Annotated in this window: 49 protein-coding genes and 6 pseudogenes; 14 read left to right on the top strand and 41 right to left on the bottom strand. The window is 34.6% G+C overall.

Annotated features, from left to right (window positions below; genetic code table 11):
* Positions 1-36: 36 nt before the first annotated feature.
* The 9 genes from BALCAV_RS06890 to BALCAV_RS06855 all read right to left on the bottom strand — a co-directional run bounded on the left by BALCAV_RS06890 (position 37) and on the right by BALCAV_RS06855 (position 8,716).
* On the bottom strand, positions 37-1,269 hold the full coding sequence (locus BALCAV_RS06890; protein WP_235213087.1) for a sensor histidine kinase: 1,233 nt from the start codon (positions 1,267-1,269) through the stop codon (positions 37-39).
* Between the two features lie 175 nt (positions 1,270-1,444).
* Entirely contained in the window at positions 1,445-2,140 is a 696-nt protein-coding gene (locus BALCAV_RS06885) for a response regulator transcription factor (RefSeq protein WP_003322282.1), read from the bottom strand.
* 349 nt (positions 2,141-2,489) lie between these two features.
* Entirely contained in the window at positions 2,490-2,696 is a 207-nt protein-coding gene (locus BALCAV_RS06880; RefSeq protein ID WP_003322284.1) for a hypothetical protein, read from the bottom strand.
* Between the two features lie 111 nt (positions 2,697-2,807).
* The gene (locus BALCAV_RS06875) at positions 2,808-3,560 is read right to left on the bottom strand and encodes a cytochrome c biogenesis CcdA family protein (RefSeq protein ID WP_003322285.1); all 753 of its coding nucleotides are present in this window, start codon (positions 3,558-3,560) and stop codon (positions 2,808-2,810) included.
* 30 nt (positions 3,561-3,590) lie between these two features.
* Entirely contained in the window at positions 3,591-4,403 is an 813-nt protein-coding gene (locus BALCAV_RS06870; RefSeq protein WP_003322287.1) for a cytochrome c oxidase assembly protein, read from the bottom strand.
* A 307-nt stretch (positions 4,404-4,710) separates the two neighbouring features.
* Positions 4,711-4,914: a hypothetical protein gene (locus tag BALCAV_RS06865; RefSeq protein WP_003322288.1), complete on the bottom strand. Its 204-nt coding sequence runs from the start codon at positions 4,912-4,914 to the stop codon at positions 4,711-4,713.
* A 798-nt stretch (positions 4,915-5,712) separates the two neighbouring features.
* Complete coding sequence (locus BALCAV_RS06860) at positions 5,713-6,351, bottom strand: NAD(P)/FAD-dependent oxidoreductase (RefSeq protein ID WP_003322291.1); 639 nt, start codon at positions 6,349-6,351, stop codon at positions 5,713-5,715.
* Positions 6,352-6,479: 128 nt separating this feature from the next.
* A complete protein-coding gene (locus BALCAV_RS22735; RefSeq protein ID WP_235213086.1) occupies positions 6,480-7,046 on the bottom strand; it encodes a spermidine synthase family protein in 567 nt (188 codons plus the stop codon).
* A gap of 26 nt (positions 7,047-7,072) precedes the next feature.
* Complete coding sequence (locus BALCAV_RS06855) at positions 7,073-8,716, bottom strand: spermidine synthase family protein (protein WP_235213085.1); 1,644 nt, start codon at positions 8,714-8,716, stop codon at positions 7,073-7,075.
* Between the two features lie 364 nt (positions 8,717-9,080).
* Here BALCAV_RS06855 and BALCAV_RS06850 point away from each other — a divergent pair, with 364 nt between their 5' ends.
* The 5 genes and pseudogenes from BALCAV_RS06850 to BALCAV_RS23495 all read left to right on the top strand — a co-directional run.
* Positions 9,081-10,208, top strand: coding sequence for a tyrosine-type recombinase/integrase (locus BALCAV_RS06850; protein ID WP_003322293.1), 1,128 nt, complete (start codon positions 9,081-9,083; stop codon positions 10,206-10,208).
* A complete protein-coding gene (locus tag BALCAV_RS06845; protein WP_003322294.1) occupies positions 10,205-12,169 on the top strand; it encodes a tyrosine-type recombinase/integrase in 1,965 nt (654 codons plus the stop codon). Before BALCAV_RS06850 ends, BALCAV_RS06845 begins: the two co-directional genes overlap by 4 nt.
* Positions 12,159-12,545 carry a DUF6262 family protein gene (locus BALCAV_RS06840; RefSeq protein ID WP_003322295.1) on the top strand — a complete coding sequence of 129 codons (387 nt, stop codon included), beginning with the start codon at positions 12,159-12,161 and terminating at the stop codon, positions 12,543-12,545. The genes BALCAV_RS06845 and BALCAV_RS06840 overlap by 11 nt, the downstream gene beginning before the upstream one ends.
* Before the next feature lie 323 nt (positions 12,546-12,868).
* Positions 12,869-13,309, top strand: a complete 441-nt coding sequence (locus BALCAV_RS06835; RefSeq protein ID WP_003322296.1) for an NUDIX domain-containing protein — start codon at positions 12,869-12,871, stop codon at positions 13,307-13,309.
* 395 nt (positions 13,310-13,704) lie between these two features.
* Positions 13,705-13,865, top strand: a pseudogene (locus tag BALCAV_RS23495) (C39 family peptidase); the annotation flags it as partial.
* An 88-nt stretch (positions 13,866-13,953) separates the two neighbouring features.
* Here the strand turns inward: BALCAV_RS23495 and BALCAV_RS06830 are convergent.
* The 3 genes from BALCAV_RS06830 to cadC all read right to left on the bottom strand — a co-directional run bounded on the left by BALCAV_RS06830 (position 13,954) and on the right by cadC (position 17,271).
* Positions 13,954-14,622 (bottom strand): CadD family cadmium resistance transporter, encoded by a 669-nt coding sequence (locus tag BALCAV_RS06830; RefSeq protein WP_003322298.1) that lies wholly within the window; start codon positions 14,620-14,622, stop codon positions 13,954-13,956.
* Positions 14,623-14,738: 116 nt separating this feature from the next.
* The gene (locus tag BALCAV_RS06825; protein WP_003322300.1) at positions 14,739-16,910 is read right to left on the bottom strand and encodes a heavy metal translocating P-type ATPase; all 2,172 of its coding nucleotides are present in this window, start codon (positions 16,908-16,910) and stop codon (positions 14,739-14,741) included.
* Complete coding sequence (gene cadC, locus BALCAV_RS06820; protein WP_003322301.1) at positions 16,903-17,271, bottom strand: Cd(II)-sensing metalloregulatory transcriptional repressor CadC; 369 nt, start codon at positions 17,269-17,271, stop codon at positions 16,903-16,905. The genes BALCAV_RS06825 and cadC overlap by 8 nt, the downstream gene beginning before the upstream one ends.
* Positions 17,272-17,541: 270 nt before the next feature.
* On the opposite strand from cadC, the gene BALCAV_RS06815 reads away from it, so the two are divergent.
* Positions 17,542-18,096, top strand: coding sequence for a recombinase family protein (locus BALCAV_RS06815; RefSeq protein ID WP_003322302.1), 555 nt, complete (start codon positions 17,542-17,544; stop codon positions 18,094-18,096).
* 30 nt (positions 18,097-18,126) lie between these two features.
* Positions 18,127-20,403: pseudogene (locus BALCAV_RS06810) on the top strand (Tn3 family transposase); the annotation flags it as partial.
* 237 nt (positions 20,404-20,640) lie between these two features.
* Here the strand turns inward: BALCAV_RS06810 and merA are convergent.
* The 8 genes and pseudogenes from merA to BALCAV_RS06780 form a co-directional block, all read right to left on the bottom strand.
* Positions 20,641-22,281 carry a mercury(II) reductase gene (merA, locus tag BALCAV_RS06805; protein WP_003322304.1) on the bottom strand — a complete coding sequence of 547 codons (1,641 nt, stop codon included), beginning with the start codon at positions 22,279-22,281 and terminating at the stop codon, positions 20,641-20,643.
* Between the two features lie 32 nt (positions 22,282-22,313).
* A pseudogene (locus BALCAV_RS22010) lies at positions 22,314-22,466 on the bottom strand (heavy-metal-associated domain-containing protein); the annotation flags it as partial.
* A 174-nt stretch (positions 22,467-22,640) separates the two neighbouring features.
* The gene (locus BALCAV_RS22005) at positions 22,641-22,943 is read right to left on the bottom strand and encodes a mercuric transporter MerT family protein (RefSeq protein ID WP_250634608.1); all 303 of its coding nucleotides are present in this window, start codon (positions 22,941-22,943) and stop codon (positions 22,641-22,643) included.
* 3 nt (positions 22,944-22,946) lie between these two features.
* Complete coding sequence (gene merF / locus BALCAV_RS06800) at positions 22,947-23,168, bottom strand: mercury resistance system transport protein MerF (protein WP_003322309.1); 222 nt, start codon at positions 23,166-23,168, stop codon at positions 22,947-22,949.
* Between the two features lie 16 nt (positions 23,169-23,184).
* Positions 23,185-23,580, bottom strand: coding sequence for an Hg(II)-responsive transcriptional regulator (gene merR / locus BALCAV_RS06795; RefSeq protein WP_003322310.1), 396 nt, complete (start codon positions 23,578-23,580; stop codon positions 23,185-23,187).
* A gap of 396 nt (positions 23,581-23,976) precedes the next feature.
* Entirely contained in the window at positions 23,977-24,360 is a 384-nt protein-coding gene (locus BALCAV_RS06790) for a DUF6262 family protein (RefSeq protein WP_003322311.1), read from the bottom strand.
* A complete protein-coding gene (locus BALCAV_RS06785) occupies positions 24,353-26,275 on the bottom strand; it encodes a tyrosine-type recombinase/integrase (RefSeq protein ID WP_235213084.1) in 1,923 nt (640 codons plus the stop codon). Before BALCAV_RS06785 ends, BALCAV_RS06790 begins: the two co-directional genes overlap by 8 nt.
* A gap of 113 nt (positions 26,276-26,388) precedes the next feature.
* Positions 26,389-27,479 (bottom strand): annotated as a pseudogene (locus tag BALCAV_RS06780) (tyrosine-type recombinase/integrase).
* A 128-nt stretch (positions 27,480-27,607) separates the two neighbouring features.
* On the opposite strand from BALCAV_RS06780, the pseudogene BALCAV_RS06775 reads away from it, so the two are divergent.
* Positions 27,608-28,306: pseudogene (locus tag BALCAV_RS06775) on the top strand (Tn3 family transposase); the annotation flags it as partial.
* A gap of 139 nt (positions 28,307-28,445) precedes the next feature.
* Here BALCAV_RS06775 and BALCAV_RS06770 read toward each other — a convergent pair.
* Complete coding sequence (locus tag BALCAV_RS06770; RefSeq protein ID WP_003322315.1) at positions 28,446-29,597, bottom strand: YVTN family beta-propeller repeat protein; 1,152 nt, start codon at positions 29,595-29,597, stop codon at positions 28,446-28,448.
* 808 nt (positions 29,598-30,405) lie between these two features.
* Here BALCAV_RS06770 and BALCAV_RS06760 point away from each other — a divergent pair.
* On the top strand, positions 30,406-30,633 hold the full coding sequence (locus tag BALCAV_RS06760) for a hypothetical protein (RefSeq protein WP_003322319.1): 228 nt from the start codon (positions 30,406-30,408) through the stop codon (positions 30,631-30,633).
* A 458-nt stretch (positions 30,634-31,091) separates the two neighbouring features.
* Here BALCAV_RS06760 and BALCAV_RS06755 read toward each other — a convergent pair whose 3' ends face one another.
* From BALCAV_RS06755 to BALCAV_RS06705, 11 genes are all read right to left on the bottom strand, one after another.
* Positions 31,092-31,730 carry a TVP38/TMEM64 family protein gene (locus tag BALCAV_RS06755; RefSeq protein ID WP_003322320.1) on the bottom strand — a complete coding sequence of 213 codons (639 nt, stop codon included), beginning with the start codon at positions 31,728-31,730 and terminating at the stop codon, positions 31,092-31,094.
* Positions 31,731-31,800: 70 nt separating this feature from the next.
* A complete protein-coding gene (locus tag BALCAV_RS06750) occupies positions 31,801-33,141 on the bottom strand; it encodes a D-alanyl-D-alanine carboxypeptidase family protein (protein ID WP_003322321.1) in 1,341 nt (446 codons plus the stop codon).
* A gap of 297 nt (positions 33,142-33,438) precedes the next feature.
* Positions 33,439-34,146, bottom strand: a complete 708-nt coding sequence (locus BALCAV_RS06745) for a hypothetical protein (protein WP_003322322.1) — start codon at positions 34,144-34,146, stop codon at positions 33,439-33,441.
* A gap of 90 nt (positions 34,147-34,236) precedes the next feature.
* A complete protein-coding gene (locus BALCAV_RS06740; protein ID WP_003322323.1) occupies positions 34,237-35,484 on the bottom strand; it encodes an MFS transporter in 1,248 nt (415 codons plus the stop codon).
* Between the two features lie 66 nt (positions 35,485-35,550).
* Entirely contained in the window at positions 35,551-35,832 is a 282-nt protein-coding gene (locus BALCAV_RS06735; protein WP_407920838.1) for a four-helix bundle copper-binding protein, read from the bottom strand.
* Positions 35,833-36,111: 279 nt separating this feature from the next.
* Positions 36,112-36,945, bottom strand: a complete 834-nt coding sequence (locus tag BALCAV_RS06730) for a M15 family metallopeptidase (RefSeq protein ID WP_003322325.1) — start codon at positions 36,943-36,945, stop codon at positions 36,112-36,114.
* Between the two features lie 89 nt (positions 36,946-37,034).
* Complete coding sequence (locus BALCAV_RS06725) at positions 37,035-37,592, bottom strand: TVP38/TMEM64 family protein (protein ID WP_003322326.1); 558 nt, start codon at positions 37,590-37,592, stop codon at positions 37,035-37,037.
* Between the two features lie 319 nt (positions 37,593-37,911).
* Positions 37,912-38,151: a hypothetical protein gene (locus BALCAV_RS06720; protein ID WP_003322328.1), complete on the bottom strand. Its 240-nt coding sequence runs from the start codon at positions 38,149-38,151 to the stop codon at positions 37,912-37,914.
* Positions 38,152-38,154: 3 nt separating this feature from the next.
* Positions 38,155-38,409 carry a hypothetical protein gene (locus BALCAV_RS06715; RefSeq protein ID WP_003322329.1) on the bottom strand — a complete coding sequence of 85 codons (255 nt, stop codon included), beginning with the start codon at positions 38,407-38,409 and terminating at the stop codon, positions 38,155-38,157.
* 213 nt (positions 38,410-38,622) lie between these two features.
* The gene (locus BALCAV_RS06710) at positions 38,623-39,840 is read right to left on the bottom strand and encodes a sensor histidine kinase (protein WP_235213083.1); all 1,218 of its coding nucleotides are present in this window, start codon (positions 39,838-39,840) and stop codon (positions 38,623-38,625) included.
* 164 nt (positions 39,841-40,004) lie between these two features.
* Positions 40,005-40,703: a response regulator transcription factor gene (locus BALCAV_RS06705; RefSeq protein WP_003322332.1), complete on the bottom strand. Its 699-nt coding sequence runs from the start codon at positions 40,701-40,703 to the stop codon at positions 40,005-40,007.
* A 291-nt stretch (positions 40,704-40,994) separates the two neighbouring features.
* On the opposite strand from BALCAV_RS06705, the gene spoIIP reads away from it, so the two are divergent.
* Positions 40,995-42,158, top strand: coding sequence for a stage II sporulation protein P (spoIIP, locus tag BALCAV_RS06700; RefSeq protein WP_003322333.1), 1,164 nt, complete (start codon positions 40,995-40,997; stop codon positions 42,156-42,158).
* A gap of 555 nt (positions 42,159-42,713) precedes the next feature.
* Here the strand turns inward: spoIIP and BALCAV_RS06690 are convergent.
* Positions 42,714-43,280, bottom strand: a complete 567-nt coding sequence (locus BALCAV_RS06690) for a recombinase family protein (protein WP_003322334.1) — start codon at positions 43,278-43,280, stop codon at positions 42,714-42,716.
* A 684-nt stretch (positions 43,281-43,964) separates the two neighbouring features.
* Between BALCAV_RS06690 and BALCAV_RS06685 the strand changes: the two genes are divergently transcribed.
* Both BALCAV_RS06685 and BALCAV_RS06680 read left to right on the top strand, forming a co-directional pair.
* Positions 43,965-44,579, top strand: coding sequence for a hypothetical protein (locus BALCAV_RS06685; protein ID WP_003322335.1), 615 nt, complete (start codon positions 43,965-43,967; stop codon positions 44,577-44,579).
* Positions 44,580-44,617: 38 nt separating this feature from the next.
* Positions 44,618-45,217, top strand: a complete 600-nt coding sequence (locus BALCAV_RS06680; protein WP_003322336.1) for a hypothetical protein — start codon at positions 44,618-44,620, stop codon at positions 45,215-45,217.
* 289 nt (positions 45,218-45,506) lie between these two features.
* Here BALCAV_RS06680 and BALCAV_RS06675 read toward each other — a convergent pair.
* From BALCAV_RS06675 to BALCAV_RS21110, 3 genes and pseudogenes are all read right to left on the bottom strand, one after another.
* Positions 45,507-48,503: pseudogene (locus BALCAV_RS06675) on the bottom strand (Tn3 family transposase).
* An 82-nt stretch (positions 48,504-48,585) separates the two neighbouring features.
* Entirely contained in the window at positions 48,586-48,843 is a 258-nt protein-coding gene (locus BALCAV_RS06670) for a helix-turn-helix domain-containing protein (protein WP_003322342.1), read from the bottom strand.
* A 103-nt stretch (positions 48,844-48,946) separates the two neighbouring features.
* Entirely contained in the window at positions 48,947-49,717 is a 771-nt protein-coding gene (locus BALCAV_RS21110) for a YwmB family TATA-box binding protein (RefSeq protein ID WP_003322344.1), read from the bottom strand.
* A gap of 102 nt (positions 49,718-49,819) precedes the next feature.
* On the opposite strand from BALCAV_RS21110, the gene BALCAV_RS06660 reads away from it, so the two are divergent.
* On the top strand, positions 49,820-50,656 hold the full coding sequence (locus BALCAV_RS06660) for a cupredoxin domain-containing protein (protein WP_003322345.1): 837 nt from the start codon (positions 49,820-49,822) through the stop codon (positions 50,654-50,656).
* A 95-nt stretch (positions 50,657-50,751) separates the two neighbouring features.
* Here the strand turns inward: BALCAV_RS06660 and BALCAV_RS06655 are convergent, their stop codons facing one another.
* The 5 genes from BALCAV_RS06655 to spoIVB all read right to left on the bottom strand — a co-directional run bounded on the left by BALCAV_RS06655 (position 50,752) and on the right by spoIVB (position 56,368).
* Positions 50,752-51,168, bottom strand: coding sequence for a rhodanese-like domain-containing protein (locus tag BALCAV_RS06655; protein WP_003322347.1), 417 nt, complete (start codon positions 51,166-51,168; stop codon positions 50,752-50,754).
* Positions 51,169-51,366: 198 nt separating this feature from the next.
* Entirely contained in the window at positions 51,367-53,283 is a 1,917-nt protein-coding gene (gene asnB, locus BALCAV_RS06650) for an asparagine synthase (glutamine-hydrolyzing) (protein WP_003322348.1), read from the bottom strand.
* A gap of 242 nt (positions 53,284-53,525) precedes the next feature.
* Positions 53,526-54,137, bottom strand: coding sequence for a DUF1405 domain-containing protein (locus BALCAV_RS06645; protein WP_003322350.1), 612 nt, complete (start codon positions 54,135-54,137; stop codon positions 53,526-53,528).
* 194 nt (positions 54,138-54,331) lie between these two features.
* The gene (locus BALCAV_RS06640; protein WP_040323754.1) at positions 54,332-54,973 is read right to left on the bottom strand and encodes a ferric reductase-like transmembrane domain-containing protein; all 642 of its coding nucleotides are present in this window, start codon (positions 54,971-54,973) and stop codon (positions 54,332-54,334) included.
* A 111-nt stretch (positions 54,974-55,084) separates the two neighbouring features.
* Positions 55,085-56,368, bottom strand: coding sequence for a SpoIVB peptidase (gene spoIVB, locus BALCAV_RS06635; protein ID WP_003322353.1), 1,284 nt, complete (start codon positions 56,366-56,368; stop codon positions 55,085-55,087).
* A 315-nt stretch (positions 56,369-56,683) separates the two neighbouring features.
* On the opposite strand from spoIVB, the gene BALCAV_RS06630 reads away from it, so the two are divergent.
* A partial coding sequence (locus BALCAV_RS06630) for a C39 family peptidase (protein WP_052044348.1) occupies positions 56,684-57,671 on the top strand: 988 nt, incomplete at its 3' end.

Raw genomic sequence — 57,671 nt, 5'->3', positions numbered from 1 at the left:
GCAAAAGCAGACTAACAATGACCCAGTCTATCCATTTCATATCTTTTCTCCCCTCTCCTTGTTCCAAATATCGTTAGGAAAAGAAAGAGTAAATTGGGTTCCTTCGTTTTCCTTACTCGTTATATCTATTGTACCACCGTGTAACTTTACTAACATTTTAACGATGGCTAATCCCAATCCGGTCCCTCCGAATTCTCTTGAGCGAGATTTTTCTACTCGGTAAAACCGATCAAAAATAAATGGAAGTTCGTCGGCTGGAATTCCTGATCCGGTATCTTTGATAATGATGTTAATTTGATTATCACCTTGCCTGAACTCACAGGTTACCTCACCGTTAGTCGTATGCCTCATCGCATTATCCAATAAGTTGGTAAAAACTTGTTCTATTCGTTTTCCATCTCCATAAAACAAGGAAAGGTTTTCATCCACTTTAACCGTAAATAGAAGATCTTTTTCTTTTGCTTTTAATGAATATTTCATATCGAGGTTATCGGCAAGTTCTGTTAAATCGATCCACTCCTTATTTATGTCAAACTTCCCTTCTTCCATCTTCGACAAATCAAACAAGTCTGATATAAGATAATTTAATCGAGTTGCTTCATGTTCAAGGATTGATAAATACTGTTCTTTTTCTTCCTCCGTCTGATACAGCTTTTCTTTCAAGACTTCCGAATAACCCATTAAATATGAAACCGGTGTCTTTAACTCATGAGAAATACTAGCAAAGAATTCACTTCTTGTATCATGGTGCCTCTTTAGTTCCTGAGTTAGGTTGTTAATGCCAACAGCAAGAGAACCGATTTCATCTTTTGATCGTACAATCACTTTTGTATTTAAATCCCCTTTGGCAATCTTTTTTGTTGCAGCCTGCATTTCAAGTAAAGGTGACGAGAGCTTTCGTGAAGCAATAAATGTAAACCCAAGAGCTAGAAAGAAACCTCCAACACCAGCAAGAAGAAACAACTGTCTTACCGTAGACATCGAATCATACATATCATTAAGTGGAAATAACATGAACAGACTACCTTTGAATTGATCAGCATTTATTGGATGACCATACAAAAGATAAGGAATGTCAGTGAACGGTTCTACGTATTCATAGAAAACAGGCCTTCCTTCAAAAAGGTTTTGCAAGTCGAACTCTTTAATGTTTATTTCCAGATCATCCGTACCTGTAAACGTGATCATATCTCCATCTTCGTCTAGTAAGAAGATTTTTTTTTGTGTAATATTTCCTGCCATTTCAACCATTGGCGTTGACATTAACATTTGATTATTCGCTATCATCTGGGCATAATTTGACGTTAATTGATGAGCTTCCTCTTTTGCCTTATTGTAATAATAATTACAAAAAACCTGATCAATGACATAAACAAAAGGTGCGAAAACTAATAAAAAACGGTAATCATCGTCAGCCCTAATTTTACATCAATTCGATTCCATCTCATGTGTCTATTTCCTTTAACTTATAGCCGACACCCCAAACCGTTTCGATGATAGTAAAGCTCAGCCCTTCTTTCTTTAATTTCAACCGAATACTTTTTATGTGAGAATCAACCGTTCTTTCATCTCCGAGAAAATCCACTCCCCAAATTTTCAAAAGTAACTGGTCTCGGTTAAACACTTGCTTAGGATTCAAGAGTAATAATTTTAATAACTCAAATTCTTTAGGGGTTAAATGAACAGGATTGTCTTGAACAAAAACTTTATGATCATCCACATCCATTTTCAGCTCGTGGAAATGGAGTTGTTTTATTTGCGTTGTTTGATTTACAACAGCTCTTCTTAAAAGTGCATTCACTCGTGCGATAAGTTCTTCTGGTTTGAAAGGTTTAGTTAAATAATCATCCGCTCCAATATCGAGTCCCTTCACCTTGTCCGTTGTCTCCGTTCTAGCTGTTAACATTAATATAGGCAAAGCCAAATTTTCTTTTCTAATTTCTTCACACACTTCCCAACCATCCATCTCTGGCATCATTACATCTAAAATAATAAGTTGAAAAGAATGACATTTCATTTCTTTAAGCGCTTCTTTCCCATTCACAGCTTCCACTATGTTATATCCTTGCTTGGATAAATGAATTCGAATTAGATTTCTCATATTCCATTCGTCATCAACAATTAGAATTTTAGTGTCCATGTTCTCCCTCTTTTCTATATAAAGAATCTTACTTATAAAATATTTTTTTACACAAATCTACTTGAAAAGAAGAAAATGGAGGCAACTCAATTAAAAGCCTCCTCCACCGATTGATCTTACTATAATTTAGACCTATTGTGAGTTTGTTAAGCGGGATAAACTTACAATAAGGTTAGTTACTTTTTTCCCGTTTATCGAAGGGGTCATTCTGTTTATTAATCAAAAATTCATAACCCTCTGGTTTTCTTTTGATAGTAGCATAAGAGTGAATCATCATCGCAATTATTAGTAAGAATAAAAGTATGATCGGAATAAAAATTGATAATTCCTCCAAACGTACTCCCCTCCATTATTGTGACCTTTTTAAAGAATCAATTTCCTTCATCAACTTTTGATTTTGTTCCATTAAGTGATTCATATTTTTTTGTAAATCTTTTCCGTTTGGTTCACTCTTATTACTGTTATTTCCATCAGACATCCTTTTCATAAAGAAAAATAACATCACTAACATTAAAGGACATAATAATAGTGGAAGATAATAAGCTAAATTTTCCATAGTCAAATACCTCCTAATTTTTAAATCTATTTATATTATAAAAGGTAATTGTGTTGAAATTTTGAAGAAAAAAATATAAAATATAAATCTCCTTTGGAATTAGATCATGGTTTAATGCAACACATACTTTCTTAAATCCCCCAATAAGTTATCGTATCTAAAATCCCAAGGATGATCAGAAAGCCCTGCAACTCGCTGGATCCATTTTCCGATGTTTCTTCCTTTTTTCAAAAGTGTCCCGTTTAATCCAAAAGTCCAGATGAGATACATTGTAATGAACAAAGGAATCGATGTACCAAACGAAAACACAGTTGGTAAGATGAATCCGTATGAAGTAGAAAGGGTTAGCGGCATTAACAAAAAGAAAAAGATTGAGAACATGGTTGGACAGAACCCTAATGAAAAACTACTTCCTAAAAGAAATGCCCCCCATTTTCCTCTGTTTTTATCACCAGCTTCTTTTTGTTTTAGACCGATAGACCATTTCCATGTGATGAGTCCAACTAAATAAAGACCGATTATGATAAAAATGGGCCCAAGTATTTTACGTATCCATGGAAGGTAACCAATTAGTTCTTGTTGAAATTCAGAACCTAATATCCACACTAGTAATCCTAACCCCGAAAAAACAACGACTTTCCCAAGTTGAAAGAATATGACTTCTGACCATGGAATAGCTTTTTGGATAGACCGATTCCCATAAAGTGTAATGGCACCTACATTTCCGGTGAATTGACACGGTGCAGCAGCTGCTAGAATTCCAATAACAAGCGCTGCTAAAAGCGGAATATGTTCAAAACCATACATGAGTTGAATTAAGGGCTCATATAATAATCGACTAATAGAATTAAATACATCATACATATTACAAACCTCGCTTTATAGTAAACAATTTTATGAAGCAGCCTCATTTGGCATTTCTACATTTTCTTTTTTTCTTTCTTTTTTTACCCACCGGAAAAAAAGTATTCCAATGATTGTAATAAATACCCCCTCTTGAATCAGCTTCATTACAATCCCTCCAAGTTGTTGATCATCTTTTATTGATAAGAACGAGATCAATTGAGGAGCATTTATATAGGTTGTATAAAGTACGTTATTAGAAAAGATAATTAAAGCACAAACCGGTGTAATTAATACACTATTTAAGAAAATGTAGCCTACACTTTTCAATTCAGATAACTCGTAGTTACTTTTGGAATGAAGAATAGATAACCACATTGTAAAAGCTAATATTGTGAGAATTAAATGATACACAGATTGATATAGATGGTTCAAACGTAAATAGTCAAATAGACTTGGATAATGGTATAGGGAAAATAATCCATTAAATAAAAGCGATGCGATGATCGGTTTGCTCAATACTCCTAATAATCCCCTGCTTAGTAAACTGGAGCTCGTAGGATGCTTAATTAACTGATTAGGTAGTCCTATAAGAATCAATGGTGGTGCCACAAAATAGACTATTGCTTGTTCAAGCATATGAGCACTAAACAAATAATTGTGTCCGATTAAGTGAAGTGGACTTCCTACTGCAACATAAAAAAACCATACTCCTATAACAAACGATACGGCTTTTCCTTTACTGGTCCTATTAGCAACTTTTTTAGTGGCATAGAAATAAAAAAATGTAATAAGAAAAATAAGGATAAGCCACCCTATATTCCATAGCTCTTGGTAACTGTAACTTTCAAAAATATAATTCATCATCTTATCTCCTTTTATAATCAAGCGTTCTTACTATAGCGGAAAAATGTGATAGATTTATGATGAAAAGTAAAAATAAAAACTACGTAATATCCATGAAACTAGGTTCATAGTGAGAAAAAAAACAACAAACAGATTCCTTACAAGTGTCAATGGAATTTCATAGAGATAGCAAGAAGAAACTCGAGGATTGAAAGACCTCGAGTCTAATTTGTTATTATTTTCATTTAACCAGTATTCATACAAGGAAATCTCCTTAAAAACTTTTATGATACTAAATGTTTTATTGACTAACCATCCTGGTTCATTAATTCGTACATCCACTTGTCATAGGGCATTCAGGAGCAGTGGCACAGTCAGAAACCCCGCCTTCCATTTTTTGTGCACACATAGCTACATGTTGTCCCTTCGACATTTGCGCACAATCCGCAACTCCGTTTCCACTAGCAAAAGCAGGAGTACTAATTGTCATGGTTGCAACTAATACAAATAAAGCCAACTTCATTTTCATTCCATTTCCTCCTCATAATTGTATATCCATCACAAGAAAAGAATATAAAAAAATTGTGATGAAAATATGATGGAATGGAAAAGGTTATTCTTGAAAATAACGAAGCAGTATCGAGACCAGGAAGACTGCGTTAGTTTTTTATCTTATCATACTGAGAAATTAAATAGCTGCCCGTTTGGAACTCGTAAAACCCTAAAAATTAGACTAATGCCTAAAGCATAGGTAATCAACTAGACATACGATGAACTTGTGATATAAGTTTTTTTAATTTAAGGAATTAAATTGAATCATACTATGTCTTATCATATGGAAAACCACATGTCACAACACAGAGCACTTGAAACGGTTCAACATTGTGAAGCTATTTGTGAATTTACCGAGTATTCTATTTTGCAAATGGACAGCTCAAGTCACAGAAAAGAGCAATTGCGATTACTTAGAGACTGCGCTGATATTTGTACGTTAACTGCTAAATATATGGCCCGTTGTAGCGTCTTCGCTAAATCTCTTGCTTCGTTATGTGCCCATATTTGTGAAGTTTGCGGGAACCACTGTTTACATCACCCAGACGAAGTTTTACAACGATGTGGTCAAATGTGCTTACATTGTGCTCAAGAGTGTCGCGCCTTTGCTATGGGTGCATAATTATAGTAAAGCTAAAGATAAGAAGTGAATACCAATGGCTAGGTAAAAACAAGTGCGCTACGTAATAAGTAGCGCAACCTTAGCTGAACCTATTTCTTCCTAAATCCTGTCAACAGTTTATTACTTTCAGTAGATTGAATTTTTGATTATCATTTATCTTTTTTTTAGAACTTGCTGCTGTAAATTTTCAAAGCCGAATCGATTAATAAACTTGAAAAACGGTTCTCTTTTTTTTCCAAATTCGTGATAAAGATCTAGTATATCATCCACCATCGCATATAATTGTTCAGGTACTAGTTGTTTCTTGAACAATGTACCTACCTTAGCATCTGCTCCCTTGCTTTTGCCACCGATGTATAAATCGAACTCATTTGTACCTACTTTAATAATCCCAATGTCATTGATTAATGGTTCACCACAACCAACTCGACATCCCGTATATGCTGGTTTGAGGGTAAAAGGCACTTCCCTTCCCGCAATTCGTTTATTTAACTCGATAGCTACCGGCATCCCTTCTTCCTCCGATCCTTTACAAAAATTACAGGTACGAAGGCTTTTAACAAAACTTCCAACCGGATAACAGATTAAACCAGCTTCTTTAAATTTTCCTTTTACTAACTCCAGTTTATTTTCAGACACATCAATATAGAGCTGTTGAAACGTTGTTAATTCCAATTCTTGATCATCATTCATATATTCAGCTAGAACTCGTAATTGTTTTGCATTTAACTTTGCCCCAAAGGATATCCCAGCATTCACAGCAAGTTTAACAAGTTTCTCTGTTTGACTCATCTATTCTTCCCACCTTGTTTGTTTTAACAATGTATTCTAACTAAAGTTACATTACCCTAGTAAGGTATGTCAATAACACAATAAGAGCCAGAATTTAATTCTGGCTAAGGAAAAATCACATTTCTGATTTACATTTTTAACAGAGGTTGAAAAATAAATAACAAGAGATAAACAACAATCCCTACTATTATTGTAAGATTCATTCCAAACGTTAAAGATAACATGGCTGCTACTATTGAACCGGCAACCGTCATTAAACCGTTGATCCCCCAACTAATTGAAATTTGATGCTTTTTAAGCCTACTCATCCCATATGGAAATGGCATTCCTATAAAAAAACCTACTGGGATAAGCATAGTAATGACAAGCAAGGTTCTTTGAAATGTGGAGAGTGCCAGCTCAGACTGATAGTAAAAATGAATTAATAGATACACGACAGATGTTAGAAATGCCACAAGTAATATTGGGACAAATCTTCTATCCTCTTCTCTTTTCCATTTAGTCGAATAGGCACTTCCAATTCCACCGGAAATAAGAAGTGTTGTTAATACGATAACAAATGCCCAAGTAGGATGCCCTAGAGGCAATGTCAGGCGTTGTATCAGTGTTACTTGAATAAGCATAAAACCGATTCCAATCCCACTGAAATAAACCATGCTTCCAACTGGAACTTGCTTTCGATAAATTAAACTCATTACAGAAGTGCCAAGACTTATAAGAATCAAACCAATCCATAAAAAAGAAGGAATCCCATCATTCTTATGAAAAAGAAAGGTTGAGCATCTCGGTTTGCTTTAAAAGGGATGGCCGTATCATGAAGCCTGTTTGCTAAATCTTTGTAGTGATCAAATCTATATGGAACATGTAAAGGGAGCTGTGCGATATTCGCGGCAGAGTCGAAAAGTTTCGTCGCTTCCTTTTCTGTAAATGGATGCTTTTTCAAAATAAGCAGTGGCCGTTCGATGCTTCCCGGCTCGGCTACTACATGACCAAAAATGTGTTGACTACCGACAACGGCTATGTGATTTTTAATTTCATTAGATGGAATTCCCCTTTCTTGATAATAGCTTTCTGCACTATGGATGACTTTAGCTAGCTCCTTTTCGTCGTGAAGTAGAAATGAAAGTTGGCCATTTTCTTTGAGTTTATTAAAATAGTCACGTAACGCTTCATTCGTATAAATGAAATTTTCCGTTAAGGCTAACCCTAGTCCACTATCAGATTGCTTTGTTACCAGTGAAAGGAATATCAAATCATAAGTATTTGTTGTCTCACGAATATAATTTCGACCATCAGCTACAATCGTTTCGACACCATCTCGTTCAAATACATCCCCAGCAAATGATCGAAGTGAATGAACGGCGTTAAAGCTACCTTTATTTATGTCTAGAGCTTCAATCTTGGAATAGCCTGCCATTTCAGCAGATAAGACTTCTTGTCCACCACCACTTCCAATAATCAATGCCCTCTCTTTTTCTTTTGGATTCTGAAAAGCTAAATCACTTGTATTCATTTGCAAATAGTCTACTGTATTTAGGTCTCCGTCAAAACGAGAAATCGAAGAAACAGCACCTCCGTCTATCGTCATATACAAAAAATCTCCGTCTTTTGCATCGTAAACATCAGTGCGTGAAAATGAATCCCATTCAGAATAGATAATGTTTCCCTCTTGTTCAGAAAACGTTGTATATGGACTTGTTTGATAAGACAAAAAACGGTCCGTTGTTAAAAAAGGAGAAAATATATTTATCATCAATAAGGCTAGTATCATGATTAACATAACTTTTGTAGCTTTTTTTAAATGAGTAAATACGAGAATACTCCCAACTGAAAATAAAGCAAGCGATAACATAGATATCATTGGAATAGGCGATAAATGATTCATCAAGAGGATGGCAAAACTCGCCCCCAAACTTGCTCCGACTAAATCAATGAAATAAACAACATGAACTTTAGTATGTAATTTTTGAAAAATACTAGCTAAAATATAACCAGTAAACAAAAATGGTACTGTTGAGAGAATGGAGTAAAAGGTGATGCCTTGAAATGGCGTAAGATAAATTAATGACGTTACACCTATTAGTAAAACACCTTGCCCACATAGTGCAAGTGGATATAGACTACGGAAAAGAATAGGAAACTGATAAGAAAAATATCCTCCAATTCCAATTCCTAATGTAGCTAACGAGATGACAAGAAATACATAATTGTAATCAAAAATAACTGCAAACAAACGTGTTAAAAAAATTTCAAACATGATCATCGAAAATGCAAAGAAAAAAGTCAGGGAAAGATCCTTTATTAATTCTGGTTGTAATTTTACGAAGACTGATTTTTTCTTAATATTTAAAATTAGTTCTTGCATAAATCAATCACTTCCTATGCGAGAGTTTCACAAATAATTCTTGCCTCAAATCTAATTCTTTAACCCTTTAAACTCCATAGGATGTAATAAGCATTAAATTGGTTAGGAGTAAAAAAAAGGGCGAACAAAGAAAAGCCTGGGGTACCACCAACAGTTTGACATTTATCTTAACCAGTCATAATGGATGACTTTACAGTATTCAATGTAAAGTCATCCATTTTTTTGTATCTTTAAAGACTATTTAACTAAACTGATTTTTATAGTATTTATAGTAAATAAAGAAAGGAGGAAGATTATCTAAGATTAAGAGATTGAAAGCTTTCCAAATTGAATAAAAGAATAAATTTCAATAGGAGTGATACTTATGAAAGTAATTACCCTTCTAACAAAAGAAGGAAAGGCTCGGTACATGTTACTAGATCATAACAATGAGCCGGTCCAACCAGTTTTACATTATTTAAAGTTTAAGGACAACAGTGGAGCCTCGCGTAATACCTTACGGTCATTCTCATATCATTTAAAGCTTTTCTTTGAATTCTTAGAACAAATAAACAAGGATTATCGTGATATTGGAATAGATGAAATGGCGGATTTTATACGATGGTTACAAAACCCGCACCAGGATGTAAAGGTGTCCCCTATCTTCCCTAAACAGCCAATTAGAAAAGCAAAGACAGTAAATATCATCATCAATACTGTTCTTGGATTTTATGACTACCTAATGAGACATGAGGACTATAGTATTCAATTGACAGAACGTTTAAAGAAACAAGTACCTGGGTCCCGTAAGGGGTTTAAAAGTTTTCTGCACCATATAAACAAAAATAAATCCTTTACCTCTCATATTCTGAAATTAAAAGTGCCTAAGCAGCAGCCAAAAACACTCTCAAAAGATCAAATTGCATTAATTATGAATGCCTGTGTAAATATGCGGGATCTATTTTTAATACAGCTTCTATGGGAAAGCTCTATGCGTATTGGCGAAGCCCTTACTTTATGGCTTGAAGATTTCGAGGTTGATGCGAGAAAAATTCATATACGTGATCGGGGTGAATTGTCTAATCTAGCTGAGATTAAAACGGTATGTAGTCCCCGAAGTATTGATGTATCTGAGGATCTAATAAATATGTACTTTGATTATATTGCTCAATTTCATACCGATGAAGTTGATACAAATCACGTTTTTATTAAGTTGACCGGAGAAAATAAAGGCCAGCCGTTAGAATATACCGATGTCGTAGCACTGGTTCAACGTCTTCGTAAAAAAACAGGCATTTATTTCACTCCGCATATGTTACGTCATACATCATTAACGGAACTGAGAAAGGCTGGTTGGAGAGATGAACATTTAATGAATCGGGCCGGTCACGCTCATATTCAAACAACAATGCAGATGTATATCCATCCTTCGGATGAGGACATTCGAAAAGACTGGGAAAACGCTCAAGATCGAATGAAAATCAACAAAGAAAATAAGGAGAATAACGAATGAATTTATCTGTTGGACACCTATTACCAGAAATTAAAGTTAGTGAAATAACCCAAAAAGTCACTGGTTACTTTGAAAATGACATTTGGGACGCAGACGATGCAGCCTTTAATGATTTTAGAAAATCAGAATGGGGGAAAACCCATCGCACAATGAATTTTTCGGTATTTCCAACTAGGCTTAAAAATGAAGTTAAGTTTTTTATCCTTACTCGTATTCAAAAAGATGACCTGCAATTGTATTCAGCTGTACATAATTATGCCAGATCCTTTAAACAACTTTCTAAATTTCTTAAAAAATTTTATCCTAATATTAATAGCTTTGCAGATTTAGACATAAATAAAGCATTGATGCAATTGAGATCACATTTAAGTGAATTAGGTTTGAGCATACGAATCTATGGAAGAAGGAAGCTTTCTAATTACGAAAATCTACTTAATCGTTTATTTTTGTTTTATAAAGGCTTCTATGATACAAGAGATGAATTTGAAAAAGATATCTGGGATGTTAGAAATATTCCTGGTGCAAGATTTCCTGATCATGAATCAAGACATATCCTGAATTTCGAGGATATCCCTATTCCCTTTCGCCCTTTAGCCAAAAGATATTTAAAATTTAGAATCAGTCATTTATCTCTTGGCCAATGTACTCTTGACGTTAGAATATTAAAGCTATTTTTGATATTTATACATGATAAATATCCCTCTTGGAAGGATTTAAATGCCTTAACACGAAAAGATATTGAAGATTATCTTATATTTCATAACAAGAAGTTTCATAACAAAATACCATCAAAGAGAAGTTACTTAATTGTTCTAAATGTATTCTTAGAAACAATTGAAAAACTGCAATTCGATGAAGCGCCTGCGTTGCCTGTGAATCTATTGTTGTTTAAAGAAGATTTTCCTAGACCGATAACAAAAACTGAAAATGATATCAAGTACATTCCTGAAGGGGTCCTTCAACAAATCGAAGAAAAAATAGAGTTCTTAAAACCTTCAAAATACATACCGGTTATTGTATTACTTCGGGCTACTGGTTGGAGAATATCAGACATTCTTAATCTGCGTTATGATAATTGTTTAGAACAAACATCTCAGGGATGGTACTTATGCGGAGATATCAAAAAAACACAAGTAATGAATCATCGTGTACCAATTACAGATGAAGTAGCAGCGATAGTTGAAGCTGTAATTAAAGTGACTAAAGATCAAAGCGATACTATTAATAACCCTAAACATTATTTATTTGTACAGATCGAAGGTGTTCGCAGAGGTAGGCCTTTTAATTATTATGACATTCGCAGAAGTATGAAGCGCTTTACTGAAGAACAAAACATAGTTGACGATTCAGGAAATCCCTTTTTCATTAAAAATCATGCCTTTCGGCATACCAAGGGTGTAGAGCTTCTTAATAACGGAATGAACATACTGCATGTTCAAAAATGGATGGCGCACGCTTCTCCTGAAATGACATTACAATATGCAAAAATCCTTGATACTACCATGCGTAAATCTTGGGAAGAAGCTACAAAACAAGGTATTTTTCGAATTGACATTGAAAATAAACGACCAGTTAAAGTTGAACTTACGGATATTGAAAATGAAGATATAATTGAATGGGAATATATACGCCATAATTTAGACGCTGTAAAGATGGAGCTTGGCTATTGTATGAAACCTATTAAGCAGCCATGTCCTACTCAAGCGAACCCATGTCTATCCTGCCGTAATTTCTGTACTACACCAGAGTTCATACCCAAATTTGAAATGGAAATTAAAGAAGTTAGAAGTGTAATTGAGCGAGGTGTGGCTTTAGGGCGTCAAGTTTGGATAGATAAGAATCAAACCACTCTAGATCGTCTAGAGCCCATTCTAGAAACTTTGAAGGATGGTACAACGCATCATTTAGCTGGGAAAAAAGGACGCGAATATATTGGAGAGGAACGCACTCATGAGAAGTAAACATATTAGAAATACCGAAGGTGTTAAAAAACATGCACTAATGAAAAGCCAAGAGGCATCTCAAAAAGTGGACCATGCTATACAACGTCTTATAAAAACGAAAGTGAAAATTAACTTTAACCAGGTTGCAATGGAATCAGGTGTATCTAAGGCATTTCTCTATAACAATCAAGAAATACGAAACCGAATTGAGGGATTAAGAAAGCAACAAGAAGGGTTAAATTCTCCACAAACCGTAAAAAGGAATATGACGGATGCCAGTAAGGATTCTCTTATCGCTGCTAAAAATAACCGAATAAAAAAGCTCGAAGAGGAAAACAAGCGCTTGAAAGATGAATTATTGAAATTACGTGGTATGATCTACGATAAATTTTGAAGCTTTTTATTGTTATAAACAAAGATTTACCCAATTTCATTGATGATATATATGAATGGTTTTAGTTTTGCCTATTGCACTAATGGTGCAGGTTAATGAAAGAGTATCTTTCATTTTCTAATTAATAATAGTAAAATAAAAATGAACTGGAAAATTGTAGCTAGGGTTCCGCTATCTAGGTAGGTTTGTGACCGAGGGCTATTTCTTTTACAATATGTAAAAGGCACCTATTGACATAAAAGGTCCGAGGGGAAAGGTTCAGCGTATTTGTTATGCGTTGAAATCTTTCTCTTCGGACTTTTTTATTATTCAAGGAGGCTTATATGAAAAGAATTGATGATTTAAAAGCTGGTATTGCAGTCATTATTTTGTCTAAAGAGAACCAAGTTTTGTTGCAAAAAAGGTCAGATGTAGGACTTTGGGGTATTCCTTCAGGGCATATAGAAATAGGAGAAACAGTTTCGGAAGCTGCTATTAGAGAGGTAAAAGAAGAAACAAATTTAGATATAAGCATAAAAAAGTTGATTGGTGTGTACTCTGACCCTAATTCACAAGTATTTGAATACCCCAATGGTAAAGTAGTACATTTTATTACAACTTGTTTTCTTGCTGAGATTACTGGTGGGGAACTTAAATGTAATTCAGATGAGTCACTAGAAATTAAGTTTTTTGAACAGCATAACTTACCTCAAGACTTATTGAAAATGCACCCTCGATGGTTAATGGATGCTTTATCTAATAGAGAGTCAGCGTTCATTCGTTAAGAAATTCCTATTAAACTAAAGGTGCATTACTTGAACAAGTCATCAAAAAATGATCATACCTTTGTAAACCAATATTTACATTGAATACATGTAAATGATGTGAGAACCATTGATATTCCAATAGTTCTCACATCGAAGTTAGGATAAATGCGGAAAACCCACGCTAAGCAAATTTCGACATAAAATAAGCCTATGATTCCTACGCTAAGAAATCATAGGCTTATTAGTAACTATTATAGTAGTTTTATTATCTGTATAATTCCAGACATATTTCCATTTGGTTATTCATGCAATCAATCCAAACATGCTGGTACTTACCATTTTTAGGGTTCCTTTGTGGTAACTCCTCAGTTTTTTCTATTTCACCTGTGTTGCAAATTAATCTAATAGGGCTTCATAAGCTGCACTCTGTATTAGTAACAGGATATGATATGACCAATGCTATATTTACTTTAGTGATCCACTAGCAAACACAAAGAATAGAAAGGCCAAAATAGCAGACTTTGAAGCTGCATGGGTGCAACTGGGTAGACAAGCAATTACTTATATCCAATAGTTAGTTGGTTAAGGTAGGTTCCGTTATTTGTAAATAAGAAAAACAAAAGTCCCAACTGTTAACTAGAGGGACTTTTGAAGATTATTTTTTAATAATTTATTAAACTCAAAAGGGCACTGAAAGTTTCGTTCTCCACCATGATATAGATTCCTAAACCAATAAAGACAATGGGTATAATCCATCTACCGTAATTCTCTAAGGTTTCAGAGACATGTTTAAAAGCTGCCAAACGATATCCAATAAAACACCAAATCGCAACCATAATAAAGAAAGTAATAACCGTTACTGCTAGTTGGTTCATGGTTAAAGTAGAGAAGAAAGGAACATATATTCCAATGTTATCTCCGCCATTAGCAAATGTTATAAATGCTACACTTAAAAAGACACTATTATACTTTCCAGAATTTAAACTTGAAAGAATTGCATTTTCATCCTCATCTTCTCCCTTTATAAACAACATAATCCCTAAATAGATTGGGATTAGTCCAAGTAATCCTACCCATTTCTCTGGAATTAACATAACTCCAAAAGTTCCTAAGAGACTAACTACTACTAACAAGGTAAAACCTAGATATTGTCCAATAATTATATCCTTAGGGGATATATGCTTATTCTCTGTCTGGTTACCTTTTAAACCTTCACTCGTTTTCACCTGTGCTTTTGCCTGTGAAAATAGCAGCATCAAAACAAAAATATCATCAATATTGGTAACTATAAATGCCCCTATTGCAGAAATAACGTTCAAAATTAAAGTCAATTACATCAACTCACTAACTGATTTTTTATTATATTTAGAAGTTATACTAATAATGAGTCCTTTTTAAAAAAGGAATTTCCATCTGTCTGGAAGAGCCCTTTTTAGCACTTTTTCCTTTATTCTTTCACTCTCATTAGTCGCAAACCATTTAGAGCTACTAGAAGGGTTGCGCCCATATCGGAAAGAATGGCAATCCAGAGCGTTAACCAACCTGGGATAACCAATAGTAAGGCAATAAATTTAATAGCAATTGCAAAAGTAATGTTAGCTTTGATGATATTAAGAGTTTTCCGGCTAAGTTTTACAGTGAATGGAAGTTTTCTTAAATCGTCTCCCATTAGAGCGACGTCTGCAGTTTCTAAGGCTGTGTCTGTACCAGCTCCACCCATTGCAATCCCAACTGTTGAGGCCGCCAATGCAGGTGCATCATTGACCCCATCTCCTACCATTGCTACGTTGCCATACTCGGATCTCAACTGTTTAATAAAGTCTAATTTGTCCTGTGGCATTAATTCTGCCTCTATATCAGATACTCCAACCTGCCCTCCGATAGCATTCGCAGTACCTTTGTTATCACCAGTAAGCATAATTGTTTTTTTGATTCCAAGTTGATGTAACTTTTGAAGAATTTCCTTACTTGACTCACGAACTTCATCAGCAACTGCAATAACTGCAAGTATTTCTTTTTCGGTTCCAATAATCATGGCTGTCTTACCTTGATTTTGAAGAGTAGTAACATTTTGCTCTAAGTCTTTATCGAAATCATTAGTCAATAATTCCTTAAAGAGTTTCGGGCTACCGATGTAATAAGTCGTCCCGTTTACGATACCCTTTATACCCTTTCCTGTGATAGAAGAGAAATCCTCTACCTGTACGTCAGAATAAGTAATGTTTTCTTCTTCTGCTTTTTTCATGATGGCTGAAGCAAGAGGATGCTGAGAACGATACTCCAATGCAGTAATAATGGATAGTAATTCTTTTTCATTTATCTGTTTGTTCAACACATTATAATCAGTTACAGCTGGGACCCCTTTTGTTAATGTTCCTGTTTTATCGAATGCAATAGCCTTTAAGGCGCCCATTTCTTCTAAATACACTCCGCCTTTTACAAGGACCCCTTTTTTCGCAGCATTTCCAATCGCTGAAACAATAGAAATAGGAGTCGATATAACCAACGCACAAGGACAACCAACAACAAGAACAGCTAATCCTTGATAAATCCATGTTTCCCAACTGCCATCAAAGAATAATGGAGGGACTATAGCAACTAATGCTGCAATGATCATAATAATCGGTGTGTAATATTTTGCGAATTTATCAACAAATGCTTGCGAAGGAGCACGTTCCCCTTGTGCTTCCTCTACAAGATGAATAATTTTAGAAATTGTTGTATCTTCTACAAGTTTCGTTATTTCTACTTCAAGTAATCCTTCTTCATTTAAGGTACCTGCAAATACTTCATTATCAACCGTTTTCTCGACAGGGACTGATTCACCTGTAATAGCTGCTTGGTTAACGGCAGAGTACCCACTTACAACTACACCATCCATCGCAATCTTTTGACCAGGTTTTACAATCATGATATCCCCAACAGCAATATCATCAACATGAATCATTATTTCTTGTCCATTACGTCTAACAAGTGCCTCTTTAGGAGCGATATCCATTAATGAACGAATCGATTGTCTTGCTCTATCCATAGAGAATCGCTCAAGTGCTTCACTGATTGCAAAGAGAATAACAACAATGGCAACTTCTGCCCATTCTCCAATAATAGCACCACCTATAACAGCCACTGTCATAAGGGTTTTCATATCAAATTCAAAACGTAGTAAGTTTTGCAAACCAACTTTAAAAAGTGATAATCCTCCGATAAACATGGATGCTAAAAACAATAAGGTAGTAACAATGTTCTCTTCTCCATTCACATACGAGGAAAGATAACCAAAGGCAATCAATAAGGAAGCATAAAGTAGAGTACTATGCTTTTTATAAAACGGCACTTTATCTTCTTTCGTATCTTCTTTTACCTCTTGTGATGCTTGGCGAGCAGATTTTTCAGGTGTCACTTTGAGATTCTCAAATGCACCTGCTTTTTCTAGTTCTTCTATCGTTGCATTACCATAAACAGCAATTTTAGATGCACCAAAATTTACTTTTGCATCCTCAACTCCAGATAGCTGTTTTACATTTTTTTCGAATTTACCCGCGCAGTTTGCGCAAGTAAAACCTTGTACACGATAGGCCTTCATTTCTTGTTCAGATGTTATTGCCTTTTGATCAGACATTGACATTCACTTCTTTCTTATGTTCTAGTACAATCATCATTATTTGTCTAATATGTTCATCGTCTAACGAATAAAACGCTAGTTTTCCTTCTTTTCTATATCTTACAATCCCCTGCTTATGAAGGGTCCTTAAATGATGAGAAGCATTTGCCACCGTAATACCAATAATATTTGCTATATCACACACACATAACTCTTCATCTTGACACAAAGCATAGGTAATCTTTGCCCTATTTTCATCCGCAATTGCTTTTAACATTTGGGCAACACTAACAATATCGATTGTTTTTAAATCACCTTGTATTCGATTGACCTTTTCCTCGTCATAACAAAAAATTTCACAAGTATCTTTCTTATTCACATTATCACCCCATTGATATTCAAGTGTTCACTTGAATATAGTATATACCTTTCCTTGGTTAATATTCAAGTGAATATTTGAATGAAAAACATAAAATGATTTTTCTAATAGTAATTCCCATTAACGAACGTTTAAGGGAAAAACTTTACCTATCTATAGTACACATGATTTTTGGCGTTTTCTAATCCCTAAACCCTTCCCGTATTCATCTTCCCTAAAATTGACTTATAATCCGAATTAGGGAACAATTATTCTTGGGGAGGGAATTTAATGGGAAAAGTTTTTGGATATGCTCGTGTTTCTACTCAAGATCAAATTTTAGATCTTCAAATTGATGTTTTAGAAAAAGCAGGCGCAGCTGTTATTTACAAAGAGAAAATAACTGGAACGAGAAAAGAACGTCCAGAATTAGAACAACTCCTAAAGGCTATAAGTAAAGGTGATTCTGTGGTCGTTTATAAGTTGGATCGTATCTCAAGGTCTACAAAACATCTAATTGAATTGGTTGAAACCTTTGAAGAAAAAGAGGTCAATTTTATTTCCATACAGGATAATATTGATACATCAACAGCTATGGGACGTTTTTTCTTCCGAACAATGGCGAGTATTGCTGAACTAGAACGAGATATTATCAGTGAGCGTACAAAATCAGGATTACAATCTGCAAGAATGAGAGGCCGAAATGGGGGGAGACCTTCCAAAGACCCCAAGTTGGTGGAACGTGCTTTAAAACTACATTCATCTAAACAATATAGCATCAAAGAAATTACGGATATGACGGGTGTTAGTAAATCAGTGTTGTATCGAGCTTTAGAAAAAAATTAAACCTTCGGGTTGGATTAGGGGGATTTTCCTGTGTATCTAAGAGCAAGAGAACTACTTACACCTGATCAAAGAAAGGATTTTTTGTTAATCCCGTCTACTTTAAGTAATTGGGAATTAGCGTATTACTATACCCTTACACAAGATGATATTGAGGTAATAAGACGTAGAAGAAGAGATCATAATCGATTGGGATTCGCTATTCAAATTTGTCTTTTTCGTTACCCTGGTTGGTCTCTTTCAGATATCAAGAATGTTCCTGATAAGGTGATAAACTATGTTGCTAATCAGTTACAAGTAGATGCAAGTGAATTTAAGCTATATTCTGAACGAGAGCAAACGAAACATGAACATATGGAGGAAATACGAAAGTATTATGGTTTTTCTAATTTTTCAGCACAGTCATATCGGATTATTTCACAGGCATTACTCCCCCATGCAATTGAAAATTCAAATGCACTGTTCCTAATAGGGATGACTTTAGAAGAAATGCGAAAGCGAAAAATCATTCTGCCTGCTATGACAACGATTGAAAGATTAGTATGGGAAACAAGGCGAAGGGCAGAGGAGAAAGTATATAATTCACTCTATAAACCGTTATCTCCATGGCAAAAACAACAATTGGAGAAATTAATTGATACCCCTTCCGATAAATCCAAAACTAAGCTTGGATGGCTAAGGGAAATACCAGGTCAGTCATCACCAGATGCTTTTTTAAAAGTAATTGAGAGATTAGAATATGTTCGTTTATTAAATCTTTCAACAGAGTCCGAAAATATTCACTCGAATAGGCTGCTTCAGCTTGCTAGGCTAGGCGCCCGATATGAACCTCATTCCTTTCGGAGGTTTAATGAGAATAAAAGGTACGCTATTCTTGTAGCTCACCTTTTAACTCTTAGTCAAGATCTAATCGATCAAGCTATCGAAATTCATGACCGCCAAATTATGATCTTACAGTCAAAGGGTAGAAAAGCACAAGAAGAACTGCAAAAGCAAAATGGAAAATCTATCAATGAAAAAGTACTGCACTTTGCGGATATTGGTGAAGCTTTAGTAAAAGCACGAAATGAAGAGCTAGATCCATTTGAAGTATTAGAGAAAATAATGCCTTGGGAAAGGATTGTTGATTCTATAGAAGAAGCAACACGTTTAGCTCGTCCTATGGACTACGATTACTTAGATTTGTTGGTCACCCGGTTTAGTTACCTTAGAAAGTATACACCGGTACTTCTCAGTAAATTGGAGTTCCGTACGACTCAGGCTTCTGAGCCTTTATTGCGCGCTCTAAATGTCTTGCGTGAAATTAACAATAATAAGAAACGCCATATTCCCGAAGGCGCGCCATTGGATTTTGTGCCAAAGAGATGGCAGAAACATGTCTATGATGAAGATGGAAATATTAATCGAAAGTATTATGAATTAGCAGCATTAACCGAATTAAAAAACCATATCCGTTCAGGAGATATATGGGTTGCTGGAAGCAGGTTACATAAGGATTTTGAAGAATACTTAGTCACTAAAGATAATTGGGATGAAACTAAGAATACAGGCAATAGATTAGCTGTTGGTATGTCAGCTCAAGAATATATAATTGAGAGAAATACTGCTTTAAATGAAAGATTAGATTATATATTGGAAAACATAGATTCTCTTGAGGGAATAAGTATTGACAAGTCAAGGATACGACTTGACCGTTTAGAGAAAGATACACCGGAAGATGCCAAATCTCTTAGCCAAACTTTATATAACATGTTACCACGGGTAAAACTTACTGATTTATTGATTGAAGTTTCAAATTGGACAGGATTCGATGAACACCTTGCTCATGCGTCTAGTAATCGTCCACCTAAGGGAGAAGAAAAGTCTATTGTAATGGCTACGATTATGGCTATGGGAACCAATATCGGTCTTACCAAAATGGCTGAAGCAACACCAGGAATCACCTATCATCAGTTAGCTAATGCAGCCCAATGGCGATTACATGAGGATTCTTTGAGTAAAGCTCAAGCTACTTTAGTAAATTTTCAACATCATCTTTCTTTATCAAAATATTGGGGAAATGGGAGTACCTCATCTTCGGATGGCATGCGTGTACAAGTTGGCGTCTCTTCTCTTCATGCTGATGCTAACCCACACTACGGAACAGGGAAAGGAACTACTATCTATAGATTCACCAGCGATCAATTTTCTTCTTTTTATACAAAGGTTATTAACACAAACGCTAGGGATGCTGTACATGTCATCGATGGATTGCTTCATCATGAATCAGAATTATCCATTGAAGAGCATTATACGGATACGGCCGGTTATCAATACCTTTTTATAAAAAAATTAGAATTATAATGTGTTCCTTCATTGTAGACATGTACTTAACGAAAGATTTAAAAATGACTAACGATTTAAAGTCGTTAGCCATCATATTCAATAATTGCGCCCGATTATTGAATATCCTATTGAACAGTATCGTTGTACTGCGTAATAAAAAGAGTCACTTTCATTACCTTTTTATCCATACTAAAAAAGGCTCCCAATTGGGAACCTCTTTTATCATCCTGCACAACAAGATAATTTCGATACATCTTTATCAAAGGTAAGTGCAGCCAGCTTTAATCCTTCTGCCATTGTTAAATATGGTGCAAGGCTTTCTTTTAAATCCTCAACAGTTAAACCAAATTTAACGGCTAATGTCGCTGCATAAATCACATCACCTGCATTTTCAGATACGATATGAACCCCAAGGACTTTTAATGTTTTCGCGTCAGCAACTAGCTTGAAAACACCTGTTGTTTCACGATTTACAATCGCTCTTGGAACGGCATCTAAAGGTAATACAGTGGTTTTTACTTCATAGCCTTTTTCTTTTGCTTGTTCCTCTGTTAAACCAACCGTTGCAATCGATGGATTTGTAAATATCACACCAGGAACAACCGATAAATCTAATTTTTTATTTAATCCACCAATCGCATTATCCGCAACAAGTCCACCTTCATAGGCTGCTACATAGACAAATTGAGGTCCTAATGTTACATCTCCTGCTGCATAAACCTTTTCATTACTTGTTCTAGCATAATCATTTATCAGGATTTCTTTTCGTTTTCCGACTTCAACCCCTGCTGCACTTAAATTTAAAGAATCCGTATTTGGTTTTCTTCCTGTTGCAACAAGTAACTGCTCTGATTCCACAACTTTTTTCTTACCATCTATTGTTACATGAACCTTTTTTAGCTTTCCGACTTGTTCTACACGCTCAAGAGTTGCCCCTTTGACAAGGTTTATACCTTGTTCAATTAACGCTTTTTCTACTGCTTCTGAAATCTCTGGGTCATACTCTTTTAAAAGTCGCTCACTTCTTTGCATAAGTGTTACTTCTGAACCTAAATTATGAAACAGTTGCCCAAGCTCCATTCCGATATATCCTGAACCGATAACCGTTAATCGCTTTGGCACCTTTCTTAATTCAAGTAGTGTTGTACTTGTTAGATAATCCACTTCTTCAAGTCCTGAAAGCGACGGTAAAGAAGGAGAAGCCCCCGTTGCAATTAAGAAACGCTTTGCTGAAAGTTTCTTCCCGTTAACTTCAACTATATTTTCATTAACAAACTTTGCTTCACCTTCAATTAAATCAAAGCCATATTCATCAATTAAATCAACATATTTTTGATTCCTAAGCTCACTCACTAATTTATTTTTCTGCTTAATTAGAGGTGCTAATTCCACTTCTCCAGCTGAAGTTTGCAAACCCGTAAATGAGTTAACTTTTGCTAAATGATTGATTTCCCCAGCTCTAAGAAGTGTTTTTGATGGCACACAACCAATATTTACACATGTTCCCCCAACCGTTCCACGCTCAATCATGCCTACTTTTGCCCCGTATTCAATTGCTTTAATCGCAGCCGAAAAAGCAGCCCCACCAGAACCAATGATAAGTAAGTCATAATCTCCATCATCACCCAACACCACATTTTCTTGTGGTGAAACTTCTTCTATTTCTCCTAGTTGATATTTTGCTTCATCAATTGCCTTTTTTACAATTTCAACCCCAATATCATCGGATAATTCAAATACTGCTTCACCACGACGAAAGCTAGCTTCAATATTTCTAGCACCTATTTTTTCAAGTGCTACAGCTACATGCTCTTCACAACCCGTACAAGTCATTCCTTGAATATTTATCTTGAATTTATTCATGTAGTCATCCTCCTGTTTTATCTTAATTTTTCCTACTTTCTTATCTCATACCCTAAATCAGTAATTACTTTTTCAATTTCATCTAAACTAATCTTTGATGAATCAAATGTAAGTTGAGTTTCTCCTGAACCTTCAACCTCTACATTTTGAACATCCTCTAAATTGGAAACGGCGGACCTCACCGTAAATGCACAAGATACTCAAGTAAACCCATCTATTTTAAACGAAACAGATTCTAAATTTTCCGATGAGTCTGTACTTGTTTTAGAACTATCTTCAATTGTTTCTTGACCGCACCCAGAAAGGATGAAAACCGATCCAAATACAATGAACAGATATATTAAATATTTCATCATGCCTTATATCCCCTGACTAAATAATGTATAGATAAGCATTGCTCCAGAAACGATTGTGCTAATCCATAACAACTTTTTCGTTTTCTTCTTTGAACTATTTTTTTGTTTCCATACAAGTAAATGAGCGATAGAAAGCATAATAACCGTAATAACGATAAACAACATTCGATATGGAGCAAACGTAACTGCAAGTGTTCCAGCTAAACCACTTAGACCAAGTGGTATCAAAATCGCTAAGCCAATTCAACATAGACTAGCTAAAAAAGCTGAAAACATCGAAGCAATTGCAACAACTCTTTCTTTCATTTTTTACATCTCCTTATTTTTATTTGATTTTTCATATTTAGAATAAGCATAAAAAGTTAAACCAAGAAAAACGGCTAAAACAGGAATCAGAACATAATCCAAATAGCCTGTTATCGCCCCTAATCCAACAGCACCTAATAAAATAACTAATATAGGTGTAGCACAACATAACAAAACAACAAATGTACCTATCAATCCTGCAATAAAGGTCTTTTTATGTTTCATAAAAAAACTCCTTTTGTTACTGCTCAATCAATGTTTCAATTATTGGGCAGGCATGTAATTGTTTTTCATCTGGACATCGCCTTTTTAAATCTTTTAACATCGTTTCAATTCGCTTTAAATCCTCTATTTGTTTTTGAACTTCCTCTTCTTTTTTAGATACAAATTCAAACATATCTTCACAGCGAACTTCTTTATCTACAACCCCAAGTAATGTAAAAATTTCACTTAAAGAAAAACCAAGCTCTTGCATTCTTTTAATAAAACCTACCCGCTTCACATCTTCATCTGAATATATCCGATAACCAGCATTTGTTTTTAATGGTTCTTGTAATAAATTCTTTTTTTCATAATATCTAATGGTCTCTTTATTTACTCCACACTTTTTTGCAAATGCACTTATACGATAACTCATTTTTTCACCTCTAGGAATATAATAAACCGCGTACCATAGTACACGGTCAAGGATAACTTCATTATGTATGTTTTCTCGTTCAATATTCAACTGATAGTTGTACTCTAAATAAAAAGAGATCTGTTTCTATTTATGAGGACAGAGTTAAAAGATACTTTAAAAATATTTTTGTTTTTTAAAGTTATTGCATACTAGGCACGTTTAAGCATCCACTATTTCCGCTACTTCTTTGCTAATGACATTCTTTCTAAAACAATTATTTATTGCGCAGTATTAAGTCTACTACGCAATATAAGAGTTATTCCACAATCTGGCCCGATTGCTGAATACAACTTATCTTTTAATGGCATTGTCATATTACACAAAAAATCAAACAGGGAGGGAAAATCGTAGATCCTAAATTCCCTCATAAATCTTTCCAAATTGAATTTTCATTTGTTCTTTAATCTCTATATTTTCCTTCTCTAAATCTTTGATTCTCTTCCGTAAGGAAGCAATAATTACATCTTTAGATGCGTCACTCATGTTTCTTTTAGCTTGTTTTATTGAAGGGAGACCTTCTTGTTGATTGCGAAGTGTTTCGATTCGATCTCGGAGTTCTGTATTTCTGTATAGAAATGCTTTTGAAACCCCTGATTCTGCAGAAACAGAGTTAAAATTGACTTTTATTTGTTTTTTTATCATCCTTTTGATCGCTTCTTCAACTTTTTGAATGGTCTTTTCCGTTTTTAACTTTGCATGTTTTATAATACCTTCGGTATTTGGGTTTTCATTAGACATTTTGCATCACCTTCTCACGTTCATCTCCAACATACTCACGTCTGGTTTTATCTAAACCAAAGATACCACCAGTATGTAGTAAACCATTTGTTAATTCTTTATATCTTTTTAATTTGGGCTCAATTAACTCAACGGAACGTAACCTTCCGGACTTTTTGTATACTTCAATATCAGCTTCCATTTTAGATATCTGTTCTTGGTAATAGTCGAGAAACGTCTTGTCAACGTGAAAACTTCGGCAGTTGTTTTTAATACAGGGTGGTTCTAATGTCTGTTCAAGAAAATCACAATGAAGTTTTGGGCTTTTTACACAAAACCCATGATCTAAACGAATGGAGTCCATGTTATGACGTATCCACTCCAATTCAACTCCGTTTTCTTCAGCCTGTTGAGCTAAATCAGCGACAATAACTTCTCCATGGGTATCTAGTCTTACTGCGCCATTATCGCGAGCCTTTTCCCATTCATCACGGAGTGTTTGATCATGAATTTGGGCATAGACTAACGTCATTTCAGGACTGGCATGAGCCATCAGTTTTTGAACATGAAGGATATTCATTCCGTTATTAATCAAATTAACACCGTAACGGTGTCGAAACGCATGATTTTTAAACCAATAAATTTCTCCATCTTTGTCCTTAATATTGCATCTGTTAGCTAGTTTATTAAGGTTCAACTTAATGGAATCTTGCGATATGGGATTACCCATTCTTTTCCCTTTAAGTGTTGGAAACAAATATTTCTTAGGGTTCGTGTCCAAAGTTGATCTCTTTTTTGTAAGATCATGCTGCGCTAAGACCACATTTGCAATTTCTTCTGAAATAGGAACTTTATGATTTTTATAACTTACTTTTCTTTGATCTCCGATAATCCACCAGCCATCTTCTTGATTTACTAAGCAGTCAATTTTAAGTGATAAAACGTCACTTATTCGAAAACCTGTAGCTTCCATTAGAAGAATTATAGGTATATGATCTGAGGAAAGTTGGTTAATATGGTAAACTAACTGTTCCCATACTTCATCCGGGATATATTTAATTTCATCAGCTTTTGCTCTTTTCTTTTTAGGGATATCTTCAATTGACAATAGTGAAATTACTGACTTTGTCGGAGCTTCTTCCCATTCGAATTTCTGTATGTATGAGATAAACGTTTTAAGGTCTATTAAAAAACGATTTACATAATTGTGATCTGGATTAATTAAATATTTTCCCTTTTTAATAGTAGAATGTCGCAAGTATTCAATGTACTCCTCGATATCCATACTGGATAGCTGGTTTAATTCTTTCCACTTAGGATGTTTACCCTTCAAAAAGGTGAAGAAGAACGAAAGTCTGTTTAAATAACATATGGCTGTAGAAAAGCTAATGGATTGCTGAACAACTAGGCGAGTCTTTATATATTTTTTAAATAATTGTCTATAAGGTTGCGGAACCTTCGAAAAGTCTAATGAATATCTACTGATTGTATTGTTATAATTAATATTCAATTTTCGTACATCCCAACAATCTTTATCAGTTTCATCACGTTCATCATAAAGCTGATAATAAAATTCATAAACTTGAAGAAATAGTCTAATATACAAAGATGGTTGAACTGTTGGTGACAACCATGGTGATGACTTTTTCCGGTGTACAATTTCAACTGATTTTCCATTCTCTACAAGAAATGTTCGATATTCTGTTAGAAACTTTTCCTTCTGTATATCAATAATAGAATCTAAATTAGCATAGTATCGAGAGATGAATTCTGTAAAAATTTTAAGACATGGAGAATAATGCATGAAAGCATAGGTAATCGAAATCCTTGTCTCCTGTAATCCCTTATAAAAATAGTATTTTAATTCATTTTTCAATCTAAGATTGTGTACCTTATCAAAAATCAATTTTCTATTCCAATCATAACGTTTATCCAAGATGGGACACTCTTGTACATTCCATACATCATTTGCCCAATATCCAAGTAATGGTTCATTTATCTGTTCCAGATGATGGGGAAGGGGTTTTATTTTCAATGTGCTCTGTGTCATTATTTATCTCTTCTTCCTATTTTTTTGTTTGATTGAGCTTGTTCCCAGCTTCCACGTATGGTTTCATCGGATGCATGGATATAAGTCTGTATCGTTGTTTGAACGTGTGCATGTCCTAATAATCTCTGTATGATGGCAATATCTACTCCTGCTTCATGTAACTCTGTGGCATATGTATGCCGAAGCATATGAGGGGTAAAATCTATTCCTGTTTTTTCTTCATCCGTTTAATTAAAGAACGTACAGAACCATCAGTCATTGGTTTACCACGATTTAGTCCAGTTAAGGTGATAAACACATAATTACTATCAATTTCGTAAGAATGAAAGTCTATTAGATAATCTTGAAAGAGATTCATAGTCTCAATAGATACATAGACTTTTCGTTTTTCTCCATCGGATGTTTTGGATTTCCTAATCGAAATAGCATTTTTACCAATATCAAAATCCTCTACCCACAGAGAAAGGGCCTCTCCAATACGTAATCCACCTTCATATAAAATACGGAATAATAATTCATCCCGTATATTGCTGCAAGCATTATGAATTACTTGTAATTGGTTTTTATTTAAAGTTTTAACTGTACGTTTTGGCTCCTTAACTTTTAAAATGTTTTTATCATAAGAATTCCCTTTTGTAATGTGATGTAGGAAGGGTTTAAACGTCTTAAAACGCCCTGGGGCCTGCTTTTTTAATTGATCATTTACATTTCTCCCGTAATCCTCATTACGAGTCAAATAGTCATAGAATCCTATGACACAAGTTATGATGGTATTGACTGTTCTTTCTGATCGTTTAGCTGAGGTTTCTTCAAAGTAAATGACTTTTGTAGATTGATCAGGAATTCTCAGCCAACCGATGAATTGAGCCAAGATATCAAGGTTTACTTCTTGATAATTTAATCGACTTTCCTCTAGGAATTCAAAGTAAAGCTTTAGATGGTAACAGTATGACTTTAGTGTATTTTCGGCTTTTCCAATGTTATCTAAATACTTTATATACTTTGCAACCGGTATGACAGGATAGCCACTCTTGTCAATTAACAGATATCTTTTCTTCTCTTGAATGAGAACTTCTTGTACTTTCAACATTCCACCCCCCTGATTCGTAAGATACTATATATTCATAAATTTTATAGTACAAATAATAATTCTTTAATGAAATATAAAAGAAATAGTTGATATCGTAAGATACGTTAATAACTACTTCTAATACTAGTACAATTAAGGCTGGTTACACCGATCAGGTTTTTGGATTAAGCCATATATTAGGTTTTCGCTTTGCTCCTAGAATGCGAGATCTATCTGACTCTAAACTTTATGTCATGGATAAATCCAATGTTTATTCAAAGATTGACAGCATTCTACGAGGAAAAATCAACATTAAGATTATTCAAGATAACTATGATGATGTCTTACGATTAGCACATTCCATACGGGAAGGTAGAGTATCGGCTTCACTTATTTTAGGAAAGTTAGGATCTTATTCTCGCCAAAATAAAATGGCAACAGCATTGCGAGAGATGGGTAGAATTGAAAAGACAATCTTTATATTAGACTATATTTCTAATGAAACATTACGCCGGCGTATCCAAAGAGGATTAAATAAGGGTGAAGCTATGAATGGATTGGCAAGAGCCTTATTTTTTGGTAAACGTGGAGAGTTACGGGAAAGAGGATTGCAAGATCAACTTCAACGAGCTAGTGCCTTAAATATTCTTATAAATGCTACTACAGTTTGGAATACCGTTTATCTCACAGAGGCTACAAAGATATTAAAAGAAAAGGGCTTATTAAAAGAGGAGTTATTACCTCACATTTCCCCATTGGGTTGGGAACATATAAATTTACTTGGAGAATATTTATTTGATTCGAAAAAGGTACCCAAATCAAATGAATTACGACCTTTAAAGATATAAAAATTATGCTGATATCTCCTTAGCGTTGGTGATATCAGCTTATGTTTTCCATTTATTGTCTTAACGTGGGTTTTATGACAAAATGTTGGTTATACCCCAGCCTTAAAAAGTTTACCTACAACTTCTTAAGGCTTTTCCTCTAGTTTATAGAAATACCATTAGGGTATTCCCCTACATCTAATCGTTTTACTTCTTCTAACGTTTTTAAATCAACAACGGAAACCGTGTCTTCAAACATATTTGTAACAAAGGCATATTGACTATCCTTAGAAATTACAATACCATGTGCCCCTTTTCCTAACGGAACCTCCTTTTCAACTTCTAATGTATCAAGTCCTATAATAGAGATCGTGTCTGATGGGTTCTCTTCACTTCCTTGATTTGCAACAACGACATATTGATTGTCGTAACTAGCAAACATTTGTACCGGACCTACTCCGACATCAATGTGTTTGATTACTTCTTGCGTTGACGTATTAATAACAGCTAGTTGGTTATCAACATGCAATCCAACAAAGGCATACTTTCCGTCATGGGAAAATCCAGTTTGAACAGCACCCTCTCCTACATGAACTCGATTAACTTCTTCATTCAATTGTAAGTCAATAATGCTAACATCAGCACTTTGCATATTCGCTATATAAGCATTTTGTTGATCGGGCGATATCCTTACTCCATGTGGATATTCTCCCACTTCTACATTAACAACTTCATCTGTCTTTCTATTAATAACCGTGACAGAATTATCACCAGAATTTGTTACGACAACGATCTCACCATTCTCTGTAGTCGTTACATGAGCTGGGTGACTCCCTACCTGATGTTCTTCCACTTTTTCTAACGTGTTTATATCATATGCTACAATCATTTCTTGTTTTACCTTATCTTGTTCTTCGTTACCATCATCTTCATGGTTATGACTATGTTCCTCATCTTCATTATCCTCATGTGGCGGATTAATAGTTACCCAAATTAACTGAGACTCGACATTGACTTCTAGATTATGTGCTTCCCCATCAAGGTAAACAAGCTCTTGCCTTCCTTCTGGATAGTAAATGACAGACATAGTCCCATCCTTTTCATTTCCGACTACAACAATGTACTCTTCTTCGAAATCCGCTTCCCCCACGTCCACTTGTTTTTTTTCTGTCTCTTCCATACCATCATTCAACTTGTTTTCTGCATTAGCATTTTCTTCTTTATTTACCACGCTTTCAGCGTTCTGTCCACAAGCAGCAAGCAAAAGTGAAATTGTCAAAATCATGAGTATAAAGCAAATTTTTCTATTCATCTATTTCCCTCCTAGTTCTTTATAAATGTAAGTATAAAAGGAGGATTATTCGACAAATGTGATTCCAATCACAAAAGCAAATATTAAATGATTTTTGTTCAATAGATTGCCTTGCTTTCTTCATAGTTTCTATATAAATATCTGTAATGAAAAGTTGTTATCTGGTGACCCCTTTTTAAATTATAGAAATCAAAACACTTTACCTAATTTCCTAATTACCTGTGTATGATACTGCTTTTTCAAGATAATATTCATAATTTCAATTCATCATAACTTTTAAAATCATCTATAACAATCTCTGAGTTAAATAGTTCAATTTACATTGGGGGGGAAGAACGGTGAAAAAAAGTGTAATGTTGTCTATTGGTGGTTTAGCTCTCTTTGGGTTCATAACAGCTTGTTCAGATAGGGACGATGAAATATCAACAAATGAAGGGGAATACATAGGATCGAGACTGAAGAAAACGAGCTTGCAGTCGAAAATGAGGACGATCACGAGCATCTGCAACAAAAAACACTGATGCCCTTCCCAATGAAGAATCAGAAATTGATCATCACGACGATCTTCCTTATGAATGGCCTGCGCTTTATAATTTTGATCCTGGTACTTATTCCTTAGAACTTAATCAAAATGATTCGAGGATGAGACTATGAGGAAAAATAAAAATATTAAAGACCTAGAACATCATGCTGCTCACCTTATCAAATCAACTGCCGATCCGCAAAATCCAACTGAATATAAAGGACTGGGACACAGTCCTAATTTTCCCCGTTCCCTATAGGATTCCAAAGGTTGAGGTGTGTAGCCATGGACAGATTGTTTATTATAAGTTTGTTGTTATTAACAATTATACTCATTACGAATCCTTCCACCACTCATGCACATAGGTTAGTAATAGAACCTTTAGAACCAGGAGAAATTCGGGTTGTATATGATGATAGTCGTTTTTCAACACGAACAACTGTGACCGTTTATGTTGTAAATGGTATCGTGTTACAAACTGGAGGACTTGATGATCAGGGCTATTTTCATTAAGACGAGAATCACGCTCATTTTTTTGTAGCTGATGATAGGATTGGTCACCGTACAGAGTGGACTGCGGGAGAAGAAGTTGTTTTATCTCGGATCCTCATCGCTGGCTTATAGCAGGAATTGTTCTCTTTCTTTTAATAAGCATTGCTGTCTTTTTCTCTTATCGAGTTAGAAAATGAAATTAACTAAACAAAAGTGAACTGAGCAATAGACAACCTGTAATAGTAAAATATTTGCACAACAGGAAGAAGTCCTCTTACCCTCTATTGCTTTAATAGCCCTGGCCTTCATGTTATTTATCAGGAACCCTACTTAAAATCATAAAAGATCCTCTTCAGGTTATATGCACAAATCCATTGACGATTTGTGCATTCATTTAGTTAGATTGTTATAATGGGTAGCCTCTTCAAAAGTAAGCTAAATTCACAAAATCGTTTTTTAAACACTATTCTACCTAGTAACTAAACATTTAACCAAGAGACTTTTCTTTTTATTTTTAACGCTGTAATACCTACAACAATAAGGAATAAGAATAGATATACAATATATTGTTCCTCAAATGAAATCAGTCCAATAGATAAAATAGATAGTACAAATACAAAGATAGCGTGACCAAACATAGTACTAAGTACGTAATCTTTGGTTTTTATATTACTCATTCCACATGAAATATTTATAATACTAGACGGAATTACAGGTGTAATGCGACTCACTAAAATAACTAGGAACCCATTCTCTTCAATCGTTTTCTTTATTTTCAAATGATTGTGTTTAAAGATCTTCCCTTGTGAAAAATACCTCGCTATATAAAATACAATCACAGACCCGATAATATTTCCGGCTAAACTCCAAAGATACCCATAAAAGAAACCAAATAACCAAATATTGAACATGGTGAGAACTAAAAATGGTAGAAATGAGAATAGATTTTGCATTATCATAAGTCCCATGGTTATTAATAAGACAATTATTAATTCATTGCCGATTAGTCTTTTTAATTCTATCCATTCACCAGCTTTCAGATATAAAAACCAATCATTTTGGCTGAAAATTAAAATTTTGAAGATAAGTAGTGTTACTAAAAATAATAATACTTTCATTCTATTTCACTCTCCTTCTAGGAAAGAAATAGAGAGGTATCATCTAGACTTAGATGTACCTCTCAGATGATTAGAACCAACCTTTAATTGCGTTATAAAGAGTTACCCATAGTTCTGAGAAAAATCCACCTACTGAACGAAGAACCAAGCTAAAGAAACCTGCCTCTTCAATCGCTTCATTTGTTATTACATCTACTTGGGCAATATAATTACTATCTATAAATTCATAATCATTTTCTCCTACATACTCTAACGATATCGTTCCTATTTTCTCTCCTTTTTCTACAGGAGCAATTAGCTCGCCATTCTCGTTTAAACGTTCTTGGTCAAAAGTAACTACAGGAATATAATTGTCTCTTTCTCCTACACGCACGAAACTTATTAGACTTTCGTCAGTAATAACAGCAACTTCATGTTCTTTCCCTTTCGAAACTCCAACGGTTTCCTGTCCCTCAGGTCTATATCCTTTAGGGATAAGTTCTTCTATTGAAAATTGTGAAAAACCATAGTCTAATAGTTTTTTAGTCTCGCTAAAACGTTCTTCAAGTGAGCTTGTCTTTGTTACAACTGTAATTAATCGAACGTTATCTCTTTCAGCAGTTCCAGTAAAGCTATATCCAGCTTGAGCAGTATATCCCGTTTTCAAACCATCTACGTCCGGGTATCCATAAACTAAACCAGGGAGCATCCAATTCCAATTATCCATTTGGATAAAGTCCTCTGTTCCTTCTTTAAAGATTTTTCTTTCAATACTAGCTGTCTCTAGAACTTCTGGATAATCTTTTAGTAAATGAAAAGCTAACTTCGCAGTTGCCCTAACCGTTAATTCGTTCTCATCCTTTTCTGTCGTTCCTTCTGGGTGCTTTCCTAAAAGATATTGGTTCGGTAGACCTGTAGAGTTAACAAATTTATAATCAACTCCATACTCCCCTAATTCCAATTGCATTGCTTTATCATTCATCATGTTAACGAATGATTCTTCTGATCCAGCAATTAGCTCTGCTAATGCCATCGTAGCACCATTAGCTGAATATATAGCTACTGACTCATAAAGTTCTTTAACTGTATATGTTTCATCTTGCCGTAAATAAACGTTGGAAAGATTATTATTATGTGATATTTCACGAACGAGGTCACTTATAGGAACGACCTGTTCCCAAGATATTGCCCCATTATTAATAGCCTCGAGAACTAAATATTCACTCATCATTTTTGACATGCTAGCAACTTTTAATAATTCATCTATATTTTTTTGTAATAAGATCTTTCCAGAGGTAGCATCTACAAGGATAGCTGAGTTTGTATTTATATTTGGATTCGCACTAACTGACACGGGAGAAGTTATTAATACATTTGTTATCACCAATACTAAAACTGCCATTGTAAAACTTTTTTTGAATCTAATTCTCACTTTTTCTGCCTCCAGTTCCAATTCTTCATTTAATATTCATTATTTATAATTAGCGACCTTACTACTATATTAGCGTACCTCTTAATTGTGTTTTTTTTGTGGACTTCTATCAATTATATTTTTTAAAACGTCAGCTCATCCATTTCTATGCTTAGAAAGTCATTCTGGTAGTTTTTTCAATCGTATAGTATTCGTTTTATATTTACACTAGCCTTTGTAGAATTATAAGCAAAAAGAAAAAGACAAGAATTTTTGAGATTCAAGTCTCTGATTGGCGTGATAAAATATTTCATGCATTTACTTTTCCTTTACTTCTATCCAAAAAGGAAAAGCAATTATTTGTTCTGCAAATTTAAATTCAACCCATAGTTTGTAAAAACCGCTATCTATAAATTGAGCAACAAATACTGTTTCATGATCTGAATTAGGATGCACATGAATAAATTGCTTTACTTCATCATCAATGATTACTACATGTCCAAGAGCCCCTAGATAAGGTTCAGGTTTCTCACCTTTGAGATCGAAATGAAGTGTAACATCTTCTCCGATTTTCAATGGACCGTGAGTCATTTCAACGATCTTCCCACTAATTTCCTTTATCTTTTCTTTGTTAGGAATAAGATTCATTTCATTATGACAGAAATGAGTATGATTAAGTATATTGCCCTCTATTGCATTCGCTTCAATTAGATAATGTTTCCCTTTCGGATTTATATCAACAAAAGCCTTATAAGATGTAAGATCACGAAGAGGGAGCGTTACTTCATACGTATACAAATCAATTTGCTCAGGATGTAAATGATAAAACTCTTGCAAATCATCACTGACGACGATCAGGTGCATATATTTCTCATGTGTTTGTAATAGCTCTAGTGGGCTCCCTTCTCGATCTTCTAAATGAATATTCAAAATAGAGTCCTGATACGTAATGGTTGTAATGATATCGTTTTCGGCTGCGCCCATGTGCATATGATGTTGCATTTCATGATGTTGATGTTGTTCCATTTGATTCTCCTATCTCTGTGGATGACTTTTTTTCCTAAAAATTACTTCTTGTTCCCAACCACTAAACGGATGAGAGCGGTTTTTCGTAGGTCACGGTTGAACTCTTGGTGCGTGTCTCGGCTTATCATCTTGTGTCGTAGCCTTTTGTAATAATTGTTCAAGTGGCTGCCATTTCTTGAGTAATAGAACAACCAAGAATAACGCTACCCCTGTTGCTCCATACACGACCCACGGTAAATAACTAACTTCTGTTCCGATTTGAAGTAATTGACCACCAATAAAGTTTCCACCAGCTTCACCTAAGCCTGACATCACATTCGCCAATCCAAAGAAGAGACCGATCAATCCGGCTGTCGATAACTGTGAAATTGTACTATCGATAGTTGGTAAGATAAGCATTTCACCTACAACAAAGATGGCACCACTTAAAACAAGGTGAAAAAACGATGTAGCAAAGTAAAGAGAACCGACTCCAAACCCAATAAATAACATCCCGAATGCAAGTGCGGTTAACGGATGTAACCTCTGAATAACTTTTCCTGTCATCACGTTTTGAGCCAAAATGACAATCCCACTATTGATCGTCCAAATCAAAGCCACATTACTTGGATCAGGCAAAACCTCCGTTGCCCGTAGTGGAAGCGTTAAAGCTAACTGAGCATACAAAGCCCAAATCACAACACTTACTACACCAAACATAATAAAAGGTTTGTTCTTAAACACTTCCTTATAAGCACCCGATGGGATAACGGGACAATTTGCATCTCCGCAATTTTTCGGAAGGAAAAACCAACTCTTTAATGCGAGTACCACATAAATAACTCCCGCTATCCAAAAAATCAACTTAGAGGATCCTGTCACAACAAAGAAGATAATAAGGCCAGCAGCTGCTGTTCCGATATTAGCTGCAATCCCACGCATCGAAAAGGCTGTCGTTTGCGTTTCTTCTGATGCCAGTGCCGCAATGGCCGCCTTGGTTGATGGAGCATTCAATCCATTGCCAAGACCTGTAATCAGTGAGGCTACAAGTAACAATCCAAATATATTAAAGAGTCCAAAACCGATTAATCCAACTGCACCAATCATGGCTCCTAACCCAATAATGAACCTTCTGCCAATACGATCTGCCAAAAATCCTCCGAGTAAGCTCCCAAATTGAAATGATATGGCATTCATTGCTAAGATCATTCCTATTTGCGCTAGAGATAATGCTGCATCTATTTTTAACATAATCGGTAACATAGGAATCACTAAGTATGTTCCTAAATGGGAAAGCAAGACTCCGAATAATAAAATCAGCATGGTACGATCTAACTTTTTAATGTCTTGTATAATCATTTGACCCCTTCTTTAACAGGTATTGAACAAAAACAGGCAACCTTGGTCACCTGCTTTTGCTCGATTTTAAGCTACCATTTTACGGCACTCTTCTGCACACTTGCGGCAGTAAGTAGCACATTCCTGGCAATGAGCGTCTTGGAACTTCTCACAGTCAGTAGCACAGGCTTCGCAGATCATAGCACACATTTCACAAAATTGTTTTGCAAACATACTTCCACGTGACATCCACTGAGATGCCATTGAACAAATATCTGCGCAGTCTCTTAACATACTGATACAGTGAGTTCTAGCTTGGACATCAGGCTCTTTTAGACATGATGATAAACATTCTTCGCATGCTTGCATACATTTGTTGCAAGCATCAATACACGCCTGATGTTGCTGTATAGTTGAATCAATCAAAGTGGTCATTTTACATCTCCTCCCTTCTTCCTTATTATTTAATAGACCACTCTACAAAAACCTAGTAAATATTACCAAGTTACATAAGGCAGAAGTATTAAAGGAAATTTGTTCGAAATTTAATTATCATCATGATACCAAAACGTAAATAAGCCCCCTGGAGAAGAGAGCTAAGAATAAAGATATTAGTATTTACTTTAATTAAAATCTACTCTTCAAAGCTTACTCAAATCCTAAGTATTCTTCTAACGTTAACCCTTGTTCATGAATTATTTTGGCCGGCTCTTTGCCTACAAACCGAAGATGCCATGGCTCGTATTGATAACCTGTAATTTTTTCTTTATCTTTTGGATAACGTATGATAAAACCAAACTGCGCAGCATTTTCCTTAATCCATTGCCCCTCAGGTGTATCTTCAAATGAGGTGACTAATTGAAAATTCACTTCCGGACTAGTGACATCCATGGCTAGACCAGTTTGGTGCTCACTATGCCCAGCATTCGCACTTACTCGACTTGCCTTTTCTTCACCGGTTCTCTCAACATAATACGCAAAGATACTCTCCTGTCGTTCATAAGAGCGATACCCGGATTGAGCATAAAGATTTAAGTTTTCATCATTGGCTTTTTTAAATAAATCTTCAAGTGCTGCCGCTGCCTCCTGTCGTATTAAGCGTTGAGGCAGATCCTCAATGAACGGAAAGGGGACATTTGGCTCAACTAAATCCGAAGGTACATAGTCTTTTGGTAAGCCCCGCTCTTTATTTATTAATAAAAGAATATCATCTAATTGCTCTTCCGTGTAAGATTCCCATGGTTTATCTTTATCAAAATCTTCTTGGGATTGTTCGCCTTTATCAATACTATTTTTTATTGGAGCACTATCTAAATCATCGTTCTTATTCTTCATTTTTCCGTCGTCTGTTGATAAGTAGTCACTTAATAACATTTCTTTATTTTCTTCTTTTGTAGAATCTGTTAATAGTGAATTTTCTTTATAAATTACAATTAAGATTCCAAATACCACTGCTAGTGCAGCAATGTAAAAATACCTCATTTAATACATGACCTATCCTTTCTGTGTTATTACTGCAATTACAACTTAGCGAGATTTCAGATCTTAAACTTTCTTAATAAGTGGCTTATTCATACAGAAGTGGGTTGCTTCCTTTTTTTCCAAACAACAAAAATTAAATAAAGCGCTGCAATGCTAAGGATCATTTTTCCTTGCCACTCAAATTGAGTAATCTGATAAACCGAATACGCTTCAATCAAAAGCGCAGGTATTTTACCTACTGAGCTTGCAATAGCAAAAGTGATAAATGAGACACTACCAATGGCTCCAGCAAGAGTAACCAGACCTGAAGGAACAAAAGGAAGAAGGCGAAGGGATAAAATTAAATAAAAGGCATCTTTTCCTTTTAAATGTACTAACCGTTTTAATTTCGGGTACTTGTCCAATGGCTTCTGAGAAAATTGTTTTAACCCTTTTCGATACAAATAAAATGCTATGATGGCTCCGAGCGCCTCTCCAACAAAAGAAATAATTGTCCCCATCCAGAACCCGAAAAAGATAAGATTCGCTGCAGTCACAAAGAAACTTGGAATAACTCCTAATACTGCAACAATAATACTAATTCCAATACTAATTAAGATTGCAAAGTGTTCATACTCTTGAAAGTAATATATAAGTCTATCTTCCATTTTCCCCTCCTCTATTTATCTTCATAATGATTTAAACCCTCGTAATTTTAATAGATCTCCATAGACCCTTACGTTTTATTTTTCGTGTATTGTTACTCTGATCAAGAACTATTATTCTATCGTTCAATTATGTAGAAAATATGAAGTTTTTTAAATTTTGGTATTATCTATAGTAACTTTGTTTATAGACAACAAAAGACTCCTACAACAAATTGATAGGAGTCAATGCCATTATTCTTTCATGCGTCATTTGTTTTCTTCAATTACCAACATTACATTAATCTTTTACAATGATTACTCTATAACATGAGCATTTTCCTTAAGATGACTTTGACTTTTTTAGTTCCTCTAAAGATGCAGTCAACTTTTTATTTTCTTCCATTAACTTACTCATTTGTTTATGTGCTCGCTGCCAATCTTCAGATGAGTTAATTAAATTCTCATTCTTATTTTTTTGCGTCCCATTAGGGGTACTCTGCTTAGCCATCTTGACGGCTTTCCAACAGAAGAACAGACAAACGATTTTAATCGCAATAAATACTAGTAAAAATGTGTTCAATTGTTACAACTCCTTTCGTAATCCTTCCATTTCTTTCAATAGTTTTTGATTATCCTTTTCTATTTTCTCTATTTGTGAATGCATTTTTTGTAACTCGATCGATTCAGAAACTGATTCTTCGTTGTTTACTGGATTAGCAGTTATGTTTTTTTTAGGCGAACAACAGGTAGAACTTCCACCGTGCTTGCCCATGCCTTTAACACAAGTCAGGATTAAGAGCACAAGAACACCAAGTAAAAGAAATGTAACTAAATCCATTTTTCCAAACCCCTTTCATTAATTCGGTTCCCTACAGAACTTTAAGGATCTTTCATAAAAAATGTAACAAAAGAATTTGATGGAAATATGAAGAAATACAAAAGATTAATACTTTCTTTAGAAAATTTAATTTTTGAGGCTATTTCTATTTATGAAAAAAGGACTTATTCTGCTCGCTGGTTGTTAAGTCCATCCATATTTGATAACAATATATCAAGAATTGTTCAATCTTATGGTGAAGACCGTTCCTACATTAACTGTACTTTTGATTTGTATTGTTCCACCATGCTGTTCAATAATTTGCTTAGTAATGGCTAACCCTAATCCGCTACCACCGTATTTCGTGGAACGCGATTTGTCTACTCGATAAAAACGGTCCCATATATAGGGAAGATCCTTAGCTGGAATTCCTTCGCCATTGTCTTCAATTTCAATTATTATTTCTTTGTATCTCTCCTCTAATCTAACTTGTATTTTCCCATTTAGGTTTGTGTGTCTAATACTATTATTCAAAAGATTAAGTAAGACTCGTTCAAACTGATCTGGGTCAATGTTAGCAAGAAGAGTTGGGTGGGCGTACGAAAAGAGTATGTCTATTTTCTTATCATCAGTAGCTAATGTTACTTTCTTTTTAACTTCTTGAATGAAATCTACAAGGTCGATTTCCTGAATATTCAACTGGATTTTACCTTCCTCTAGCTTCATTAATTGAAAAAGGTTCTTTACTAAACTTTCCATTCGCACAGCTTCCTGGTGAATGATTGTTGCCTGATCATGAACAAGGTCTGCTTCCACCTTCTGATCTTTTAACAATGCAGCATAGCCTTTAATATATGTTAGTGGTGTTCTGATGTCATGGGAGACGTTGGTTAGAAATTGTTGTCTTGTATCCCTATATTCTTTAAGTTGTATTGCCATAGTAGAAATATGCCTTAATAAATCGTCTATTTCGTCATTTCCTTTACTAGAAAGTTGGACATCAAAGTTCCCTTTTGCTATTTGCTTTGTCAAATCCCGTGCATTCGTAATTGGAAGAGTAATCTTTTTTGATAAGAAAATTGTAAACATACCCGAAAATAAAAGTGTAATCAATCCCATTGACATTGTAATACCTAAAAGAGTTAATCTAGCTTCTTCAAAGCTACCAGTATCTTGGTCAATAAATAGATACCCTGCCAACTCTCCGTTGATTTTAAACGGTTCGTATGACCAAATATGGGGAATATGTTCGGTCATCGTGTTAACAAATTCTGTTTTTTCATTCGATCGTTTAGAAAGACTAACAATCCAACTTTGATATCGATCAATCATTTCCTTTGAAACTTGTTGGGTACTATTTTGAACATTAAAATTCGCATCAAAAATAATAAATGTATTATCTTGGTTTCTTTTTTCCATAATCATCACATGTTCTAGCGTTTCTGGCACCATATGCAGTTCTACTACTTCGCGGTGTGCGTCAAGTCTATGCTCAATTTCCCCCTGGAGTTGATTTTTGTAAAATGATTTCGAAAGGGTGTAAAAGGAGAAACCCATCATGACTATGATCAATACCACGGACAAAAGAACAAGCAAGCTCACTTTAGTCGACAATTTCATGTACTCAATCCCTCATGCTGAGGAACTTTATAACCAATCCCCCATACTGTCTCCACGACAGTGTTGTCAAGCCCGGCTTTTTTTAATTTGTCACGGATGTTTTTAATATGGGTATCAATATTTCGGAAATCACGATCATCTGCCTCATCCCATACAAGGTAAAAGAGTTGTTCCCTTGTATAAACACGTCCAGGGTTGGATAGAAGGGTACTAAAAAGTTGATACTCTTTTTTCGTCAGTGGAATCCCTTTCTGATTGTAGAAAACCATTTGCTGCGAATGATCTATAGTAATTCCAAACATCCCCTTCCTTTTTTCTACCTGTTGTAAAGGTTCTACACGTCGAAGTACAGAATTAACTCTGGCCACTAGTTCTTTCGGTTCAAACGGCTTCGTAATATAATCAGATGCCCCAAGGTTTAACCCCTCTACCACCTGATCTGTTTCACCAATAGCTGAAATAATAATAGTAGGCACTAATAATTCTTTCTCTGTTAATTCCTTTAATACTTGAAAGCCATTCATTTCTGGCATCATAATATCAAGTAACATTAAATCAAACTGTTGCTCTTTTATTAATTCAAGTGCTTCTTTTCCAGAACCCGCGGTCGTTAACTCAAATTCGCTAGAACCAATACATACACAGAGCAATGATTGCATTTGTTTTTCATCATCAACTATAAGTATTTTTTTCATTGATCTCACCTCATGCTTAATCTATTTCTTAAACATACTGCCTCTTCACCTAAATTTTTAATATAAACTTCCTAATGTCATACTAACTTAAAAGTATGTAAAAACAATGAACTTTTAGTCAAAGAAGATTCATTTTCATTCCATTACCACTTTATAATGAACGATTCTCTGGCCTCTTTTTCTATTATTAATAAAAAATTTCACTTAAATTAATAGAGTTTTGTAGAATTTGATTCTTCTAATATTTAACTTATGGTCATATCTATTAACGAGTGAAAGGAGAGGTCGCTTTTGAAATCTAGCAAAACTCATAGTACTGCACCCGTACAAAATATAGTAATTATGTTGATTTTAAGTATGATTTCCATCTTTATAATTATTGGAGCATTAACGACCTTTCAAACATCGCTAACAAGTGACGCATTAAAACGAACAACTTATGACATCTCCGTTGAATCACTCTTTTATTTTATGAGCATGGAGAATCATTATTTTTCAGAAGTTTTGCCAGCTGAAAGTCAAAATCCTTCAATAGGGAAATTTGCATTTGAATTAATAACTAATATAAATTTTGATGATCCTAGAACTTTTTTAGGAAGAGAACTTCCTGGGTTTTCTTTTTATGATGGAACGATTGTTGTCGCTGGAGAAGGATCTGATTTTACAAATATGCCTACTTCTGAATCAGCGCCCCCTATGGATGTCATTCTTGCTGAAAGAGAGGCCGCTTCTGAGAATTTGGCAAATATGAACGAAGAAACTTCTGATGAACGCAATGATATGAGCGCCGAATCGCGATCAACACAGAATAAAATCGTTCATATTATCCATTCACATAGTCGGGAATCATTCCTGCCTGAATTAAAAAACGCATCTGAACCGGACGATGCTTGGCATGCAGAGCTAAATGTTACTTTAGTAGGCGAGAGATTAGGAAAAGAATTAGAAAAAAGAGGAATTGGAACAGAAGTCGACAAAACTGATATTAGTGGTATGTTAAGCGAACGTAGCTGGAGCTATCCTCAGTCCTATGAAGCGTCAAGAGACCTTATAAAAACAGCAATGGAAGACAATCAAGACTTGGAATTTTTCTTTGAAATTCATCGTGATGCATTACGCAGGGATATAACAACTGTTACAATAAACGGGATAGAATATGCGCGAACTTATTTTGTTATAGGAAAAAATAACCCTAACTATGAGAAGAATCAAAAACTAGCTGAGGACTTGCACTATTTACTCGAAAAACAATATCCAGGGTTAAGCAGAGGGGTACTTGTAAAGGACGGGACTGGGATTAACGGTAGATATAATCAGGATCTTTCAGAAAACTCCATACTTATTGAAATGGGCGGTGTAGATAATACATTAGAGGAAAGTTACCGGACAACTGAGGCATTAGCAGAAATTATTAGTGATTATTACTGGAACTCCGCTGAGAAGGTGAATAACTAATTTTACTTAGCATTATTTCTTAGAGTATAGTAATTACTCTAGTTCTACTTGATTTTTGACAAACGTAACCAAATGAAAAAATTATTGAAATGACATGACTATAATCCTGTTATTGAAGGCCCCTATAATTTTGGGACCTTCAATAACAATATTGGTTCCCCCTCAAAAAGTTCGCAAAAAACAGAAAGCAGGAGAGAATTTACTTAAGTATAGTTAATATCGTCTTAAATAAAAATGATTAATTTTATGAGCCCCTGTTGAGATTATAATAAATTCATCAAAATTAATTGATCTTTTCTTTAGTAGTGGTATCACTTTTTCCACTATCAAATTAGAAATATTATTTGGTGAAAAAGCAGAAACTCGCTCGTATAGCTCGTTAGGAATGTCTATTATAAGTTGATTGGATTCATTAGATATTTTAATGAGAATTTCCGAGCTGAGATTTTCTGCTTCTGCACTTATTCCATATAATTTTTCACCTTTTTGGCTTAATGACAGGGTTCTTGCTCTAGACCGCAAAGTAAATGTGTAGAAATAATAAAATACTCCTTATTAGTTTATTTCTCCTAGTTTTCTTCGATTTATTGCCCTATATAGTGAACCTTGAGAAATTCCGGTTGCTGAGACTATCTCTTTAACAGAATATTCTTTACTGTCATACATCCGAAGTGCAACAGCAAGCTTTTCTTTATCTAGCTTGGGTCTTCCTAATGTTTTTCCACGCTTTTTACTTGCTTCGAGTCCTTCCTTTACTCTCTCAGCAATAAGGTTTCTTTCTAATTCAGCAATTACGCACATCATTTGGAACATTGCTTTGCCTGTAGAGGTCCTTGTATCCATATTTTCCTTTAAAGAAATGAATTGCACTCCTGTCTCTTCCAACTGTTGAATAATGTTGAGGATATCCAATGTTTTACGTCCTAAACGGGAGATACTCTCGACTACAACTGTATCGCCATTCCTGATTACATCAAAAAGTTGATGAAGTCCTTTTCGATCTTTAATAGTACCAGTAAACTTCTCTTTTATTATCTTTTCACAACCGTATTCATTAAGAATACTAATTTGACGATCTAAGTTTTGGTCAATAGTAGAAACACGAGCATAACCAATAATCATATGTAACCTCCAGTAAAATTGTATATTCTCATTTTAATAGAGGTGACTTTGTTGTAAAGGTATTTGGTAATCTTTTTGGTAATTAATTTTGGTAACCGTTAATCCTAATAATATCAAAGGCAAGTGAAGCAGTAATTAATCGTTACAAAAATACTGGTTTTTGGTAATCTGAATGAGTAGAAAAAGATGTTAAAATTTATGTGGCTCGAATGTAATTACATCCCCCCTAAACACGTTATTCCAAAAAAGGATCAGATTGTTGTGCGAAAATTTTTCTAATTTAAATTGAGGATGAGACACATTCTCATGTAAAGATTACTTTTTATTCTTTGTTTAAAAAAAAGACTTTCTTTTAAATTACATGAAGATAAATAAGTATGCTTGTTTATCTCGTGTTATCTTGTAGAACGGTGTCGATTTATAACTTACATAATTTGTTGTATTTTCAATTATTTTGAACTAATATTTAAGATATATTTTAAATTTATAGAAAGGAATATACTTTTTAAGAAAACCTATTCAAGACAACAAGTATTAGTGTCAATCTTGCCTATATTTATATCATAATAACAGAATCTTAATTTCTATGGCTATAAAGAAAAGACTATTTGTGAAAACATTAACAAACTAATACTAATGTTGGTATTGAGGGAAAAGTCATTTATAATAGTTGGAGGAATTGCTATGAAAAAATTATCAACTTTAATATCTATTATTGTATTGTTTTTTTATTTATCTGTACCAATTTCGGCAGCAACATATACTGATCATGTGTTTTATGGGAATTTTAGTGATTTACCTAGTCCCTGTTGTTTTAGTAAAAATAATGTAACATGGTGGGTGGCATCAACCGGCCCTATTAGTGAATCTACTAATGCAGCTAGTAAATGGGGTACTCAATCTGTTTGGATTGATTTTGTTCGGCATTATTCTCTTAGTTCAAGTACAATGTTACAAGTTCAAAGAGATAATAATCTACCTTCAGGAGTGGGTGGGGTAACTTACTACTATAACTCCAGTAGAAATATGATTTCTGGTAGTAATGTAAAATCCGGAACAAATTTTAAGTATGCAGGAATTTTTATTAATATGAATGCCGTTTCAGGTTGGACAACAGCTCAAAAAAATATGAATACTGGTCATGAGTTTGGTCATGCGATGAGTTTAGGTCATTTTGAAGATGGTGGGTTTTCCGGAAGACACACGGGTGATCACTGGATGCATAGTGGTAAAAGATCAATGAATAGCCCATCAACTACTGACGGAAGTCATTATAGAGTAAAGTGGGAATCTCGATAAGTTGTATAATAATTAAATAATATACGGAGGTTTAAAAAATGGCTCTAATAAAAAATAAAATATTCTTATTAGTAGGTATACTAGTCACTGTTACAGTATTAATATTAATCTCAAATTTAGGTACCGATGTAATTTATGATCGCAGTCATGCAAATGTTCTTGAATATGAGAGTCTTGAAGAACTTGAAAAAGAGGTTGACCTTGTCATAGAGGCCCAAGTAATAGGGAATTCAAAAAATGTAAAAAATCCTACAGAAGTTAAAGAAAGTCCTTATCAATTAGAAAACCCATACGTAGGTTATACAACTACAGATATTAAGGTAAAAAAAGTATTAATTGAGGATGTGCAACGTCAAAAATTAACTAACCCAGAAAAAATAATTCAAATAATTGAGCCGATGTATCAAGTTGAGGGTGAAAATACTATAATTACATTTAATGATTATAGTCCACTAATGAAAGGGAACAATTATATATTATTTTTAACATGGCATGAGGAGAGAGAACAGTATGAAATACATGCATTGAGTAAAGGTAAATATAGCGTTGATGGAACAGATACAGATGAAGAAAAGTTAACAAAAGATAACAAAAATTATCAAGACTTACGAAAGCAAGTTATTGATAAATATAAATAACATAAGCTTGGATAATTTAGAGTTACTCTAAACATTATCAAAGGACAGTAGTGATGATTAATTGAAGAGATAGGGAAGCGACTAAATGATACCATTTAGTCGCTTTTAATAATCAAAACACTATTTGATGAATTTACCAACTATAATGTTAACAGACATTTTATTCCGAAGGGCGCTTTTCTGGAGTAAGGATTGGGCTCTTTTCGTATCTAAGTGTTCATTGCAAAAACCAGCTAATATCATGACAAGATAATAGCTGGTTTTTTATCACCGTTCAAAATGATGAAAACTACGACACTTTCAACTTAATAGGTATTCGTTGATCCATATCGAGTTCAAAAGTTCCATATGGATTGACATGATGATAAAATAAAGGTGTTAATCCCCTAAAATCTTCTAGAGTCATTTTCTTCAACCAATACTGGTTGTTGTCATAAAGCACTTCTTGTACCATTAAGGTATTCATATAGACTAAGCAATTTTGCAGCAGTTGAAGCGATAGTGTAGCCACCTCTTGATCTTCTATAGAATTGGAACGTATTTCACTGTTTTTTCCATAAAAAATATAGGTAATGACCGAGTTCCATTGTTCCACTGTATTTAATCCTTCATGGATTTCTCTACGAATCTCTTCATAGTTTAAATAATCACATAAAAAGATCGTTTTAATCGCTTTCCCTAATTCACATAATGCCTGATAGGTTGGATGTTTGGTATCTCTAGTAAATCTCTTTAATATGGATTCGGCAGAAGCAGTACCCAATCGTAGAGCAGTTGCATACTTAATAATTTGTTCATACTGTTGTCGAATAAGATCCCAGTTAATCGGTCTACTTAAAACCGGTTGCAGGTGAGGATATTCCTCATTCATGCCAGCTTCTGGACGATACAACTTTTGAGAACCTATATTTTTGAAGCGTGGCATCAGTTTAAAACCAAGCAGATGACAAAAAGCAAAAGCAACCACACTTTGGCCGTGTGTATCGACATAATTTCGATCGATTTCCATATCTGTGCAGTGACGAAGGACCCCTTCTATCATCGCAGCCACTTCGGAAGAAAGACAGGACTTAAGTTGAGAATAAATACATGCCGATTTTCGATCTGTATGCCAATAGATCATAATCCCCTGCCTCTTATAACGAGGATGCCATTCGGAAAGCAAGTTCTGATCCCCAGAGCCAAAATGTTTTGAATCGGATGCACATGCAGTAGTAGCTTCTCCCCATACTTCTTTCAATCGATGGTAGATAATATGATTGGTAACCTCTGCATTGGCTTTTCGTAAATGATCTTTATGAATAAATTTTTGGCGTATATAACGAAGTTCCCGATAGCTATCTAGGTGGTTTCCAGCTGAAACGGCTTTTAAACCTGTGTTCGTTCCTAATCCAAATAAACTTAAAAGAAGCCGTCGCTGGATGGTTTCTCGATCTAAAATCTCGCGATCGGCTGTAGTCTTAAACTGCTTGGTAAACTCCGTGTGAAAATCTGTTTCTTTTAGTAAATCCAACAGGTTGATGTCGGACCAACGGTTCTTAATCTCCTGTTTTATCCTCGTCACATGTGGGGGTTCGGGTTGCTTTTCAAGTGGTGTGACTCGAATCCATCCCTTGTTATTTCTAGTAGTAATCGCAACTTTTTCATTACTTTGAACCTCTAACCCTTGATTTAGTAATTGGAGCTTATCTTTCATCAACTGTATAATATCTTCGATAAAAGGCTCTACATCAAGTGGTGTTTTCAGTGCTTGAAAATATTCTTCCTTGCGCTCTTCAAAATCTTGAGGGAGATCTTCATCTGGGTTTCGATATCGAACAGCGTCCTCAATCCAAATTTCTTTACAACGAAGTCGAGTACGAAGCGATTGGATCACTGCAATTTCATAATTGATTCGATTGACTCTCTCTATGCCTTTACTGTCTGTCTCAATAATGATATCTTTCCATTTGGGCTGAATTACGCCTTCAATAGGAACTTCATCTCCAGCAGCGAAATAACGTTGCCCACTTTCTCCATATTCTCTAATGAGTTGAATGGCTTCAATCACAGGTTGATGAAACTTATTGTTGGACCTAAAGGTAAGATTCATTAAAATTTTAGAAAAAGCATGTCGATAATATCCGCGATAAGAGGCATGCATCTTTGTATAGATTTTTTCTTTGTATTCCCGATTATTTTTTGTCATATCTTTTATAATATCTTGAATCGTGGAAGGACTGACAATAGGGAATAGAGTATCTTGAATAACGCCTTCTGGATGATCTACCGTCGCTTTTAATAAGTTGACAATATGTTTATTTTTCCCTTGGACTCTTTCTAATTCCTTTACTGCTTCTTTTCGGGTTGTATTCTTGGCCTTATTTCCGAACTTAAGCGTAATTTCATCCAATAAATCAGCTAAATAATCAATCACTTCCCCATGACGAAGCGAAAATAAGATGGCAAGTAGGGTATAGCGAATAGGTGCTGGGTGTGCACGCAATTCCGTTACGGTCTCCGTAGCTGCACGAAGTCGATATTTCTTTACTAATTTCGGAGTCAAATGATGAAATAATCCTGGAGGAATTTGTAGATGCTTGATCGCTAATAGTTTTTTAACTTCCATTTCCATGGTACTTACACTTGGTTTACGAGGAGAAGATAAAAGGTGCCGAAAAGTTAAAATGTCAGATTGCATTTTCTCATGAAACTCTTCTTCAAAACCTTCTTCCGATTCCTCATCCTCATGAGATTCCAGTAATGCATCTAATCGAGAACAAGTCCTAGGAGACAGCTGATGATAAGTCGATTGATATAAATTCTTTTCAAAAGTGTCAATGGCAGAATCAATCATCCGATTCAAGCTTCCAATCGAAGATGGTTCAACTTGCCACTTGCGAAATAAGCTATATGCCTGATTTTTTAAGTAGTCGATATCATGAGTAAACTGAACTTGTCCGTGTAACCACTCTGTCAAAAACTCGTTGTCTTTTGCTGTAAGCTCTCGAAAACCGAAGAATTCTCGAATTTGTTTTCGATGATAAGTAAAGTTTCTTTCATCTGCGCCCCAACGTTATTCCTCAAAGAGTGCTGAAGATAACCCCAATTGCTGTGCTATAAATTCTACTACCACTTTGGGAATATCTTGTTTCTTAGAAGGAAATCTAGCCTCTTGTTGAAAGTACTTTAATAATACTGCAAACCCTAAACGACTTGTCCCAGTTTTATTACCAATCAGTTTTCTTTCAATTGGTACTACTACAAAATGTTCTAGCAGCTCATCTTCATTCCAATTTCGTTTCATAAATATCCATCCCCTAATATTAGAATAATCACTATTTTGAGTGTAATCTATTGAATAGAGGATGAAAACTCTACTTTGCGGTCTAGAGCAGCAACCCTGTCACTAAGCCTTTTTGGTTTAATGTATTTTGATCGATTCTTAGAAACTCGTACGATAAAAGTTCATTTGTTGTTACTGACAAATAGTGACAAAGAGTGTTCAAAGTATTAAAATTTATTTTATTTGCATGTTTAGAACAAAGATACAAAATTTCCTCCAGTGGAATTTTTGTATCTTTTGCAATATCTTCAAAAGAAATCTCCTTATCGAGCAACAAGTTTTTTAAGTGGAACACGATCATTTATACTCCCCCTAAATTATTCTATAATGAATTAAGTAATACAACTGAACCTTCGCGCAATCTTACAATCAAAACCTTTAAATAATTTGAAAATTCAAGGAAGCTAATGTTCAACCGTAATAATAGGTGTTCCTATTGTCACATCAACATTATCTGAGTATGGAACACTCCTAACCCCTATTTGTAAATTCATTTTATCATTCTGATTTAAGGGTAGACTTAAATCCCACCTAGGGTTATACGCAGAAACCGATATGAATTGATCCTCTTCAACCCCTTCTTTAACCTCTCCAGAAAAGTCACGTACTAAATCTTGAGCTAAGTCCTGTAAGTTCTTATTATTATCTTCAATACTTCCTTGAATCATATAAAAGATGGAACTGCCTTTAATGTTTGATGATATTTCATTCATAATGTCAAAATTCCACTCATCTCCAACAACCTGATAAGTAATATTCACTTTATACTTATTTCTATCTTCATAAGATGTAATCACGATACGTTCATCTAAGCTTTGGTTATTTTTTGTACCAACTACTTTATTGTGATGGTCATTTTCAATTTTTTCCGTGCTCCATACAAAGTCTGTTTTATTTTTTTGTGTGTCATCAATTAGTTCAATCACTTCAGTTACATTCATTACATATAGTTCCTCCCTTGAATAAGCTGACCAGGAATGTAACGTCATATTATTTTTTGTTATGACTTCATAAATATCTTCAAGTTCGTTTATATTTTCTTTTTTTTCATTAATTGAACTAACCATATAAAAAGAAAAAATAAAGCTAATTATTATAATCACCATAGGAATGTTTCTTTTCAGTTGTCTCACCTCACGTACTTTCACCTTACCTAGTAAATTATTTGTATCCACTTTCTCCCGATGTGTGAACATTTAAAGAAATAGTAACCCTTGTACATATTTAATCTTTTAAGCTAATAAACTAAAAGTATGAACATGAAGGGAGAGAATAAATTGCTTCAACCAGTCGTGCTCGGTATTGTTTTTATCCTTTTATTAACTTGGTTAATAAGTCTTTCCTATCTATTTAAAGAAAAACTAAGCAATATGATTGGGATGGTTGTTTCAATGACTCTTGGAATGATTACCGGATTAAGTATAGGTACGTTCTCTGCAGTTTTATTTCCTGACTTGTTTTTTGAAATTACTGTTCTAAGCATGTTAATTGGCGGGTTCGTTGGTGTAATAGCAGGATTTCCTTACTCCTTGATCGCGATTATTGATGGACTCATTTCTGGAGTAATGGGGGGAATGATGGGAACGATGTTAGGTGTTATGATTTCCCCTGAACATTATAACCAACTTTTAAACATAATGAGTCTTTGGACTGTTGGGATTTTCTTTCTAATTTATTTACTTTTAGTTTATGAAATTAATAAGGAATCCAACAATAATTCATTGATTTCACACCCACTTCCATACTTTACTCTTGTTTGTTTGTTTATTCTCAGCTTTCACTACTTTACTTTTGAATTTAATAACAGCACAAACCATCATGCCGATCATGTAAATAATCAAGAAATAATAATGGATGCGAATGAATATCAGTTTGGTCCAGATCAAGTTCAAGTGTTACCTGGTGAGGAGGTAACACTAACTCTAGTTAATAACGGAATAGAGCAACATGATTTTGAGATTAAAGGATTGGATTTTCATCTTCATGCGATGCCTGGTACTTCTGAAAGTATGTCAGTTGTTTTTCCAAAATCCGGTACGTATGAAGCCATTTGTACCATACCTGGACATGAAGCAGCTGGAATGACAGCTACTATAATCGTTACGGAATTATAAGATAAAGCTTCCCTATTTACTTTTCACTCAAACTAGTAGGGATAAGCATTTTAGTTCTAGACAATTCTTTATTGTTTTAAAAAAGGAAATGAACTTTATTCTGTTGAAAGAGGTCCATCCCATACAGCCATGCCACCTCCGAAGTTAGCTACTTTATCAAATCCTTTTTCAACAAGAAAATCGGCACTTTCAACCCCCATTCTTCCTGTATGACAAATAAGAATAATCCGTTTTTCTTGATTTAATTCATTATAGCGGTCTTGAAACTCTTCATAGGGGATATTGATGGCTCCAGATATATGCCCCTCTTTATAGAGCTCCACTTCTCGTAAATCAACTACTTCTACATATTCGTTACCAACCTCCATCAGTACTTCCTCTTGGTTAATATCATCCCATTTTTGACTTATAGGGTCCTCTTCTAAGGTAGCTGTTTGGAATGGATTAACAACAATTACAATTGAAATGACTATTACAACGATAAAACTTAAAGGTAAAAGATATTTCCTCATCATTTCTCGCTCCTTTTTCCAGTTCTATATTTTTTCTTGCTTATTTAAAAGATTAGAGAAAAGGATATGTATTAAAACTGTAACATGTAAACCCCCTTAAGTAGGAAACAAGCATTGTTAGAAGCGTTCAACATACAGCAAAAATAGCCGAACATGTTGAATAACTTTATTCAACATGTTCAATGAAAAAACTTAAAACTATTTACTATGCTCCATAGTAGTACCAAATTCATAGACCTTTTCAATAAAGACTTGGTGCCAAAGCATGAAAGTCAGTACTGTCCATAATGGACGACTATAATCCCCTTTGCTCTTAAATATTGAACTCTCAGCCAAATTGATTTTACGATGTTGTTCAAGCAAATGAAGAATCTCTTCTTTCTTAAATAAATAATCAGTCTGACTATCCATAATCAAATTTTTAGCCCAATCGTACAATTCATTTTGTAGCCAATGTCGAATTGGAACGGGAAACCCTAGCTTCGCTCGATTGACAATATGCGCTGGTACAATGTGCTTCATTGCACTTCTAAGAGCAATTTTCGTTTGTGATTTATCTACCTTTATAGTGGGATGAAGGTTAGCAGCCACTTTAAAGACTTCTTTATCTAAAAATGGAACACGGAGTTCTAATGAATGCGCCATTGTCATTCGATCAGCCTTCACTAGAATATCACCTCGTAACCATGTCTGAAGATCGATATATTGCATCTTCGTAATATCATCAAGGTGTTGAATTTGTTCATAAAATGGCGTAGTGATCTTTTCATAGTTATAATCTGATTGATACTGGCTCAGTAACTTAAATTTATCGGCTTCTGAAAACGTTTTCGCATTCCCAATGTAACGCTTTTCAATTGGTGTAAGCCCACGCTCTATATAATTTCTTCCCTTTACTTTTTGTGGAACTCTGTTAAGAATAAAGTTCATCATTCTTTTACCACTATCAGGAAGAGTCGATAAAGGACGGAGTGACAAAGGCTCCTTATAAATTCGGTAGCCTCCAAACAGTTCATCTGCACCCTCGCCAGATAAGACAACTTTTACATGTTTGGCAGCTTCCCTTGCTAAAAAGTAAAGGGGAATAGCTGCTGGGTCAGCAACGGGATCATCTAAATGCCAAATAATTTTAGGGAGTTCCTCAATAAATTCAGTAACTGAAACTTGATAATAAGAATTTTCAACCTCCAAAGCTTCCACTGTTTGCTTCACAGGATTTAGTTCATGATAACCTTCTTGCTCAAATCCAACAGTAAATGTCTTAATGGCAGGATTAATTTTTTTCGCTAATGTCACTATACAAGTGGAATCAATTCCACCTGATAAGAAAGCTCCTAATGGAACATCACTAATCATATGACAATTTACAGACTCCTCTAACGTTTGTGCTATCTGTTTAGAACTTGTCTCAAGATTGCCTTGACTTGGTTTGAAGATTGGCTCCCAATATTTTGTTTGGATTAAACCCTCCCCTTTCTTTTTGATGAAATAATGGCCAGGCTCTATTTTAAACGTATCAGTTGTCATCGTTAATGGCTCAGGCACATATTGAAAAGTTAAATAATGATGTAATGCTTCCTTATTTAAAGATTTATTGTTTTCAAGTGCTACTAAACTTTTTTTCTCAGACGCGAAATATAGTTCATGCTCACTTTCACCATTCGTATAATACAATGGTTTGATACCAAAGGGGTCTCGTGCCCCGTACATCGTTTGCTCCTGCTTGTCCCAAATCAAAATAGCAAACATTCCTCTTAAGTCAGAAAAAGCTTCTTCTTTTTTATGACTGAAAAGAGCAAGAATTGTCTCTGAATCTGATGAAGTCTGAAACGTGTAACCTATATTCCCCAAGGTTTTACGTAGTTCCTGGTAATTATAAATTTCACCATTAAATACCATCCAGTAACGCTCATTTTCATAGGAGATAGGTTGATTGCCATTTTCCACATCAATGATACTTAGCCTTTTAAATCCAAAAACGATGTGATCATCCTTGAAAAAACCTGTGTCATCTGGTCCACGATGATGAATCAAGTTAAGCATATTATTTATTTCATTTTTTTCTTTATTTCCTATTACTTTTTGTTCATTTACATAGCCAACAAAACCACACATTTTGAAAACACCTCATACTTCTTTTTGTTATAGATCAGATAATAATATTATCCTCAATGTTTGTTTTTTTCATGGAGAATTCATGTAAAAAAAAGGGGGATTAATTTAATGTTCAACACCACAGTACCCACCAATTTTGAACCCCAAAAATTATTATGAAATTAAAGATTAAAGACATGACCTCCATAAAAACACGACCTCTAATTTTGTGGTCATGTTTTTATGGAGTACACCGAATTTACTCAAACTAAATTATCATTCTTGTGTTGTCCAGTTATCCTTGCCACCAACACATAAAAAACGAGAATACTTGTTATACTTAGACTTACAGTAAAGAAATAAATATAAGTTAAATAGGGATGAAGTCCAGAATATAACCAAGGAAAAATCCCCAGAGAATAATCCAATATATCATTTGTTAATGTCCATAGTGCTACAATTAACAAATGTTTTAATTTAAAACGGAAGTATCGACTAAAAAAGAGTGCTTGAACTGCCATTCCAATGTGAGAAACAATTAACATATAACTTGTCCAATGAAGAGTACCTCCAGTAAAATTTGTTGCCACAATCATGACAACTGCCCAAATTCCATATTTAAACAAAGTCACAGCACCAAACGCTTCTATTAGCGGCCACTTTTTCCCTACTAAAAAGGACAGCAACGTAATGGTAAAAAACAAACTAGCAGTTGGACTATCTGGGACAAACGGCCAAAACCAAAGTTCCGTTTCAACTAATTGAGGCATATACCATATATATCCGTAGATCGTTCCCAACAAATTGGTCATAAACAATAACCAAATAGTACGTTTTCGCCCAAGCCAGTTAATAAGCCAGTTCAAGTAAATCAATAAATTTCCTTCTTTCTACATCCTATTTAAAATTAGTCTTACAAGCTTTGTGTTATAGAGTATTGCACTTAATTGTGTAGAAACTATGAAGAGGATTTATGAAATTTTTTTTAAGAAAGCTAATTGCTTAATTTCTTATGACAACAAACTGAATGGCTCCTAACCTTAGTAAGGAACCACTTATTTATTTACCTTTACTTTCTTCTAGTTTCTTTTACGGTAAACCAAAATCCTATTAAAGCGCTTAGCCAGACTAATGTAATAGTGATGATGAAGGGTGCTTGTAGCCAATTAGGTGAATCTGGGTTGTGTATAAAAATAAAATAAGCCGTATGCAAAATTACCATATGGTAAAAGACATGTACAGTTTGTTGAACATGTTTCCAAGCTTTTAATCCCAATATCTTTTTACTTATCGTGTTTGAAGTTAACATTAAGATAAGAACATATACCAACGCTACAATCCCCAATAAATTACCTAAAGCAAATCCAGGATGCAACACCCAATCCCCTGCAAATGGACTAAAAACGAAAAAGAACCGGAATACTTCCCATTGAACCCAGCCATCAAGGAGAATCAATACATGAACAATTGCCGTAACGCCTGTCCATATCCCAAGTTCTCTTCTCCAAACTAGCCATTTTCTAATTGTTTCGAATACCTTAGAAAGGGATCCTAAAAGCAAAATTACACTTAAGAATAGTAATGATACATCTGCAAATGCTCTGTTCCAAGCATGCATTGGATCCCAGAGTTCTCTACTTTGAAAAAATAGATAAGCTAGTATAAGAGAAAATCCTCCTATAACTATTTGTCTATAAGTACTATTTTTCATCGCACACCTCCTCAATCTACTGTAGGAGTATATCCTGCATGTTTGTAGAATGTATGAAGATGATATAGAAGAAATATACTAGTTAGTCACCTAACTAGTATATTCTTAGCTCTACTTAATTTCAGCTTCTTGTAACATCCATTCAATGTGTCCACCATAGCCCGATGTTGGGTCATTAACGAAAACATGCGTAACCGCTCCAATTAACTTGTCCTCTTGAATAATTGGGCTACCGCTCATCCCTTGTACAATCCCTCCTGTTTTTTTCAGTAATTTAGGATCAGTGACTTTAATGATTAACCCTTTTGTTGTGGGAGATTTTCTTGGATTTGATTTAAGAATCTTAATATCAAATTCTTGTACTTTATCTCCCTCTAAAACCGTAAGTATTTTAGCGGGACCTTCTTTAACTTGATCAGCAGACGCTACAGGAATAGGTTGGTCAAAAATAGTACCTTTATTGAATACTTCTCCAAAAAGACCAAAAGGACTATTTATCGTTACAGAACCCCAAAACGCCTGATTAGGTAAAAATTTGGCTATCTTTTCACCAGGTTCACCGCTAACCCCTTTCTCAATTGATGAAACAGATGCCAACACAATTTGTCCATCATAAACAACGGTTGGCTGATTAGTTTCAGCTTCTGATATAACGTGACCAAGTGCCCCGTATTTATTCGTATCAGGATGAAAAAATGTTAAAGTACCTATACCTGCCGTGAAATCACGTACATATAGACCGGATTGAAATTTGCCATCCTCTTTATTTCTTAAAGGGGTTAACTCTTTTAATAAAAATTGTTTTTTTCTCCTTATTTCTATTTTTAGTATGTCATTTTTCTCGCCAGCTTCTTGAACAATCTCTTCCACTTGAACCCCCCTACTTATAGGATTACCATTAATTTTCGTTATCAAGTCGCCTACTTCTATTCCTGCATGTATTGCAGGTGATTCTTCTCCAACTGAAGACTTAACAGAATGATAGCCTGCGACAAGCACGCCTTCTTTATTTAGCTTGACACCAATGGAATGACCTCCAGGCAAAATTTTCAGTTCTGGTAATGTACGAACCTGAACTTGTTTAATTGGAAAATTACCTATTTCAATTGTCAAAGTTGTATCATTGGCTTCTTTGCTTGTTGCAGTGATTGAGGTTGTACCTGTTCTATTATTTGTAGAAGTAGTAATGTTTGTAACAAGTTTTTCATTTTCAGTTTTTGTAGAAAAGTCACCTATACGTGTAGAAGAAACTTCCCAGCTTATTTGCTGCCCTTCATATACAGTAATCTCATTTGGAATACTTATGACATCTTGAACAGGCGTAGAATAGCCCACGAAAAATATGCTTAGTAAGAGAATACAACCTATTAATTTTCTGATCCCCTCACCAATCATAATTTCACCCTCCTTGGTATAAAACTCGCGTTTACTTAATCCTCTAATTTAATGTTTAATTTTTACGGTTAGAAAGCAAAAGTATAGACTATCCTTTCTCCCTAGGCTGAACTATAGGTCCTAGCTTGAATGCTTTTTCAATCATTCTGGTATTTTTACAATTTTTTTATGCTTTAATTTATCATTTATCATAACTTTTTTTCTATCTTCACATTTTTTACAAATCTTTCGCTTATTCTATTACACAAGTTTCACATATTTATCTAGATTATCGAACCACTAACTTAATACTTATTTTTTGAAAGAGGTCGTAGAATGGAAGTTCTATTTTTTATTTTGAGTTATATTGTGTTTCTTGTACTTGCTGTTACAGCCTTATCTAGGCTAATAAAAAAAGGAATCTTAAAACAAGGCTTATTTGTTTTTTCTTTTCTAATCTTGGCCATGTTTACTTTTTTATTGTATTTAAATATACAGGAAGAATGGGTAGATCTCGATTTCACTAGTAAAATAAACAGTTTTAAAGAGGTATACAGTAATTCACAACACCCTTCACAAATAGTATCTAACGATTCAAATTTACCTTTTATTGTCCATGAAAATGACATAACAAGAGGTTTTGAGAGTTATAAAGAGGCTGTTATTTATGCTCAAGAGATACAAAGCAATGTTTATTTTCTTAATGATAGTCACATCGTTTGGAGATATGACTTTCAACTTCCTCTAAGTATATTATTAGATGCCCCTTTAATTTCTCAGTTACCTGAGCTTCCAAGAGGATGTGAAGTAACAAGTCTTGCCATGTTTCTAAATTATGCAGGAGTAAATGTAAACAAAATGGTACTTGCAGATGAGGTGAAAAAAGATTCAACTCCCTATCAAAAAAAAGGCGATCAAGTCTTTTTTGGTAACCCTTATGATGGTTTTGTAGGTGATATGTATAACATTAACAATCCTGGTTATGGTGTATACCATGGTCCTATTAAAGAATTAGCAGAATTTTACTTGCCTAATAGAGTAATTGATATAACCGGGACTGACTTCCAACATATTCTCTATCACGTAAGCAATGGAAATCCAGTCTGGATCATATCTAATGTTACATTTTCGAAACTTCCTGAAAACTTATTCGAAACTTGGGATACTCCAAGCGGCTCTGTTAAAATAACGTATAAAGAGCATTCTGTCTTAGTTACAGGATTTGATGATGATTATGTTTATTTTAATGACCCCTTGGCAAATGTTAAGAATAGAAAAATCCCCCAAAGGGATTTTGTAGAAGCATGGGAACAAATGGGAAAAC

This window comes from Alkalihalobacillus alcalophilus ATCC 27647 = CGMCC 1.3604 (genome assembly GCF_000292245.2).
Classification (GTDB): domain Bacteria; phylum Bacillota; class Bacilli; order Bacillales; family Bacillaceae_D; genus Alkalihalobacillus; species Alkalihalobacillus alcalophilus.
This window is presented reverse-complemented; position numbering and strand designations above follow the sequence as displayed.

What these genes read in the sequence shown, in the direction of transcription:
- BALCAV_RS06890 (WP_235213087.1), bottom strand. Translation starts at nt 1,269, where the DNA reads ATGTTAATGTCAACGCCAATGGTTGAAATGGCAGGAAATATTACACAA.
- BALCAV_RS06885 (WP_003322282.1), bottom strand. Translation starts at nt 2,140, where the DNA reads ATGGACACTAAAATTCTAATTGTTGATGACGAATGGAATATGAGAAAT.
- BALCAV_RS06880 (WP_003322284.1), bottom strand. Translation starts at nt 2,696, where the DNA reads ATGGAAAATTTAGCTTATTATCTTCCACTATTATTATGTCCTTTAATG.
- BALCAV_RS06875 (WP_003322285.1), bottom strand. Translation starts at nt 3,560, where the DNA reads ATGTATGATGTATTTAATTCTATTAGTCGATTATTATATGAGCCCTTA.
- BALCAV_RS06870 (WP_003322287.1), bottom strand. Translation starts at nt 4,403, where the DNA reads ATGAATTATATTTTTGAAAGTTACAGTTACCAAGAGCTATGGAATATA.
- BALCAV_RS06865 (WP_003322288.1), bottom strand. Translation starts at nt 4,914, where the DNA reads ATGAAAATGAAGTTGGCTTTATTTGTATTAGTTGCAACCATGACAATT.
- BALCAV_RS06860 (WP_003322291.1), bottom strand. Translation starts at nt 6,351, where the DNA reads ATGAGTCAAACAGAGAAACTTGTTAAACTTGCTGTGAATGCTGGGATA.
- BALCAV_RS22735 (WP_235213086.1), bottom strand. Translation starts at nt 7,046, where the DNA reads ATGAGTTTAATTTATCGAAAGCAAGTTCCAGTTGGAAGCATGGTTTAT.
- BALCAV_RS06855 (WP_235213085.1), bottom strand. Translation starts at nt 8,716, where the DNA reads ATGCAAGAACTAATTTTAAATATTAAGAAAAAATCAGTCTTCGTAAAA.
- BALCAV_RS06850 (WP_003322293.1), top strand. Translation starts at nt 9,081, where the DNA reads ATGAAAGTAATTACCCTTCTAACAAAAGAAGGAAAGGCTCGGTACATG.
- BALCAV_RS06845 (WP_003322294.1), top strand. Translation starts at nt 10,205, where the DNA reads ATGAATTTATCTGTTGGACACCTATTACCAGAAATTAAAGTTAGTGAA.
- BALCAV_RS06840 (WP_003322295.1), top strand. Translation starts at nt 12,159, where the DNA reads ATGAGAAGTAAACATATTAGAAATACCGAAGGTGTTAAAAAACATGCA.
- BALCAV_RS06835 (WP_003322296.1), top strand. Translation starts at nt 12,869, where the DNA reads ATGAAAAGAATTGATGATTTAAAAGCTGGTATTGCAGTCATTATTTTG.
- BALCAV_RS06825 (WP_003322300.1), bottom strand. Translation starts at nt 16,910, where the DNA reads ATGTCTGATCAAAAGGCAATAACATCTGAACAAGAAATGAAGGCCTAT.
- BALCAV_RS06815 (WP_003322302.1), top strand. Translation starts at nt 17,542, where the DNA reads ATGGGAAAAGTTTTTGGATATGCTCGTGTTTCTACTCAAGATCAAATT.
- merA (WP_003322304.1), bottom strand. Translation starts at nt 22,281, where the DNA reads ATGAATAAATTCAAGATAAATATTCAAGGAATGACTTGTACGGGTTGT.
- merF (WP_003322309.1), bottom strand. Translation starts at nt 23,168, where the DNA reads ATGAAACATAAAAAGACCTTTATTGCAGGATTGATAGGTACATTTGTT.
- merR (WP_003322310.1), bottom strand. Translation starts at nt 23,580, where the DNA reads ATGAGTTATCGTATAAGTGCATTTGCAAAAAAGTGTGGAGTAAATAAA.
- BALCAV_RS06790 (WP_003322311.1), bottom strand. Translation starts at nt 24,360, where the DNA reads ATGTCTAATGAAAACCCAAATACCGAAGGTATTATAAAACATGCAAAG.
- BALCAV_RS06770 (WP_003322315.1), bottom strand. Translation starts at nt 29,597, where the DNA reads ATGAATAGAAAAATTTGCTTTATACTCATGATTTTGACAATTTCACTT.
- BALCAV_RS06760 (WP_003322319.1), top strand. Translation starts at nt 30,406, where the DNA reads ATGGACAGATTGTTTATTATAAGTTTGTTGTTATTAACAATTATACTC.
- BALCAV_RS06755 (WP_003322320.1), bottom strand. Translation starts at nt 31,730, where the DNA reads ATGAAAGTATTATTATTTTTAGTAACACTACTTATCTTCAAAATTTTA.
- BALCAV_RS06745 (WP_003322322.1), bottom strand. Translation starts at nt 34,146, where the DNA reads ATGGAACAACATCAACATCATGAAATGCAACATCATATGCACATGGGC.
- BALCAV_RS06740 (WP_003322323.1), bottom strand. Translation starts at nt 35,484, where the DNA reads ATGATTATACAAGACATTAAAAAGTTAGATCGTACCATGCTGATTTTA.
- BALCAV_RS06735 (WP_407920838.1), bottom strand. Translation starts at nt 35,832, where the DNA reads ATGCAAGCATGCGAAGAATGTTTATCATCATGTCTAAAAGAGCCTGAT.
- BALCAV_RS06730 (WP_003322325.1), bottom strand. Translation starts at nt 36,945, where the DNA reads ATGAGGTATTTTTACATTGCTGCACTAGCAGTGGTATTTGGAATCTTA.
- BALCAV_RS06725 (WP_003322326.1), bottom strand. Translation starts at nt 37,592, where the DNA reads ATGGAAGATAGACTTATATATTACTTTCAAGAGTATGAACACTTTGCA.
- BALCAV_RS06715 (WP_003322329.1), bottom strand. Translation starts at nt 38,409, where the DNA reads ATGGATTTAGTTACATTTCTTTTACTTGGTGTTCTTGTGCTCTTAATC.
- BALCAV_RS06710 (WP_235213083.1), bottom strand. Translation starts at nt 39,840, where the DNA reads ATGGTGCCAGAAACGCTAGAACATGTGATGATTATGGAAAAAAGAAAC.
- BALCAV_RS06705 (WP_003322332.1), bottom strand. Translation starts at nt 40,703, where the DNA reads ATGAAAAAAATACTTATAGTTGATGATGAAAAACAAATGCAATCATTG.
- BALCAV_RS06690 (WP_003322334.1), bottom strand. Translation starts at nt 43,280, where the DNA reads ATGATTATTGGTTATGCTCGTGTTTCTACTATTGACCAAAACTTAGAT.
- BALCAV_RS06685 (WP_003322335.1), top strand. Translation starts at nt 43,965, where the DNA reads ATGAAAAAATTATCAACTTTAATATCTATTATTGTATTGTTTTTTTAT.
- BALCAV_RS06680 (WP_003322336.1), top strand. Translation starts at nt 44,618, where the DNA reads ATGGCTCTAATAAAAAATAAAATATTCTTATTAGTAGGTATACTAGTC.
- BALCAV_RS06670 (WP_003322342.1), bottom strand. Translation starts at nt 48,843, where the DNA reads ATGATCGTGTTCCACTTAAAAAACTTGTTGCTCGATAAGGAGATTTCT.
- BALCAV_RS06655 (WP_003322347.1), bottom strand. Translation starts at nt 51,168, where the DNA reads ATGAGGAAATATCTTTTACCTTTAAGTTTTATCGTTGTAATAGTCATT.
- asnB (WP_003322348.1), bottom strand. Translation starts at nt 53,283, where the DNA reads ATGTGTGGTTTTGTTGGCTATGTAAATGAACAAAAAGTAATAGGAAAT.
- BALCAV_RS06640 (WP_040323754.1), bottom strand. Translation starts at nt 54,973, where the DNA reads ATGAAAAATAGTACTTATAGACAAATAGTTATAGGAGGATTTTCTCTT.
- spoIVB (WP_003322353.1), bottom strand. Translation starts at nt 56,368, where the DNA reads ATGATTGGTGAGGGGATCAGAAAATTAATAGGTTGTATTCTCTTACTA.